The 56488-nt window shown below is 71.8% G+C and carries 54 protein-coding genes and 1 pseudogene (1 of these 55 cut by a window edge); 22 read left to right on the forward strand and 33 right to left on the reverse strand.

All coding sequences use genetic code 11. The features are described from left to right. Window positions 1-339, reverse strand: a 339-nt coding sequence (locus Val02_RS18760; protein ID WP_203900415.1) for a protein kinase domain-containing protein, incomplete at its 3' end; no start/stop codon positions are given. Between the two features lie 30 nt (window positions 340-369). Beyond that, window positions 370-2352, reverse strand: coding sequence for a bifunctional 3-deoxy-7-phosphoheptulonate synthase/chorismate mutase (locus Val02_RS18765; protein WP_203900416.1), 1983 nt, complete (start codon window positions 2350-2352; stop codon window positions 370-372). Window positions 2353-2383: 31 nt separating this feature from the next. Between Val02_RS18765 and Val02_RS18770 the strand changes: the two genes are divergently transcribed. After that, window positions 2384-3004 (forward strand): MBL fold metallo-hydrolase, encoded by a 621-nt coding sequence (locus tag Val02_RS18770; protein WP_203900417.1) that lies wholly within the window; start codon window positions 2384-2386, stop codon window positions 3002-3004. Between the two features lie 38 nt (window positions 3005-3042). On the opposite strand, the gene Val02_RS18775 is transcribed toward Val02_RS18770, so the two are convergent. Further along, on the reverse strand, window positions 3043-5175 hold the full coding sequence (locus tag Val02_RS18775; RefSeq protein ID WP_203900418.1) for an NACHT domain-containing protein: 2133 nt from the start codon (window positions 5173-5175) through the stop codon (window positions 3043-3045). A 134-nt stretch (window positions 5176-5309) separates the two neighbouring features. On the opposite strand from Val02_RS18775, the gene Val02_RS18780 reads away from it, so the two are divergent. Continuing rightward, window positions 5310-5924 carry a hypothetical protein gene (locus Val02_RS18780; RefSeq protein WP_203900419.1) on the forward strand — a complete coding sequence of 205 codons (615 nt, stop codon included), beginning with the start codon at window positions 5310-5312 and terminating at the stop codon, window positions 5922-5924. Window positions 5925-5971: 47 nt separating this feature from the next. On the opposite strand, the gene Val02_RS18785 is transcribed toward Val02_RS18780, so the two are convergent. From Val02_RS18785 to Val02_RS18810, 6 genes are all read right to left on the reverse strand, one after another. Continuing rightward, window positions 5972-7027 (reverse strand): hypothetical protein, encoded by a 1056-nt coding sequence (locus Val02_RS18785; RefSeq protein ID WP_203900420.1) that lies wholly within the window; start codon window positions 7025-7027, stop codon window positions 5972-5974. After that, entirely contained in the window at window positions 7024-7536 is a 513-nt protein-coding gene (locus Val02_RS18790; RefSeq protein ID WP_203900639.1) for a SigE family RNA polymerase sigma factor, read from the reverse strand. Before Val02_RS18790 ends, Val02_RS18785 begins: the two co-directional genes overlap by 4 nt. 111 nt (window positions 7537-7647) lie before the next feature. Further along, window positions 7648-9189: a long-chain-fatty-acid--CoA ligase gene (locus Val02_RS18795; protein ID WP_203900421.1), complete on the reverse strand. Its 1542-nt coding sequence runs from the start codon at window positions 9187-9189 to the stop codon at window positions 7648-7650. A 33-nt stretch (window positions 9190-9222) separates the two neighbouring features. Beyond that, window positions 9223-9981: a 3-oxoacyl-ACP reductase FabG gene (gene fabG, locus Val02_RS18800; protein ID WP_203900422.1), complete on the reverse strand. Its 759-nt coding sequence runs from the start codon at window positions 9979-9981 to the stop codon at window positions 9223-9225. Window positions 9982-10012: 31 nt separating this feature from the next. Continuing rightward, window positions 10013-11200 (reverse strand): thiolase family protein, encoded by a 1188-nt coding sequence (locus Val02_RS18805; protein ID WP_203900423.1) that lies wholly within the window; start codon window positions 11198-11200, stop codon window positions 10013-10015. Window positions 11201-11210: 10 nt separating this feature from the next. Beyond that, window positions 11211-12359 carry an acyl-CoA dehydrogenase family protein gene (locus Val02_RS18810; RefSeq protein WP_203900424.1) on the reverse strand — a complete coding sequence of 383 codons (1149 nt, stop codon included), beginning with the start codon at window positions 12357-12359 and terminating at the stop codon, window positions 11211-11213. Between the two features lie 84 nt (window positions 12360-12443). On the opposite strand from Val02_RS18810, the gene Val02_RS18815 reads away from it, so the two are divergent. From Val02_RS18815 to Val02_RS18825, 3 genes are read left to right on the forward strand one after another with little or no spacing between them, the layout of a single operon-like run. Beyond that, window positions 12444-13874 carry an aldehyde dehydrogenase family protein gene (locus tag Val02_RS18815; RefSeq protein WP_203900425.1) on the forward strand — a complete coding sequence of 477 codons (1431 nt, stop codon included), beginning with the start codon at window positions 12444-12446 and terminating at the stop codon, window positions 13872-13874. Then, window positions 13871-14947, forward strand: coding sequence for an alcohol dehydrogenase catalytic domain-containing protein (locus Val02_RS18820; protein ID WP_203900426.1), 1077 nt, complete (start codon window positions 13871-13873; stop codon window positions 14945-14947). Before Val02_RS18815 ends, Val02_RS18820 begins: the two co-directional genes overlap by 4 nt. Beyond that, window positions 14944-15768: an alpha/beta fold hydrolase gene (locus Val02_RS18825; RefSeq protein WP_203900427.1), complete on the forward strand. Its 825-nt coding sequence runs from the start codon at window positions 14944-14946 to the stop codon at window positions 15766-15768. Before Val02_RS18820 ends, Val02_RS18825 begins: the two co-directional genes overlap by 4 nt. A 26-nt stretch (window positions 15769-15794) precedes the next feature. On the opposite strand, the gene Val02_RS18830 is transcribed toward Val02_RS18825, so the two are convergent. The 7 genes from Val02_RS18830 to Val02_RS18860 all read right to left on the reverse strand — a co-directional run bounded on the left by Val02_RS18830 (window position 15795) and on the right by Val02_RS18860 (window position 24024). Further along, window positions 15795-16283: a sigma factor-like helix-turn-helix DNA-binding protein gene (locus Val02_RS18830; RefSeq protein ID WP_239153170.1), complete on the reverse strand. Its 489-nt coding sequence runs from the start codon at window positions 16281-16283 to the stop codon at window positions 15795-15797. Window positions 16284-16434: 151 nt separating this feature from the next. After that, entirely contained in the window at window positions 16435-17934 is a 1500-nt protein-coding gene (locus Val02_RS18835) for a WD40 repeat domain-containing protein (RefSeq protein ID WP_203900428.1), read from the reverse strand. 1569 nt (window positions 17935-19503) lie between these two features. Then, window positions 19504-20130, reverse strand: a complete 627-nt coding sequence (locus Val02_RS18840) for a TetR/AcrR family transcriptional regulator (protein ID WP_203900429.1) — start codon at window positions 20128-20130, stop codon at window positions 19504-19506. Between the two features lie 106 nt (window positions 20131-20236). Further along, a complete protein-coding gene (locus Val02_RS18845) occupies window positions 20237-21445 on the reverse strand; it encodes an acyl-CoA dehydrogenase family protein (RefSeq protein WP_203900430.1) in 1209 nt (402 codons plus the stop codon). Beyond that, window positions 21445-22458 (reverse strand): phosphotransferase family protein, encoded by a 1014-nt coding sequence (locus Val02_RS18850; protein WP_239153172.1) that lies wholly within the window; start codon window positions 22456-22458, stop codon window positions 21445-21447. The genes Val02_RS18845 and Val02_RS18850 overlap by 1 nt, the downstream gene beginning before the upstream one ends. 2 nt (window positions 22459-22460) lie before the next feature. Continuing rightward, entirely contained in the window at window positions 22461-23264 is an 804-nt protein-coding gene (locus Val02_RS18855; protein ID WP_239153173.1) for an SDR family oxidoreductase, read from the reverse strand. Window positions 23265-23268: 4 nt separating this feature from the next. Beyond that, window positions 23269-24024 carry an SDR family oxidoreductase gene (locus Val02_RS18860; RefSeq protein ID WP_203900432.1) on the reverse strand — a complete coding sequence of 252 codons (756 nt, stop codon included), beginning with the start codon at window positions 24022-24024 and terminating at the stop codon, window positions 23269-23271. Window positions 24025-24131: 107 nt separating this feature from the next. Here Val02_RS18860 and Val02_RS18865 point away from each other — a divergent pair, with 107 nt between their 5' ends. Further along, window positions 24132-25394, forward strand: coding sequence for an acetyl-CoA C-acetyltransferase (locus tag Val02_RS18865; protein ID WP_239153174.1), 1263 nt, complete (start codon window positions 24132-24134; stop codon window positions 25392-25394). Between the two features lie 11 nt (window positions 25395-25405). After that, window positions 25406-25858 carry a MaoC family dehydratase gene (locus tag Val02_RS18870; protein WP_203900434.1) on the forward strand — a complete coding sequence of 151 codons (453 nt, stop codon included), beginning with the start codon at window positions 25406-25408 and terminating at the stop codon, window positions 25856-25858. Between the two features lie 63 nt (window positions 25859-25921). On the opposite strand, the gene Val02_RS18875 is transcribed toward Val02_RS18870, so the two are convergent. From Val02_RS18875 to Val02_RS18930, 12 genes are all read right to left on the reverse strand, one after another. Then, window positions 25922-27220, reverse strand: a complete 1299-nt coding sequence (locus tag Val02_RS18875) for an ABC transporter substrate-binding protein (RefSeq protein ID WP_203900641.1) — start codon at window positions 27218-27220, stop codon at window positions 25922-25924. Window positions 27221-27283: 63 nt separating this feature from the next. Further along, complete coding sequence (locus Val02_RS18880) at window positions 27284-28414, reverse strand: branched-chain amino acid ABC transporter permease (RefSeq protein ID WP_203900435.1); 1131 nt, start codon at window positions 28412-28414, stop codon at window positions 27284-27286. Next, a complete protein-coding gene (locus tag Val02_RS18885; RefSeq protein WP_203900436.1) occupies window positions 28411-29289 on the reverse strand; it encodes a branched-chain amino acid ABC transporter permease in 879 nt (292 codons plus the stop codon). Before Val02_RS18885 ends, Val02_RS18880 begins: the two co-directional genes overlap by 4 nt. Window positions 29290-29323: 34 nt before the next feature. Then, complete coding sequence (locus tag Val02_RS18890; RefSeq protein WP_203900437.1) at window positions 29324-30040, reverse strand: ABC transporter ATP-binding protein; 717 nt, start codon at window positions 30038-30040, stop codon at window positions 29324-29326. Next, on the reverse strand, window positions 30037-30852 hold the full coding sequence (locus tag Val02_RS18895; protein ID WP_203900438.1) for an ABC transporter ATP-binding protein: 816 nt from the start codon (window positions 30850-30852) through the stop codon (window positions 30037-30039). Before Val02_RS18895 ends, Val02_RS18890 begins: the two co-directional genes overlap by 4 nt. Window positions 30853-31033: 181 nt before the next feature. Further along, window positions 31034-32164: an acyl-CoA dehydrogenase family protein gene (locus Val02_RS18900; RefSeq protein WP_239153175.1), complete on the reverse strand. Its 1131-nt coding sequence runs from the start codon at window positions 32162-32164 to the stop codon at window positions 31034-31036. Further along, a complete protein-coding gene (locus Val02_RS18905; protein WP_203900439.1) occupies window positions 32161-33348 on the reverse strand; it encodes an acyl-CoA dehydrogenase family protein in 1188 nt (395 codons plus the stop codon). The genes Val02_RS18900 and Val02_RS18905 overlap by 4 nt, the downstream gene beginning before the upstream one ends. A 52-nt stretch (window positions 33349-33400) precedes the next feature. Further along, window positions 33401-33784: an ankyrin repeat domain-containing protein gene (locus Val02_RS18910; protein WP_203900440.1), complete on the reverse strand. Its 384-nt coding sequence runs from the start codon at window positions 33782-33784 to the stop codon at window positions 33401-33403. 9 nt (window positions 33785-33793) lie between these two features. Further along, window positions 33794-34957 (reverse strand): winged helix DNA-binding domain-containing protein, encoded by a 1164-nt coding sequence (locus tag Val02_RS18915; protein ID WP_203900441.1) that lies wholly within the window; start codon window positions 34955-34957, stop codon window positions 33794-33796. Then, complete coding sequence (locus tag Val02_RS18920; protein ID WP_203900442.1) at window positions 34954-35622, reverse strand: hypothetical protein; 669 nt, start codon at window positions 35620-35622, stop codon at window positions 34954-34956. Before Val02_RS18920 ends, Val02_RS18915 begins: the two co-directional genes overlap by 4 nt. A 16-nt stretch (window positions 35623-35638) precedes the next feature. After that, window positions 35639-35902 (reverse strand): hypothetical protein, encoded by a 264-nt coding sequence (locus Val02_RS18925; protein WP_203900443.1) that lies wholly within the window; start codon window positions 35900-35902, stop codon window positions 35639-35641. Window positions 35903-36084: 182 nt separating this feature from the next. Next, the gene (locus Val02_RS18930) at window positions 36085-37272 is read right to left on the reverse strand and encodes a methyl-accepting chemotaxis protein (RefSeq protein WP_203900444.1); all 1188 of its coding nucleotides are present in this window, start codon (window positions 37270-37272) and stop codon (window positions 36085-36087) included. Between the two features lie 182 nt (window positions 37273-37454). Here Val02_RS18930 and Val02_RS18935 point away from each other — a divergent pair, with 182 nt between their 5' ends. The 4 genes from Val02_RS18935 (at window position 37455) to Val02_RS18950 (ending at window position 40820) form a co-directional block, all read left to right on the forward strand. Then, a complete protein-coding gene (locus Val02_RS18935) occupies window positions 37455-38075 on the forward strand; it encodes a hypothetical protein (RefSeq protein WP_203900445.1) in 621 nt (206 codons plus the stop codon). Between the two features lie 144 nt (window positions 38076-38219). Beyond that, a complete protein-coding gene (locus tag Val02_RS18940; RefSeq protein WP_203900446.1) occupies window positions 38220-39401 on the forward strand; it encodes a glucosaminidase domain-containing protein in 1182 nt (393 codons plus the stop codon). Between the two features lie 58 nt (window positions 39402-39459). Then, window positions 39460-39705: a hypothetical protein gene (locus Val02_RS18945; protein ID WP_203900447.1), complete on the forward strand. Its 246-nt coding sequence runs from the start codon at window positions 39460-39462 to the stop codon at window positions 39703-39705. 44 nt (window positions 39706-39749) lie between these two features. After that, on the forward strand, window positions 39750-40820 hold the full coding sequence (locus tag Val02_RS18950) for a DNA polymerase III subunit beta family protein (RefSeq protein ID WP_203900448.1): 1071 nt from the start codon (window positions 39750-39752) through the stop codon (window positions 40818-40820). Here Val02_RS18950 and Val02_RS18955 read toward each other — a convergent pair. Next, complete coding sequence (locus Val02_RS18955; RefSeq protein WP_203900449.1) at window positions 40817-41014, reverse strand: hypothetical protein; 198 nt, start codon at window positions 41012-41014, stop codon at window positions 40817-40819. The two genes, Val02_RS18950 and Val02_RS18955, sit on opposite strands and share 4 nt — an antisense overlap. A gap of 147 nt (window positions 41015-41161) precedes the next feature. On the opposite strand from Val02_RS18955, the pseudogene Val02_RS18960 reads away from it, so the two are divergent. Then, window positions 41162-42502, forward strand: a pseudogene (locus Val02_RS18960) (DEAD/DEAH box helicase); the annotation flags it as partial. A 336-nt stretch (window positions 42503-42838) separates the two neighbouring features. Here Val02_RS18960 and Val02_RS18965 read toward each other — a convergent pair. After that, window positions 42839-43474, reverse strand: a complete 636-nt coding sequence (locus Val02_RS18965; protein ID WP_203900451.1) for a TetR/AcrR family transcriptional regulator — start codon at window positions 43472-43474, stop codon at window positions 42839-42841. 110 nt (window positions 43475-43584) lie between these two features. Between Val02_RS18965 and Val02_RS18970 the strand changes: the two genes are divergently transcribed. From Val02_RS18970 to Val02_RS19010, 9 genes are all read left to right on the forward strand, one after another. Beyond that, entirely contained in the window at window positions 43585-44304 is a 720-nt protein-coding gene (locus Val02_RS18970; protein WP_203900452.1) for an alpha/beta fold hydrolase, read from the forward strand. Between the two features lie 111 nt (window positions 44305-44415). Continuing rightward, entirely contained in the window at window positions 44416-44940 is a 525-nt protein-coding gene (locus Val02_RS18975) for an rRNA adenine N-6-methyltransferase family protein (RefSeq protein WP_203900453.1), read from the forward strand. A gap of 21 nt (window positions 44941-44961) precedes the next feature. Then, entirely contained in the window at window positions 44962-45459 is a 498-nt protein-coding gene (locus tag Val02_RS18980) for a SigE family RNA polymerase sigma factor (protein ID WP_203900643.1), read from the forward strand. Then, window positions 45456-46595, forward strand: coding sequence for a hypothetical protein (locus tag Val02_RS18985; RefSeq protein WP_203900454.1), 1140 nt, complete (start codon window positions 45456-45458; stop codon window positions 46593-46595). Before Val02_RS18980 ends, Val02_RS18985 begins: the two co-directional genes overlap by 4 nt. A gap of 10 nt (window positions 46596-46605) precedes the next feature. Beyond that, window positions 46606-47340 carry a polyphosphate--glucose phosphotransferase gene (gene ppgK, locus Val02_RS18990; protein ID WP_203900455.1) on the forward strand — a complete coding sequence of 245 codons (735 nt, stop codon included), beginning with the start codon at window positions 46606-46608 and terminating at the stop codon, window positions 47338-47340. A gap of 87 nt (window positions 47341-47427) precedes the next feature. After that, entirely contained in the window at window positions 47428-48000 is a 573-nt protein-coding gene (locus Val02_RS18995; protein ID WP_203900456.1) for a GPP34 family phosphoprotein, read from the forward strand. Between the two features lie 36 nt (window positions 48001-48036). Beyond that, window positions 48037-48969, forward strand: a complete 933-nt coding sequence (locus Val02_RS19000; protein ID WP_203900457.1) for a hypothetical protein — start codon at window positions 48037-48039, stop codon at window positions 48967-48969. Window positions 48970-49198: 229 nt separating this feature from the next. Next, complete coding sequence (locus Val02_RS19005) at window positions 49199-49633, forward strand: DoxX family protein (protein WP_203900458.1); 435 nt, start codon at window positions 49199-49201, stop codon at window positions 49631-49633. 58 nt (window positions 49634-49691) lie between these two features. Then, on the forward strand, window positions 49692-50132 hold the full coding sequence (locus tag Val02_RS19010; protein ID WP_203900459.1) for a GNAT family N-acetyltransferase: 441 nt from the start codon (window positions 49692-49694) through the stop codon (window positions 50130-50132). On the opposite strand, the gene Val02_RS19015 is transcribed toward Val02_RS19010, so the two are convergent. The 3 genes from Val02_RS19015 to Val02_RS19025 all read right to left on the reverse strand — a co-directional run bounded on the left by Val02_RS19015 (window position 50075) and on the right by Val02_RS19025 (window position 55444). Then, a complete protein-coding gene (locus Val02_RS19015; RefSeq protein ID WP_203900460.1) occupies window positions 50075-50671 on the reverse strand; it encodes a hypothetical protein in 597 nt (198 codons plus the stop codon). The genes Val02_RS19010 and Val02_RS19015 overlap by 58 nt on opposite strands. Before the next feature lie 64 nt (window positions 50672-50735). Further along, window positions 50736-54605 carry an ATP-dependent RNA helicase HrpA gene (hrpA, locus tag Val02_RS19020; RefSeq protein ID WP_203900461.1) on the reverse strand — a complete coding sequence of 1290 codons (3870 nt, stop codon included), beginning with the start codon at window positions 54603-54605 and terminating at the stop codon, window positions 50736-50738. A gap of 83 nt (window positions 54606-54688) precedes the next feature. Then, on the reverse strand, window positions 54689-55444 hold the full coding sequence (locus tag Val02_RS19025) for an FKBP-type peptidyl-prolyl cis-trans isomerase (protein WP_239153176.1): 756 nt from the start codon (window positions 55442-55444) through the stop codon (window positions 54689-54691). A gap of 223 nt (window positions 55445-55667) precedes the next feature. Between Val02_RS19025 and Val02_RS19030 the strand changes: the two genes are divergently transcribed. Continuing rightward, window positions 55668-56488, forward strand: partial view of an ATP-binding protein gene (locus Val02_RS19030; RefSeq protein WP_203900462.1) — the 5' portion only. 2260 nt of this gene lie beyond the right edge of the window; 821 of the gene's 3081 nt are visible here — the first part of the coding sequence; its start codon is at window positions 55668-55670; the stop codon falls past the right edge of the window.

Consider the following 56488-nt stretch of genomic DNA (forward strand, 5'->3'; position numbering starts at 1 on the left):
GGGTGGGAGCGTGCCGGCGGCGGCGAGCCGTTCGGAGAGGGGCTCGCCGTGCACGTACGCCATGACGAGGTACGCGGCGTTGCCGTCCTTCGTCTCGGTCTCGCCGTAGTCGTAGACGTCGACGACGTTCGGGTGCCGGAACGCGGCCAGGATGCGCGCCTCCGCCGCGAACCGCTTGCGGAAGTCCGGGTCGGTCAGCAGCGTCGGGAGGAGCACCTTGACGGCGACGGTGCGGCCGAGCCGTTGGTCGGTCGCCCGCCACACCTCACCCATTCCCCCGCTGGCGAGGAACTCGTCGAGGCGATAACGGTCTGTCAGCAGATCACCCGGGCGCAACACATTCCCCTCTGTACCCAAAGGGTTCAGAGGCTACCCGTCCGCGAGGCCTCCCATCAAAGCGGCAAACTGACGGAAATCAATGCTCTGGTCCGCGTCGGAGAGGGCCGTGTCGGGCTCCGGGTGCACCTCGATCAGCAGCCCGTGGCTGCCCACCGCACGTGCGGCGCGGGACATCGGATCGACGTAGCGCCGGTTGCCGGTGCCGTGGCTGGGGTCGACGATGATCGGCAAGTGGGTCCGTTCGCGCAGCACCGGGACGGCCGAAAGGTCGAGCGTGTTGCGGGTCGCCGACTCGAACGTGCGGATGCCCCGCTCACAGAGGATCACCTGCTGGTTACCGGCCGACAGGATGTACTCGGCGGCGGCGAGCCACTCGTCGATGGTGCTGGAGAGGCCGCGCTTGAGCAGGACCGGCCGGTCGACCCGGCCGAGCGCGCGCAGCAGGTCGAAGTTCTGCATGTTCCGGGCGCCGACCTGGAGGATGTCGGCGGTTTCGGCCATCCGGGCGACCTGTTCCACGGCCATGACCTCGGTCACGATGGGCAGGCCGGCCTCCTTGCCGGCGGCGGCGAGCAGTTCGAGCCCCTCCCATCCCAGCCCTTGGAACGCGTACGGGGACGTGCGGGGCTTGAACACGCCGCCGCGCAGCACGTGCGCCCCCGCGTCCCGCACGGCGCGGGCGGCGGCGAAGATCTGTTCCGGCGACTCGACCGAGCAGGGGCCGGCCATCACGACGAACCCCTCGCCCACCAGCACGTCGCCGACCCGCACGACGGTGTCCCCGGCGCGGGTGGCCCGGTCCACGAGCCGGCCCGTGGACTTCGCCACGGTGGGCGCCGTCACCACGGACTCGATGGAATCCGCGGGCGGCCGGACCGTGCCGGGCTGCGGGGTCACCCGGGTCACCTTGGCCGGGTAGGAGCCCAGCACCTTCACGTACAGGGCCGCGCTGCGCAGCTCGTCCAGCACGAGCTGGGTTCGCGGATCGCTCACGTTCCCCTCGAAGTCGAGGAAGAACAGGTACTCGAAGGGGCGTCCGGGCCGGGGCCGCGACTCCAGCTTGGTCAGCGAGTGCCCGCTGCCGGCGAGGATCTCCAGGCAGCGCAGCAGCGCCCCCTCCTCGTGCCGGGTGGTCAGGACCAGGCTGGTCTTGCAGGGCACCCGCGGGTCCACGTCGATCGGCTTCGCCGCGAGGACGACGAAGCGGGCGTAGTTCTCCGGTTCGTCGGCGATGCCGCGGCGCAGGATGACGAGGCCGTTGGCGTCGGCCGCCTCCGGCGACCCGATCGCCGCGAAGGAGGGGTCCGCGCGCCGGGCCACGTCGGCCATCGCGCTCTCCGAGTGCGTCACTCTTCCTTTGACGGAACGGAGGAAGCCCGCACACGGCTCGAGATCACGCGCCGGCGCGAGGACGTCCGTCAACGCGTTCACCGGGATGTCGGCCGGGCCGGCGAGACAGCGTTCGAGCCGCCACGTCTCCTCGCCGACGACGGCCACGTCGCCGCGGCGCAGCAGGTCGTAAACCTGGTTGATGCTGCCGGCCGTGGTGTCCTCGATCGGCAGGACGGCGAGGTCGCAGGAGCCGGCCGACACCGCGGCGACGGCCGCCTCGTAGCCCGCGTACGCCACGAACTCGGCGTCCTCGCCGCGCCCCGCCAGATGCTTGATCGCCGCGAGGTGGCTGTCGGAGTACTCCGCACCGGCGTAGCCCACCCGCACGGTGGCCGTCGACGTGGGGATCAGGTCGGCGGACTGCCGGTCGACGGCGTGCCCGATGATCTCCTTGAACACCCGCCGGACCAGGTCGCCGGAGACGCCGCGCCGCCGGGCGGCCGCCTCGACGCCGGCCAGGACGGCGCGTTCGCGTTCGGTGTCGCGCACGGGTGTGTCGGTGTCCGCCTTGGCCTTGCCGACCGCCGCCACGGTGTCCAGCCGCCGCGCGATCAGGTCCACCAGGCCGCTGTCGATCTCGTCGAGGTCGCGCCGGAGGTCGTTGAGTTCGGGTCCCGCCATATGACCATCTAACTACGGGCATGATGGGCACGTGATCGAACATCTGGTGACGTCGGGCCAGTTCTCGCTCGACGGCGGGACGTGGGACGTCGACAACAATGTCTGGCTGGTCGGTGACGACCGCGAGGTGGTGGTGATCGACGCTGCGCACGATGCCGACGCCATCGAGGAGAAGATCGGCGGCCGGAGCGTCAAGGCGATCATCTGCACCCACGGCCACAACGATCACGTGAACGCGGCACCGGCGCTGGCCGCCCGCACGGGTGCCCCGATCCTGCTGCACCCCGACGACCGGGTGCTGTGGGACCTGACCCACCCCGAACGCGCACCCGACGGCCCGCTCGCCGACCAGCAGGTCGTTCTGGTGGGCGGGGTGGAGTTGCGGGTACTGCACACGCCGGGGCACGCGCCGGGTGCGGTGTGCCTGCACGATCCGGTCGAGGGCGTGGTGTTCACCGGGGACACGCTGTTTCAGGGCGGGCCGGGGGCGACCGGGCGTTCGTACTCCAGCTTCGAGGTGATCATCCCGTCGATCCGGGAGAAGCTGCTCGTGCTGCCGCCGGAGACGACCGTCCACACCGGACACGGGGACTCGACGTCCATCGGGGCCGAGGCCCCGCATCTCGACGAGTGGATCCGCCGGGGCCACTGAGCACACGGCGACGCTCGCGCAGTCGGCACCGAACGGATTCACACCGATTCGGGTATGTAGAGCCACATCGGCGCCGGCGTCTCCGTTTTCGTGCCGCCGTCCTTCATCGGGACAAGTTGCTCAGCCGGCACCGCACCCGTGAGGCTCAGCCGCAGGTTCTCATCAACGGCCACGACGACATCCTCCGCGGGTCGATCGGCCAGCGCCTGCCGGAGCGCGGGCGCGTCGACCATGCGGCTGGCCGTCACGGCCGCCTGGCCTGTGAAGGCGCCGACGTCGGGGCGGACGTAGCCGGTCGTCATCGCCACCCGAATCCGGAGCCGCGCCGACCGATCGCGCTGCGCATTGAGTTTGCGCAGCACGGAGGTCAGACGCAGTACCAGAGCCTCAATGTCGACCGAGTGGGGCAGCACCATGATCAGACTGTCCCCCGCCTCCTGGCGCGGGACGTCGCCGGCGGCGATGCCGGAGTCCGCGAGCACCTCGCGCACCAGCTGCTCCAGCGTGCGCCTGAGGTGCTGGTGCTCCAGTTCGGAGACCCGGCCGAAGCCCTCGATGTCGACCATCAATACGACGTTGCCGAGGCTCATTGCCCTTGCGGTCCGCGCGGCTTCGTCCGTGACGTAACGGTCCATCAGCTGCAGCGCGAGTGGACCAAGCAGCGTCCGGTCGTCGGCGCTGATGTGCTCGGCCAACCGCTGGGCCAGTCGCTCGGGCGTCCCCGACTCCCGGACGAGGTGAACTGCGGCGAAGTACTCGAGAAACGTGCGATGGGTGAAGCCGTACACCGGCGCCGCGCCGCTGCTCCCGATCTCGGTGAGGACTCCGGCCCGGCCCGTGCCCCATCGCACGAGTTCTCGGGCGATCTCCTCGGAATCCTCGCGGGTGTACGAATGCGCCTCGAGATAGCCCGTCACGAGATCGGCCGCCCGCGCGGCAGTCAGTCGCTCGTCCGGGTGGGTAAGCAGCCAGAACGCGAGGAAGGCCAGAGGCGGCCGGAGACCGCCGACGCGCCGTTCCAGGATGCCGCTGACGGCGTCCCATGATTCGAAGAGGGCCGCAGCGTACCGCTCGTAGACGTCGACGAGACGCGGCGGCAGGGCACCGGTGTCCAGGTACAGCGCGCACAACAGCGCCAGCAGGAGCGGGTTGCGGCGCAGATCGGTGAGGAGCGCGCTGTTCTCCAGGAAGTCGGCCGCGTGGTTCTGCGCCGGGTCGGTCGCGCGATCCCCGACCGCCGCGAACCATCGCTGCGCGAACAGGGCGACCTCGCCTTCGTCGAACCCGTCCAGCCGGCAGAGACCGAACCTGCTCGGATCGAGCGGCGCCGCCGCGTATCCGCCCATGCGCGACGTCACCAAAATCATCGCCGCCGGGTACGCATGCGCGAACACCTCGATCATCCCGACCACGTCCGCGCGGCGGGTGACCTCGGGCAGTTCGTCGAGGCCGTCGAGCAAGACCAGTGCGCGTCCGTCGTTCAGCAGCCGTTCGACCGCATTGTGCGGGGGCGTGACCTGGAGGACGACGCGCAACTGATGCTCGATGAACTCCGCCAAGGACCGCGCGGGGGGAGTCTCTGCGGCGAACTCGCGAAGGCGCACCACGAACGGCAATGGCCCGTCGCCCGAAGCCGCGGCCCACCGGGCGAGGGCCTGGCACATCGTCGACTTGCCCGATCCGGGCCCGCCCAGAACGACCATTCGGCGCTCGCGGCGCAGGACTTCCACGACGTCGGCGGGATCGTCCGTCGTGGCACCGGCCCGACGCACCCGCTGGTGCACGTAGACGGAGTCGAAGTCGAGCCGCGCCGCGTGGTTGAGGAGCGGGTTGCGCATGACGGCGTGGTACAGCAGGACCCGCTGCCGATACTGATCGACGAATCGGGCCACCGCGGGCTCTTCGGCGACGGAAACGGTGGGGGCGGACGCACCGGCCCATAGCGTCCGGAACCGTTCGACGTCGCCGTCGAGGTAATTGACAATTTTCTGCAGCTTCGTCCACGAGGGCACGCGGCGTCCGGAGAGCGCGTCGGCGACGCTGGTGTGGCTCACTGAGTCGAGGGCTCCCGCGATCTGCCGCGTAGAGGGCCGCCCACGCGCTTGCCACAGCAGGCGCAGCTCCTCGTGCAGCCCTTCGGCGCCAGCCGACGGGTCGAACGTTTCGGTCATGCCCTCTTCCGTTGCACGGTCCGTTTCAGCAGGTGTAGCGTCGATGTACAGCATTGCACAACACGCGCCGTACAGCCCCGGTGGGCCGTCCGACCATCCTCACATCCGCTGACGTCCCCGCGGAAAGGACAGCCATGCACCTCCTCCACCCCACCGCCCTTGCGACCAGTTCAGAATGGGACGCGTTCGTGGACGTCAGCGGGCCGGTCATCGGCATCGTCGGCGTCATCATCGCCGCCGTCGGCATCATCGTCGCTCGTCGCCAGGCCAGCCGCCACGAAGCCACGACTCGCGAGCAGCGGGAGCAGGACCGCCGCGCCGCCGAGGAACGGGACCGCAAGATCGCCAACCGCGAGGGATGGCGCACCGACCACGAGCAGATCCGGGAGTTGCTCGACCGCGGCAGCACCCTCGGCCACCAGGTCCGCCACGACGGCCCCTTCTCCGGGGACGGCTTCGACGCGATCGGGCTGGCCGCCTTCCGCATTCGCGCCGAGCAGCTGTCATCGCTGGGCGTCGAACCGCTCCGCGAGCCCTTGCTCCGACTCGCCGACCTGGCCGAACGCCTCGGCCGGACCGCAGTGCCGGCGGACCACGGCCGGATCCCGTCGTCCACCACTCTGACGATCACCCGCCGCGAACTACTGGCGACCCATCGGCTCGCGGTCGCGCAGGACCGGGCCGCCCAAGAGTTGATCGAGGAAGTCGGCCGGGCCCGGCAGGCGCTGCGCGACGAGTGGGGCGCCTGACGCCCGCCTCTTCGACCCGGAGCACCGACCGCCACCCGATGCGGCCATTAGGCCTTGACGAGGGTGTGGTCCACCATTCCGGTCCGCACCCAGGACGGGAACGGGAACACCTCCGTCACCCGACCTTCGAGATCGACCTTCGACACCCCGTCCGGCCGGATCACCAGCATCGTGATCTCGTCGATCCAGTACACGTCCCTGGTGTCGGCCGGCAGCGTGCAGACGAGCGTTCGGGCGCTGCGGTCCTGCACGATCGTCTCGCCGTCCTTGTCGAGCACGACGTACCCGCCGTCGGGCGACCCGGTCCAGCGCACGCCCACCCGGCCGAACAGCGGCAGCGTGCGCGTCACCGTGCCGGTGTCGGCGGCGTAGACCGTGGTCGGCGTCGTCACGTCCGTGGGATCGACGGCGACCTCGGTGGCGCTCACCCAATAGGCATGGCAGCCGTCGCCGCACCGGGTGCCGTTCGGCAGCGTCCGCGCCGTCCGGGTGGCGACGTCGACGACGACGAGGTCCGGCGGGGGCGGCTGCGCCGCGCTGGGATCCTTGTCGCCGCCGGAGAAGACGACGCGGGTGCCGTCCGGGCTCCACATCCCGCGGGACGGAACGGCGGACACGCCCTCCACCCACTCCACCGTGCCGGTGCCCAGGGTCAGGAAGCCGAGGCGCCCCGCGTCGTAGACGGCCGCCACGGTGCCCGCCGGGGAGAGCACCGCCCACCGGTACGGCAGCGTCCGGTACATCCCGGCGCCGCGGTCGAAGACGACCGCGTTCCCGTCGGTGGCGTGCTGGAACGAGCCCAGGACCCACCGGCCCGGATACGAGACCGGCCCGGGATACGTGACGAGCGGAGCGGACGGCGACGCCGACCCCGCCGGGGAGGCCGCCGCGACCTGTGGCCCGTGGGGTGCGGCGGGGCGCCACACCGCGAAGCCGCCCATCGTGAGCACCGTCAACGCCACGAGCGAACCCGTCGCGACCCGCCGCCGCACGCGCAGCACCCGGGTCCGGCGCAGGGCACGTTCGGCCAGGTTGACCGGTCGGCCGGCGTCGGCGAGATCGTTGACGGCGACCCGCAGCGCGCGTTCCAGCGAATCCGTCATCGGGGCACCTCCGTCAGGCGGGTGAGCAACGCCGGGCCGATGTGGCGGCGCAGCTTGTCGAGGGCGCGCGACGCCTGGCTGCCCACCGTTCCGGTCGAACATCCGAGCACCTCGGCGACCTGCTTCTCGCTCAGGTCGTCGAGATAGCGCAGCACCAGCACCGCCCGCTGTTTCGGCGGCAGCCCGCGCAGCGCGTCGATCAGCAGCAGGCGCAGGTCCGGGTCCACGCCGTCGTCGGCGCGTGGCTCGGGCGGCGTCGCCATCAGCGTCTCGCGCCGGCGGCTGCGCCAACGCCAGATCGACACGCAGTCCCGGTACAGGATGCGCTTCACGTACGCCTCGCCGTCGCCCTCGATCCGCGTCCAGCGCATCGCCGCCTTGGCGAGCGCGTTCTGCAGCAGGTCCTCGGCCGCGTGCTGGTCCCCCGTGAGCGCGTACGCCACCCGGAACAGCGCATGCGTGCGCTGCGCCACGAACTCGGTGAAGTCGCGTTCGGCTGCCTCGTCCACGTGCACCTCCACGAGTACGGACGCCCGGCGCATCCATCACCTTGCACGCCTGGCGGAAAGCGCGACGCCCCGGGTCCGAAGGCCCGGGGCGCCGTGCAGGAGGCAGGAGAGCTAAGCGGTGATCTCCTTGCGGAGCTGCCGCTTGAGGACCTTCATGCTCGGCCCCATCGGGAGTTCGTCGACGAAGCGCACCTGACGCGGGTACTTGTGCCGGCCGAGGTGCTCCTTGGCGTACTCGATCAGCTCCTCCTCGGTGGGCGCACCGGCGTCGGCGTCCTTGTGCGGGATGACGACCGCCATGATCTCCTCGCCGTGCACCGGGTCCGGCACGCCGATGACGGCCACCTGGGTGACGCCGGGGTGGCGGGCCAGCACCTCCTCGACCTCGCGCGGGTACACGTTGAACCCGCCGCGGATCACCAGGTCCTTCTTGCGGTCCACGATCGAGATGAAGCCGTCGGCGGACTTGGTGCCGAGGTCGCCGGTGCGGAACCAGCCGTCGATCACGGCCTCGGCGGTGGCCTCCGGGCGGCCGATGTAGCCGGTGAAGACGTTGTGGCCGCGGATGACGATCTCGCCGAGTTCGCCGGCCGGAAGGAGTTCGATCGAATCCTCCACCTCGGCCCGGGCGATCTCGACGTCCACTCCCCAGATGGCGTGCCCGACGGTGCCGGGTCTGGTGCCGAAGTGCGGCTGGTTGGTGGTGGCCGTCGGCGAGGTCTCCGAGAGGCCGTACCCCTCGAAGATCGTGGAACCGAAGACCGCCTTGAACTTCTCCAGCACGGCCACCGGAAGCGCCGCACCGCCGGAGACGGCGACCCGCACCGCGGGAAGGTCCGTGCGGTTGGCCGCGGCCTCCAACAGCGCCACGTACATCGTCGGAACGCCGTGGAAGATGGTGACGTTCTCCTTGATCATCACGTCGATCGCGGCGTCGCCGGTGAACCGGGGCAGCAGGATCACGGTCATGCCGATGCGGAACGACGCGTTCATGCTGACCGTCTGGCCGTAGGTGTGGAAGAGCGGCAGCGCCCCGAGCGCGACGTCCGACGAGCTCACGTCGTTGTTGTCGAACGCGTTGACCGTGGCGTTGAGCACCAGGTTGAGGTGGCTGAGCACGGCGCCCTTGGGATCGCCCGTCGTGCCGCTGGTGTAGAAGATGACGGCCGGGTCCTCGGCCTCCCGCGACACGTGCAGCGGCAGCGGCGGCACCGACGCGCTCACCTCTTCCAGCCGCTTCACCGGAACGTCGGCCGGCACCGGGCCGAGCGTCACCAACGGGATGCCGGCGGCGCCGGCGGCCGGGGCACCGTTCTGCAGGGTGGCGGCGTGCGAGATCAGCAGGGTGGCGCCGCTGTCCTTGAGGACGTACGCGATCTCCTCGGGCGTGAGCAGCAGGTGCACCGGCACCACGGCCGCCCCGGCGGCGAGGATCCCGTAGTAGGCGCGCGGGAAGTCGGCGAGGTTGGGGCACTGCAGCGCCACCGCGTCGCCGGGCTTGACGCCCAGCTCGCGCAGCCCGGCCGCGTACGCGCGGGCCTGCTGCCACAGTTCGGCGTAGGTGACCCGCTGGTACGGATCGACGATGGCGGTCTTGTCGGGGTAGCGGCGGGCCGCCTCGGCGAGAACGCTCGCCAGGGAAAGGATCGTCACAGGGCGCACTCCTTCGGGGGTGTGGTCACGGTTTTAGCGCGCCCCGCCGTTGATGTACAGGGTTTGCCCGCTTACGTATGACGACTCGTCGCTCGCCAGGAAGGCGATCACCGAGGCGACCTCCTCCGGCTGGCCGACGCGGCGCAGCGGGGTGCGTTCCGCGGCCATCTTCTGGTGTTCGTCCGGGCTCGACCCGACCCGTTCGGCCGTCGCCGCGGTCATGGCCGTCGCGATGTAGCCGGGCGCGACCGCGTTCACGGTGATGTTGAACGGCCCCAGCTCGATCGCCAGCGTCGCCGTGAGCCCCTGCACGCCGGCCTTGGCGGCGGCGTAGTTCGCCTGTCCCCGGTTGCCCAGCGCGGAACGGCTGCTCAGGTTGACGATCTTGCCGTACTTCTGCGCCACCATGTGCTTCTGGGCGGCCTTGCTGCACAGGAAGATGCTGGTCAGGTTGACCGTCAGCACCTGGTTCCACTCGGCGGCGCTCATCTTGAACAGCATGTTGTCGCGGGTGATACCGGCGTTGTTGACCAGGATGTCGAGCCGCCCGTACGCCTCCACCACGCGCGCGGTCATGGCCTCGACGGCGGCCTCGTCGGAGACGTCCGCGCCGATCGCGAGGGCCGTGCCGCCCTTGCCGACGATTTCGTCGACGACCCGCTGGGCGGACTCCTCGGAGAGGTCGACGACGGCCACACTGGCGCCGTCGGCGGCGAGGAGGCGGGCCGTCGCGGCACCGATGCCCTGGGCCGCGCCGGTGACGACGGCGACCTTACCGGCGAATCTGCTCACTGTTGATGGCTCCTAACGGGTGGGGTGGGGACTAGACGGCCTCGACCAGGAGCGCGGTGCCCTGGCCGACGCCGACGCACATGGTGGCGAGGCCGCGCCGGCCGCCGGTGCGCCGCATGCGGTGCAGCAGGGTGGTGAGGATGCGGGCGCCGGAGCAGCCCAGGGGGTGCCCGATGGCGATGGCCCCGCCGTCGGGGTTGACCAGCTGCGGGTCGATGCCCAGTTCGTCGGCGACCGCGATCGCCTGCGCGGCGAACGCCTCGTTCAGCTCGGCCTCGGCCAGGTCGCCGATCTTCCAGCCGGCCCGGTCCAGGGCCTTACGGGTGGCCGGCACCGGGCCGATGCCCATGACGTCCGGGTGCACGCCGGCGCTGGCACCGGTGACGTAGCGGCCGAGCGGCTCGACGCCGAGGTCGTTCAGGGCGGACTCGCTGACCAGGAGAAGAGCGGCCGCGCCGTCGTTGAGCGGCGACGAGTTGCCGGCCGTGACGCTGCCGTTCTTGCGGAACACCGGCTTGAGGCCCGCGAGCTTCTCCAGGGAGGTGTCGGCGCGGATGCCCTCGTCGCGGGTGACCGTCTCGCCGTCGGGGCGCGGCACGGGCAGGAGTTCCGCGTCGAACCGGCCGGCGTCCCGCGCGGCGGCGGCGTTGCGGTGGCTGCGCAGCGCGAACTCGTCCTGGCGTTCGCGGGTGACGCGGTAGCGCTCGGCGACCTCCTCGGCGGTCTCCCCCATCGCGAGAACGCCGTGCAGCTCCTTCATCCGCGGGTTGACCAGCCGCCAGCCGAGCCGGGTGTCGGCCAGCTCCATCCGGTGCGGCAGCCCGTCCTCCGGCCGCGGCAGCACGAACGGCGCGCGGCTCATCGACTCGACGCCGCCGGCGAGCACGATGTCGGCGTCCCCGCTCGCGACGGCCCGGGCGGCGCTGGTGACGGCCTCCAGCCCGGAGGCGCAGAGGCGGTTGAGCGTCGCGCCCGGAACGCTCTCCGGAAGGCCGGCCAGCAGCACCGCCATCCGGGCGACGTTGCGGTTGTCCTCGCCGGCCTGGTTGGCGGCGCCGAAGTACACGTCGTCGATGCGGGCCGGGTCGAGGCCGGGCACCTCGGCCAGCACGCCCTTCACGGCCTCCGCCGCGAGGTCGTCCGGGCGGACGCCCGACAGCGCGCCGCGCAGCTTCCCGATCGGGGTCCGCTTGGCCGCGACGAAGTAGACGGTGTTCACGAGTGGCCCCCTAGAAAGCGTTGACGCCGGTGAGCGCCCGGCCGATGAGCAGCTGCTGGATCTGGCTGGTGCCCTCGTACAGCGTCATCACCCGGGCGTCCCGCAGGTACTTTCCGACGGGGTACTCGTCGATGTAGCCGTATCCGCCGAAGACCTGCAGCGCGTTGTTGGCCGCCCGCACGGCCGCCTCGCTGGCGAACAGCTTCGACATGTTGGCCTCCGTGGCGAACGGCTGCCCGCGGTCGATCAGGTCGGCGACCCGCCACACGAGCAGCCGCGCCGCGTCGGTGTCGACGGCGATGGCGGTGATCAGCTGCTGCACGAGCTGGTGCGCGGCGATCGGCTTGCCGAACTGCTCCCGTTCCCCCGCGTATCTGAGGGCCGCGTCGAGACACCCCTTGGCGATACCCACGCAGCCCGCGGCGACGGACATCCGGCCCTTGGCCAGCGCGGACATCGCGACGCCGAACCCCTTGCCCGCCGGCCCGAGCATGGCGTCGGCCGGCACCCGCACGCCGTCGAACGTCAGCTCGGCCGTCGCCTGCCCGCGCAGCCCGAGCTTGCCGTGGATCTCCCTGCGGTCGAACCCGGGCAGCCCGGTCGGCACCAGGAACGCGCTGACGCCCCGGTGCCCCGCCTCGCCGGTGCGCGCGAAGACCAGCGCCACATCGGCCCAGGTGCCGTTGGTGATGAACATCTTGGAGCCGGTGAGCACCCACTCGTCGCCCTCGCGGACGGCCCGCGTCGCGAGCGAACCGGCGTCGGAGCCGGTGCCCGGCTCGGTCAGCGCGAAGCAGCCGAGCGCCTCGCCGGAGCACAGGCGCGGCAGCCACGACCGCTTCTGCTCCTCCGTGCCGTAGCCGAGGATCGACTTGCCCACCAGCCCGAGGGAGACCGACACGACACCGCGCACCGCGGAGTCGCCGCGGCCCAGTTCCTCCAGGACGAGGCAGTAGGCGAGATGGTCGCCGCCCGAGCCGCCGTACTCCTCGGGGATGGTGAGGCCGAGGAAGCCCAGTTCGCCGAGCTGCTTGATGACCTTGACGTCGATCAGCTCGCGGCGGTCCCACTCCGCGGCGTGCGGCAGCACCTCGCGATCCACGAACTCCGCCGCGAGCTGCCGCACGGCGGCCTGTTCGTCAGAAAGGGAGAGGTCCACGCCAACAAACTAGCGCCGTAAGTTTTTGGCCGTCCAGTACCGAACCCCTACCCGATCAAAAACTTGCGATGTTAGTTTCGCGGCATGGACATCTCCGCCCCCGGCAGCCGGCAGCGGCTGTACATAAACGGCCAGTGGATCGAGCCCGCCGGCACCGAGAAGGTCCCGGTCGAGAATCCCAGCACCGAGGAGGTCTTCGCGTCGGTTCCCTCCGGAACGGCCGCCGACGTGGACCGCGCGGTCGCCGCCGCACGCGCCGCGTTCGGGCCGTGGGCCGACCTCGCCCCCAAGGAGCGCGCCGCCCACCTGGAACGCCTGCTCGCCGCGCTCTCCGCCCGCGCCGGCGACATCGCGGGCACCGTCTCGCAGGAGCTGGGCACGCCGCTGAAGATCTCCCAGCGGGTCCAGGCCGGCCTGCCGCTCGCCGTTCTCAAGAGCTACGTCGCGCTCGCCGCCGAGGAGGATGCCGGCGAGACCATCGGCAACTCGCTGGTCGTGCGCGAACCGGTCGGCGTCGTCGGGGCCATCACGCCGTGGAACTACCCGCTGCACCAGATCGTCGCCAAGGTGGCCCCCGCCCTCGCCGCCGGCAACACGGTCGTCGTGAAGCCCGCCGAGCTGACCCCGCTCGTGGCGTACCTGCTCTTCGACGCGATCGACGAGGCGGGGCTGCCGCCGGGCGTGGTCAACCTCGTCCCCGGCTCCGGCCGGGTCGTCGGCGCCGCCATCGCCGCGCACCCCGACGTCGACATGATCTCGTTCACCGGATCCACGCGCGTGGGCGCCCAGATCTCGCACCTCGCGGCCGACCGCATCGCCCGGGTTTCGTTGGAACTGGGCGGCAAGTCGGCGAACGTCATCCTGGAGGACGCCGACCTCGTGCGTGCCGTCAAGGGCGGCGTCGCGAACGCGTTCCTGAACGCCGGCCAGACCTGCACGGCGTGGACCCGCATGCTGGTGCACCGCAGCGTGTACGAGGACGCCCTCTCCCTCGCCGCCGAGGCGGCCGACAAGCACACGCTCGGCGACCCGTTCGACGAGCACACCCGCATGGGGCCGCTCTCCTGCGCCACCCAGCGAAAGACGGTGCGGGAGTACATCGAGAAGGGCCTGGCCGAGGGCGCGCGGCTGGTCACCGGCGGGCTCGACGCACGAACGCCCGAACGCGGCCACTTCGTCGCGCCGACCGTGCTCGCCGACGTCGACCCGGACAGCACGGTCGCCCAGGAGGAGATCTTCGGGCCGGTGCTGTCGGTGATCCCGTTCGACAGCGACGAACACGCCGTCGAGATCGCCAACAACTCGAAGTACGGCCTCGCCGGCGGGGTCTGGGCCGGCAGCGAGGAACGCGCCATGGCCGTCGCCCGCCGCATGCGCACCGGCGCCGTGGACGTCAACGGGGGCGCGTTCAACCCGCTGGCGCCGTTCGGCGGGTACAAGCAGTCCGGCATCGGGCGCGAACTGGGCGTGCACGGGCTGCACGAGTTCCAGCAGGTGAAGGCGATCCAGCGGTGAGAGCACTTCTTGTGACGGGCAGCGGCGCCACCCCTTCCGTGGAAAGCGTCACGCTGCCGGACGTCGGCCCCGGCGCCGTGCGCGTCAAGGTACGCGCCGCCGGCATCTGCCACTCCGACCTGTCGATGATCGACGGGAAGCTGTCGCCGCAGTTCCCGCTGACGCTCGGCCACGAGGCGGCCGGGGTGGTGGTGGAGACCGGTGCCGGCGTGGACACCGTCAAACCCGGCGACCACGTCGTGCTGAACTGGTCGCCGGCCTGCCGGCGGTGCTGGTTCTGCGAAAACGGGGAGCCGTGGCTGTGCGTCACCTCCGGCACGCCGTCGGCGCCGGGCGGGGTGCTCGCCGACGGCACGCCGGTGCACGTGACGCTCGGGCTCGGCGCGCTCGCCGACGAGGTCGTGGTGCCCGCGCGGGCCGTGATCGCGGTGCCGCAGCTGCTGCCGTTCGACGCGGCCGCGCTGCTCGGGTGCGCCGTGCTCACCGGCGTCGGCGCGGTCAACAACACGGCTCGGGTGCGCCCCGGCGAGTCCGTGCTCGTCGTCGGGCTCGGCGGCGTGGGGCTCTCCGTCATCGTCGCGGCGCGGGCCGCGGGCGCCGGACGGATCATCGCCGTGGACGTGTCCGAGGCCAAACGCGCGCTGGCCGTCTCCGCCGGCGCCACGGACTACCTGGTCTCCGACGACACATTGCACAAGTCCGTGCGGGCGCTCACCGAGGGGCGCGGGGTCGATCACGCGTTTGAGTGCGTCGGGCGTTCGACCACCATCAGGACCGCGTGGCGGGCCGCACGGCGCGGTGGCAGGGTGACCGTCGTCGGCATGGGCGCCAAGGACGACCTGGTCAGCCTCAGCGCGCTCGACATCTTCCACTCCGCCAAGACGCTGCGCTCGTCCGTCTACGGCAACGCCGACCCCGACGTCGAGGTCCCGGAGCTGGCCGCCCGCGTGGTCGACGGCTCGCTCGACCTCGCGCCGCTGATCACCCACCGGATCACCCTGGAGCAGGCCCCCGAGGCCTTCGCGCGGATGGCCCGCGGAGAGGGCGCACGCTCCGTGGTGATTTTCGAGTGAACGACACGCGCACCTTCACCTCGCACGACGGCCTCGACATCGCCTACCGGGTGTGGGGCGAGCAGCACGGCGGCGTGCCCGTGGTGCTGCACCACGGCTTCGTGGCCGACGGCATCGTCAACTGGGCGGCGCCCGGCGTCGTCGACGCGCTCGTGGCGACCGGCCGGCACGTCGTCGCCATCGACGCGCGCGGGCACGGCGCCTCCGCCAAGCCCACGGACGTCACCGCCTACGGCGAGCCGAACATGTCCCGCGACGTCAGCACCCTCATCGACGAACTCGGCGTCGACGAGGTCGACCTGGTGGGCTACTCGATGGGCGCCATCGTCACGGCGATCACGCTCACCCGGGAGCCCCGCGTGCGGCGCGCCGTCATCGCGGGCGTCGGCGCCGGCGTCGTCGAACTGGGCGGCCTCGACACCCGCGCCGTCGCCCCCGAACTGGTCGCCGCGGCGCTCACCGCCGAGGACCCGGCAGAGATCGCGGCCTCACCGGCGGCGCCGTTCCGGGAACTCGCCGACGCCATCGGCGCCGACCGGCACGCGCTCGCCCGCCAGGTGCACGCGGCCCACCAGGCCCCGATCGCGCTCGACACGATCACCGCGCCGGTGCTCGTGCTGGCCGGCCGGGACGACCCGCTCGCGGCCCGGCCGGAGGTGCTGGCGGCGGCGATCCCGGAGGCGCGGCTCACCGTCGTCGACGGCGACCACGCGACCGCCGTCGGAGAACCGGCCTTCGCCCGCGCGATCACGTGGTGGGTCAACGGCGCCGACCTCGCCGATGCGCCGGGCGCGGCGCGGGACACCGCACCGGCCACCTGACGGTCGTGGGCCGGTGGCCGCGGGGCTCATCGGTCCGCGCCGGGCTCCCCGTGATGCGGCGGTCGGGGCGCCGGCCTGTCGGCGGGGTCCCAGTGGTCCGGGCCCGCCGGCGCGATCCGCCGGCGCGATCCGTCGGGGCCTGCGGCGGGGTGGCGCCTCACCGTCGATGTCCCACAGGCCCGGGTCCCACTGACCCGGCCGCTCCGGTGGGATCCGCCGTCGTCGGCCAGTTCCGGGGCGATGCGGCGCAGCCTCGCCAGGGCGTCGCGGGTCCGGCTCTTCACGGTGCCGACGCCGCAGCCGAGGAGGTCGGCGGTCTGCGCCTCGGAGAGGTCCTCGAAGTAGCGCAGCACGATCGCCGCCCGCTGCCGCGGGGCCAGCCGGGCGAGCGCCGCATGCACGCTCAGCCGGCCGGCGATCCCGGCGGTCGGGTCGGGAGCCGCACGGTCGGGCGGATCCGGCGTGGTCAGCGGCCGGCGCCGGCTCCGCCCGCCAGAACGAGACGTGCCGATCACCCGTCAGCAGGAACGCGATGCGGGACAGCGCCGACGTGCGCTCCCGCACGTACGACCGGAACGACTCCTCCGCGTTCACCCGCCACCCCCTTCACCGACTGACACGCCGCCGGGGTTCGGATCGGGAGGGACGTCGGGCGGAGAAAGTTCGTCACGATGCCGGGGCCGGCTCCTCCCGCCGCTGCCCGCGGCGCACCACCCGCCACGCGAGCCAACCGGTGGCGGCGGCGCCGAGCAGCACCGTCACGCTCACCACCACGATCCAGGGCGCCACCGGCACGACGCCCGGTACCGGCGCGGCACCGCCGAAGCGGGCGTTCAGGATCAGGTCGCGCGCGACGTCCAGGTCGTAGACCTCGCCCCTGGGGGTGCGCAGCAGCCGCTGCTGACCGCCGACGGCCGGCAGGGCGAGCAGTTCCACCCCGCGCACCGAACGGTATGCCGTGGGCGGCTCCTGCTGCGGCGCGTCGCCGCCCCGGACCCGGTAGCGCACCGCCACCGCCGTGCCGTCGCGGTACCAGCCGGCGATCCGCAGCGCGGCACCGCCGACCGACGCGAACCGGGTACCGGGCACGAGCGCACCCGTCGCCGTGTCGCGCAGGCGCAGCTTCCACGTGCGGGCGTTCCGGGCGTCGCCGGAGCACTCCTTGAGGCACCAGCCGTCCGCCGACACGACCGCGAAGCGCGCACCGTCCGGCGTGAACGCGCCCGCGCCGGCGAGGCGTTCACCGGCGTCGAGGTTGACCAGGGCCGGCCTGCGGGGGCCGTCCACCGTCATGTCGACCACGTGGAGGCGCTGGCCGTTCTGGTAGGCGAGCTGCTTGCCGTCGGGGGTGAACGCCACCCCGAACACCGGGTCGAACGGCGCTATGTCGAGGTTGGCCACCGTGCGCAGCCGGCCGTCGCCCAGTTCCATCAGGCGCAGCGTGCCACCGCCGTAGCCGTAGGACACCTCGTGCCCGTCGAACGCCACCTCGTCACCGGTCGTCGACGGCTTGCCGCGGTTCCACAGCACCAGCGCGCCGCCGTCGGGACGCCACGCGACGGCCCGGTCGCCCGGATTCACCGCGAACCGGCGGGTCCGGCCGGTTACCAGGTCGACGACGCTGACCGCGCCCGAGTATTCGTCCATCCCGATCGGGTCCTCTTCGCTGCCGTCGCCCGCCACGTAACGCCCGTCCGGCGAGAGCAGCACCTCCTGCGCGACCTGCCGGTCCGACGTCGCGTAGCGCAGCACCCGGTAGGAACCGTCGCGACCCACGACACCGACCTTGGAGCCGTAGGTGCCCGGGAGGCTGCCGCCGCCGGTCCCACCGCCCTTTCCGCTGAACAGCACCGCCGCCGAACCGGCCGGAGACTGCTGGACGGGTGCCTGCCACGGGCGCGGCTGATAGATCTCGGCGGGCACAGCCGCATCGGTCGAACGCTCCGGGCCGGCGGCCGCGCCCAGCACCAGCGGCACCGACACGACGAGGAGCACGGCGGCCCCGACGAGCGCCAGGGTGCGCCGCTGCGGCAGCGCGAACGGCCACCGCCTCCCGGGCGGCTCGGATTCCTGGGCGGTGGTCGCATCGACCCCGGTCGGCGCGGGGTCGTCCGAGTCCGGCGGCTCGGGGCGATCGGGGCCGTCGATCGGCTCCCGACGGGCCACCCGCTCCGCCCGACTCGCTGTATCAACACGCGACGAATGCTCGGCACTACCTGCGGGGTCGGCCCGTGACGACCGATCCGACGCGTCGACCGGCGCCGACGGGTCGCGCCCCCCGAAATCAGCACGCGACACCCGCTCCGCGCCACCCGCCGAGTCGGCCCGCGACGGCGGCTCGGGCACGTCGCCCGGCACCGCGGGATCGGAGCTCCCGAAGTCGGCACCCGACGAATGCCCTGCGCTCCCTGCGGAATTCGCCCGCGACGGGCGCTCCGACGACGCCTGCCGCCCCGACGCCCGCACTCCGTCGGCACGCGGCGGCCCGCCCACGTCGCCGCGGTCGGCGGGACGCTCCGACCCACCCCAGGGATCCGGCTCGGCCGAGCGCTCACCCGTCCACCCACGCTCCGGCGCCCGCCCGCCCTCCGGCGCGCGCGAGGGCTCCGAGCGATCCGACGGCTCGCCCGCAGCCGAGCGGGCCGGGCGCTCCGACGGCTCCGCCCGCCCCGGACGGTCCGACTCCGTCGACGACCGCTGACGATCCGTCGCCCGCGCCTCGGGGGGCGAGAAGTCCGGCCACCCGTCCGGATCGGCCGGGTCTTCGTCCCGGATCCGTGCCGGCCGGTTCCCCTCCGCCCGGGGCTCGCCGAACCCGATCGGGTCCGTGCCGGCCGGGGATCCGATCGGGGCCGCCCCGTTCCGACCGCCGAAGGACTCCGCACGCTCCACCGGATCAGCGCCGGCGGCGAAGACCGGACGGGCCGGCCCGCCCCGGGAGGCCTCCGCACGCGCGGGCCGGTCGGGCTCTGCCGGCGGCTCCGGCCAGACCGGCGATTCCAGCGCCTCCAAAGACTCCGCGGGATCCGTGCCGTCCGCGTGATCCGCGTGGACCGCGTCCTCCAACGACTCCGAACGGACCGAGGACTCCGGCCGGACCAGGGGCTCCGGTGCTGCCGGCGCCTCGGAAGACTCCACCGACTCGGAAGACTCCACGCCTACCGCCGACTCGTGCTCCGACGCCTCGGCGCCGTCCCGCCGACCCGCACCGTCCCGCCGACCCGCACCGTCCCGCCGATCCGCACCGTCCCGATGAGTCGCCGCACGCGGATGAGTCGCCGCACCCGGATGGGCCGCGCCACTCCCGCTCCGGCCGTCCCGATGAGCCGCGTCGCCGCTGTGCGTAGAGGGCTCCGGATGGTCCCAGGCATCCGGATCGGAGCGCTCCCGCGCCCGGTCGCGCTCCGCCGCCCCGGAAGGCTCCGAGCGAGCACGGGATCCGGCGCGGGCCCCCGGGTCGACCTCCGGCTCGGCCGGCCACAGCGGCTCCGCCACCTCCCGGGGATGCGGCGGCCGCACCCGGCGGGACGCGCCACCCGACCCGTCCGGTCCGGCGTACGTCGAGATGTCAGGGCCGGCCGAGACCTCCCTGCGCGGCGGCCGCGCCCCGGGCCACACGGGGTCCGGCGCGGCGTCTGTCCGAGGCGTCTGCTCCATGGCGGTGCTCAACCTACCGGCGGATCACCGATGCGGGCGACGCCCTAGTAACGACGACGGCCGCTGTCCCCAGCAGGCCTACCGCAGGCCGGCGCTGGCGATCGCGGCCACGAGAAGCGCGGCCACGGTCCGGGACATGACGGCCCCGGCGGCCTCGGGGTCGAGCTTCAGTTCGTCGCGCATCATCGACCATGCCGCGAACGTGCTCGCCACCGTCAACGAGTTGAGCAGCTCGGCACGGCCGTCGCCGGCGATCTCCAGTTCCTCGGCGAAGAGGGTCTCGATCTCGCTGCGCACCCGGGCGATGTTGCGCCGGCGGGCGGCCCGCAGTTCCTTGGAGAACGGCTGCCGTACCGCTGAGGCGCGGGCCGAGGGCGCCAGCATCTCCAGCATGCGCACCCGCTGCGCGCAGAACTCCTCGACCCGCCTGGTCAGCGGCAGATCCGGCGGAACCGGCCGGTAGATGGCGTTCTGCCGCTCGGTGACCCGTTCGCTGGTGGCGGCGAAGAGGGTCTCCATGTCCTTGAAGTTGGTCCACAGGGTGCGCAGGGAGACACCGGCACGCTCGGCGATGCGTTCCCCGGTGGGCTTGAGGTTGCCCTCGTCGATCAACGCCAGGTGGGCGTCGACGATCGCGCGGCGGGTCCGCTCCGCGCGTGCCGCGCGACCGTCGATCCGGCCGGGCGGTGCCTGGGTGTCGGCCATCGTCGGGCCCCTCGGATGCTCGTCGGAACAATCTGCACTGTGAGTGTAGACGGCGGGCTGGCGCCCCGAAGGGCGACAGCTTTACCAGCGAGTACGTTCTCCGATCTCAGGCGTACCGCTTCAGTTCACGACGCGCGAGAGACCGCTTGTGCACCTCGTCCGGCCCGTCCGCGAGGCGCAGCGACCGGGCCTTGGCCCAGAGTTCGGCGAGCGGGGTGTCCTGGCTGACGCCGGCGGCCCCGTGCGCCTGGATGGCCTTGTCGATGATCCACTGCACCGTCTCCGGGGTGGCAATCTTGATGGCCTGGATCTCGGTGTGCGCGCCCCGGTTGCCCACGGTGTCCATCAGCCAGGCCGTCTTGAGAACCAGCAACCGCAGCTGCTCGATGCGCACCCGCGACTCGGCGATCCACTCCTGCACGACGCCCTGCTCCGCGAGCGGCTTCCCGAACGGCGTGCGCACCAACGAGCGCCGGCACATCAGCTCGACCGCGCGTTCGGCCATCCCGATGAGGCGCATGCAGTGGTGGATCCGGCCGGGGCCGAGCCGCGCCTGCGAGATGGCGAAGCCCGAACCGGGAGTGGAGATGAGGTTCTCGGCCGGCACCCGGCAGTTCTCGAACAGGATCTCGGCGTGCCCACCGTGGTCCGCGTCGTCGTAGCCGAACACGTGCATCCCGCGTTTGATCGTCATGCCGGGCGTGTCCCTGGGCACCAGGATCTGGCTCTGCTGCTGATGGCGGGGGCCGTCCGGATCGGTCTTGCCCATGACGATGAAGATCTTGCAGTTCGGGTTCATGGCGCCGGAGATGTACCACTTGCGGCCGTTGATGACGTAGTCGTCGCCGTCGCGGGTGATCAGCGTGCCGATGTTCGTGGCGTCCGAGGAGGCGACGTCCGGCTCGGTCATCGCGAAGGCCGAGCGGATCCGCCCCTCCAGCAGCGGTTCGAGCCACTCCTTGCGCTGTGCCTCGGTGCCGAACTCGGCCAGCACCTCCATGTTGCCGGTGTCCGGCGCTGCGCAGTTGGTGGCGGCCGGCCCGAGGTTGGGGCTGCGGCCCATGATCTCGGCGAGCGGCGCGTACTGCAGGTTGGTCAGGCCGGCCCCGTGCTCGCCGGGCAGGAACAGGTTCCACAGCCCACGCCGCCGGGCCTCGGCCTTGAGCTCCTCCACCACCGGCGGGACGGACCAACGATCAGCCGCGGACAGCAGCTGCGCGTGGAAGACCGGCTCGGCGGGATAGACGTGCGACTCCATGAACTCGAGCAGCCGGTCCCGGAACGACGACGTAACGGCGTCGTAGGCGAAGTCCATCAGTTCTCCTCCAGCGTGCGGTGTCCCTCGTCGACGAGCGGCCCCACGCGCTCACCGATGTGCTCGAAGCCGGCCCCGACGGTGAGGCCGTTGCTGTACCGGTAGTGGATCCCCTCCAGGATCACCGCCAGCTTGAACGTGGCGAACGCGACGTACCAGTTGAGGTCCGACAGGTCGCGGCCGGAGCGGTCGGCGTAGCGGGCCGCGATCTCCTTGAGGTCCGGATGGCCGGGCAGCGCCAACGGCGGCACCGGGTCGCCGTCGCCGGAGGGCATCTCGCGCCGGCTGTACACCAGCAGCAGCGCCACGTCGGCCAGCGGGTCGCCGAGCGTGGACATCTCCCAGTCCAGCACGGCCTTCACCCGGGTCCCGTCGGCGATCACGTTGTCCAGGCGGTAGTCGCCGTGCACCACGGTCCCGGCCGCCGACTCGGGGATCGCCGCGGCCAGCCGGTCGTGCAGTTCGTCGATGCCGGGCACGTCGCGGCTGCGGGAGCCGTCGAGCTGCTTCTTCCAGCGGCGCACCTGGCGTTCGTTGTATCCGGCGGGCCGCCCGAAGTCGCCGAGGCCGACCGCGGCCGGGTCGATCGCGTGCAGGTCGGCGAGCGTGTCGACCAGATTCTCCACGAGGGAACGGGTCCCGTCGGCGCCGATCGACGCGAAGTCGGCAGGCCCCCGGTACACCGTTCCGTCGACGTGCTCCATGACGTAGAACTGCGCGCCGATCACCGAGTCGTCGGTGCACAGGCTGATCATCGCGGGAACGGGGAAACCCGCCGGCCCCAGCGCCGCCATCACCTTGTGCTCGCGCGCCATGTCGTGCGCGGTGGCTAGCACGTGGCCGAGCGGCGGCCGGCGCACGACCCAGGTGCCCACGCCGTCCGTGACGGTGTACGTGAGGTTCGACCGCCCACCGGCGATCACCGATCCGGAGAGCGGCCCCCGCACGAGCCCGGGCACAAAGGCGTCGAGGTAGGCGCGCAACTGCGAGAGGTCGAGTCCAGGCAGAGACATCCTCATAGTGTGGCCGGTCCCGATTCGACCTTCTGCTGGAGCCGGTTCATGCCGGTGAGCCAGCGGTCGGGATCGGTGGCGCGGCGCCGGTAGTACTCGGCGACCTCGGGGTGCGGCAGGATCAGGAACCGGTCGTCGCGCATCGCCTCGATGACGCACCCGGCGACCTCCTCGGGCGCGAGCGCGTTGTCGTTCAGCAGGGCGCTCGGGCTGTCCGGCGCGGCGGCCGCCAGCATCGGGGTCCGCACGCCCTGCGGGCACAGCGCCTGCACGGTGATGCCGCGGTGCTCGTAGCTCGCGCGCAGCCATTCGGCGAAGCTGAGCGCGGCGTGCTTGGTGACCGCGTACGGCGCCTTGCCCAGCAGGGTCAGCAGGCCGGCGGCGGAGACCGTGGCGACGAAGCGCCCCTGGCCGTCCGCCAGCCACCGGGGCAGCAGCGCGCGGGCCGCGTAGACGTGCGCCATGACGTTGACCTGCCACGCCTGCTCCCACACGGCGTCGGGTGCGGCGGCGTCGCCGCGCGGTGCGATGCCGGCGTTCGCGCAGAAGATGTCCAGCCCGCCGTGTCGCTCCCAGGCGTGCTCGACGAGCGCGTTCACCAGTTCCACCTGGGAAACGTCTCCGGGGAAGGCCGTGCCTCCCGTCTCGACCGCGACCGACCGCGCGGCGTCGGGGTCCAGGTCGTTGACGACGACGGTGGCGCCCTCGGCGGCGTAGCGCCGGGCGAGCGCGGCGCCGATGCCGGAGCCGCCGCCGGTGACGACGACGACGGCATCGCGCAGTTCGAGCCCGAGGGGCGACATCATCTTGTTACCTCCCGAGCAGCAGGCCGCCGTCGAGCACGACGGTCTGACCGGTGATCCAGCCCGCCTCCGGGGAGGCGAGGTAGGTGACGGCGCCGGCCACGTCCTCCGGGACGCCCAGGCGCCCCAACGGGTACCGCGCGGCGACCTCGTCCTCGCGGCCCTCGTAGAGGGCCCCGGCGAAGCGCGTCTTGACCACCGAGGGGGCCACCCCGTTGACTCGGATGTCCGGGGCCAGTTCCGCTGCGAGGGACGCCGTCAGGTGGATCAGCGCCGCCTTGCTGACTCCGTAGAACGCGATGTCGCGGGCCGGCCGCAGCCCGGATGTGGAGGCGACGTTGACGATGTTCGCGCCCGCGGGGGCGCCCTTGGCGAACGCCGCCTGGGTCCAGCCGAGCGCACCGATGACGTTCACTTCCATGATCTTGCGGGCGGCCCCGAGGTCGAGGCCGAGCAGCGGCCCGTACACCGGGTTGGTGCCGGTGTTGTTGACGAGCACGTCGATCGGCCCGAACGCGTCGTTGACCCGCGCCACCGCGAGAGCGCGGTGGTCGGGATCGTCGGTCCGCCCCGCCACGCCGAGCGCGACGGTGGGCCCGCCGAGCGAGGCGACCGCCTCGGCGAGCGCCTCGGGCTTGCGGGCGGTGATCGCGACGCGGGCGCCCTCGGCGACGAAGCGCTGCGCGATCGCGAACCCGATACCGCGGCTGGCGCCGGTGACGAGTGCGACGCGACCCGCGAGCCGTCCTGGGGTGTCTGTCATGGCGGAGGCCTCCCGGACACAATATGCATTTGCAGTGCGAATACTAGGCGAGGCCTTCCGGAAGCGGCAAGAACCACAGGCGCCCACGTTGACAACGGTTGTCAGAAATGAGCACTCTGAGTGCAGAAAATCGGAGAGAAAGGACCCCCGCCGTGGCTGAAGCGGTCATCGTCGCCGCCGCGCGTTCCCCCATCGGACGCGCGAACAAGGGCTCGCTCAAGGACGTCCGCCCCGACGACCTGGCGGCCGACATCGTGCGCGCCGCGCTCGACCAGGTGCCGCAGCTCGATCCCCGGGAACTCGGCGACCTCATGATGGGCTGCGGCCAACCCGCGGGCGAACAGGGCTTCAACATCGGCCGCGTCGTCGCCACCCTGCTCGGGATGGACCACCTGCCGGGCACCACCGTCAACCGGTACTGCTCCTCGTCGCTGCAGACCACCCGCATGGCGTTCCACGCGATCAAGGCCGGCGAGGGGCACGCGTTCGTCTCGGCGGGCGTCGAGTGCGTCTCCCGCTACGGCAACGGCAGGGCCGACGACGCACCCGCCGTGAACCCCCGCTTCGCCGACGCCCTGGGCCGCACCGCCACGCGTGCCGGGGCCGGCGCCGACACCTGGCACGACCCGCGCGAGGACGGCACGCTGCCCGACATCTACATCGCGATGGGCCAGACCGCCGAGAACGTCGCCCAGCTGCGCGGGATCAGCCGGCAGCGGCAGGACGAGTTCGGCGTCCGCTCGCAGAACCTCGCCGAGAAGGCCATCGCGAACGGGTTCTGGGAACGCGAGATCACGCCCGTCACGCTGCCCGACGGCACGGTGGTCTCCCGGGACGACGGCCCCCGCCCCTCGGTGACGTTGGAGGGCGTCAGCGGGCTCAAGCCGGTGTTCCGTCCCGACGGCACCGTCACGGCCGGCAACGCGTGCCCGCTCAACGACGGCGCCGCCGCGGTCGTCGTCATGTCCGACACCCGCGCCAGGGAACTCGGCATCACGCCGCTCGCCCGCATCGTCTCGACCGGCGTCTCCGGGCTCTCCCCCGAGATCATGGGCCTCGGCCCCGTCGGCGCCGTGCGGCAGGCCCTCGCCCACGCGAACATGTCGATCGGCGACATCGACCTCGTCGAGATCAACGAGGCGTTCGCGGTGCAGGTCATCGGCAGCGCCGACGAGTTGGGCATCGACTACGACCGGCTGAACGTCAACGGCGGCGCGATCGCCGTCGGGCACCCGTTCGGGATGACCGGTGCGCGCATCACCGCCACCCTGCTCAATTCCCTGCGGTGGCACGACAAGCAGTTCGGGCTTGAGACCATGTGCGTCGGTGGTGGTCAGGGCATGGCCATGATCGTCGAGCGGTTGAGCTGAGGAGCGCGCGAGTGAAGGTCTTCGAATCCCCCGAGGAGCTGACGGCGGCGGTCGGCGAACACCTGGGCTACAGCGACTGGCACGTCGTCACGCAGGAGCAGGTGCAGCTGTTCGCCGACGCCACGGGTGACCACCAGTGGATCCACCTCGACGCCGAACGCGCCGCGCAGGGGCCGTTCGGCACGACGATCGCGCACGGGTACCTGACCCTGTCGTTGCTGCCGATGCTGGCCGCCGAGGTGTACCGGGTCAAGAACGTCAAGATGGGCGTCAACTACGGGCTCAACCGGGTGCGCTTCCCGTCGCCGGTGCCGACCGGCAGCAGGGTGCGCGTCGGCATCACGCTCGCCAGTGTGGAGCCGGTCTCCGGCGGCTACCAGCTCATCGGCGAGGCGGTCATCGAACGCGAGGGCGGCGACAAGCCGTGCTGCGTCGCGCAGACGGTGTCCCGCGTCTACCTCTGACGCCGCGCACGAAACGGGGCCGCCACGACGCTGTGGCGGCCCCGTCGGTGCGTGGGGTGGGAATCAGGCGGTGCCGATACCGTTCGCCGGCGGCGCCGGAACGGCCTCGGTGTACTCCTTGACCTCGCCCTTGCCGTCGTCGGTGGTGAACGGGTTGCCGAAGTAGTCCTGCTTGTCGACGGTGTCGTTCACCTTCGACAGGCGCATGCCGCCGTAGCCGGAGTGGTCGCTCTTGCTGTAGCGCAGCGGCACGTTGCCCGGGCCCTTGAAGCCGCCCTTCTCGACCGCGGCGACGACGGACTCACGGGTCAGGTTCTTGCCGGCCCGCTGTAGCGCCTGCACGGTCAGGTAGCCGACCGCCATGCCGTAGACGATGTTGCCGTCGAACTGCACGCCCGCGTTGTACTTGTCGTTGATGTCCTTGAACAGCTTGATCCACGGGTCCGTGGCGTCGTACACCGACGGCAGGTAGTTGTCGCTCACCATGCCCTTGAGCAGCGGCTTCGCCGCGCCGAGCGTGGTGCCGACGGTCAGCAGGTCGGCGCCGACCTGGGAGATCACCCACTGCGGCTTGAACGTGCCGCCGGGCAGCTTGGCCGCGGTGCCGATCAGCAGGGCGGTGAAGCCCGGCACCGTCGCGCCGTACACGACCTGGCAGCCGGCCTTCGCCAGTTCGGCGACCTGCGGGGCCACGTTCGTGTTGGTGGTGACGTAGTTCTGCTTCGCGACGATCTTGTCAGCGCCGAGAACCGTCTCCAGGCCGGCGAGGCTGTCCTGGCCGAAGTCGTCGTTCTGGCCGAAGAAGCAGACCTTCTGGTCCGGCCAGGTCTTCTTGATGTAGGTGCCGAGGATCTTCCCCTCGACGGTGTAGTCGGTGTTGAAGCCGAAGGTGTGCGGGAACTTCTCCGGCTGGTTCCAGCTGCGGCTGCCGGAGGCGACGAAGAGGTCCGGCACCTTGTTGCTCTTCAGGAACTCCAGCACACCCGTGTGGGTCGGGGTGCCGAGGCCGTTGAGGATCGCGAAGACCTTGTCCTGCAGGACGAGTTCGCGCACGACGGTGTTGGTCGTGGCGGGGTTGTACGTGTCGTCCTTGATCTTGTAAGTGATCTTCCGGCCGTGAACGCCGCCCTGGGCGTTGACGTAGTCGAAGTACGCCTTGGTGGCCGGCGCGATCTTCGAGTAGCCGGCGGAGGCCGGGCCCGTCAGCGGCATGTGCGTGCCGAACAGGATCTCGGTGTCCGTGACGCCGGTGGTGTCTCCCGACTTGCTGCCGCTGTCCCCGGTGCCGCCGCACGCGCTGGACGCGGCGGCGACGACGAGGGTGGCAGCGATCGCGAGACCGCGTCGTGCGATGCGATGCATTGGCACGGCCCTTTCCTTCGGTTGGGTGGGGTTCTTGCAGAGGGGTGGTGTGGGTACTGCGTTCTAACTGCCGGCCGAACGCCGCCGGGCGCTCAGCCTTCCGGAAAGGCGGCGTACGAGGCCCTGTATGCCGCCCGGAGCCACGATCATCACGATGATCAGGAAGAGGCCGAAGATGGCCAGTGCGAGGTTGCCGTCGAGCTTCTGCGCCAGGTCCGGCGAGAGTTCGAGGCTGTCGGTGATGCGGGTGCTGAGATCCGGCAGCGCCACCAGGAGCAGCGCGCCCCAGACCGCTCCGGCGAGGCTGCCGAGCCCGCCGATCACGATGGCCATCAGCAGGTAGAGCGAGAGCGTCAGCGAGTACGCGCCCGGTGCCGCCTGCTGGGTGATGGCGGCCATCAGCGCGCCGCCGAGGCCGGCGCAGCCGGCGCTGACCACGAACGCGAGCACCTGCGTGCGGGCGATGTTGATGCCGGAGAGCTTCGCGGCCACCTCGTCGTTGGCGACCGCGCGGAACTGCCGGCCGAAGCGGCTGGAGATGAGGTTCGCCAGCAGGAACATCACCAGCACCGCGCAGCCGATGCCGAGGTACGCCTGCCATTCCTCGTTCGACAGAAGGGCCGGGACCGCGCCGGGAGAGGGAGTCACGAAGCTGAGGCCCTGGTCCCCTTTGAAGATCCCGTCGAACGTCGTCGTGATGGCCGGCACGACGATCGCGATGACGGTGGTGACACCGGCCAGGTACGGCCCGCGCAGCCGGGCGGCCGCGGCGCCGATCACCGCACCGACGACGAGCGCCGCGAGCACGCCCACCAGCAGCGCGACGAACACCGCCCAGACCGCCTCGATGCCCCGGTCCGCGAGCGCCCGGATGGTGAGGGCGGCACCGTAGGCACCGGTCGCCATGAGCGCGCCGTGCCCCAGGGAGAGCTGCCCGTTGATCCCGGTGAGGAACGTCAGCCCGGCCGTCGCGCACAGGTACGCGCACACCATCGCCAACTGGTAGTTGAGGAACGTGTTCCCGGTGCCGGCCAGCGCCGAGGTGAGCACGATCAGCACGACGATCGCGACCAGCGCGTAGACGGCGTGGCGCACCAGCGTGCGGCCGAACGCCCCACCCCGCACGGTCGACGCGCGGGCGAGGGTGGTGGCGCCCTGCGTGCGGGTGTTCTCGACTTCTTCGGTGGCTGTCATACGTGCCTCGCCGCGGTCGTGGAGAAGAGGCCGCCGGGCCGCACCAGCAGCACGACGAGGAGGAGGACGAGAATCGCCACGGGCGTGATGTCGCTGGCGATGTAACCCGTGGAGTAGGTCAGCACCAGCCCGACGAAGATCCCGCCGATGACCGCGCCGACCGGACTGTCCAGCCCGCCCACGACCGCCGCGGTGAACGCCGACACGAACACCAGGTCCATCGCGTGCGGGTGCAGCCCCAGCTCGGTCGGGATGACGAGCATGCCGCCCACGGCACCGACCGCGGCGGCCAGCGCCCAGCCGAGGGTCAGCATCCCGGCGACGTTGACACCGAGCAGCCGCGACACCTCCGGCGCGAACGCCGACGCCCGCATCCGCAGGCCGACCGGCGTGCGGGTGAACAGCAGCGCCAGCAGCACGACGATCAGCAGCACCGTGCCGAGCACGAACAGGTCGTACGGCGACAGCAGCCCGGTGCCGCCCACCATCAGCGGCCGCTGGTCGAACGGCCCCTCGAACGGCAGGAACTGGTTGCCGTAGATCATGCCGACGATCGCCGTGATGACGAGCACCACGCCGAGCGCCACGATGACGTTGTTGAGCGGGGCCGAGTGGTCCACGAAGCGCATGACGCCGCGTTCGACCAGTGCGCCCAGCACCAGCCCGCCCACGAGCGCCGCGACGAACCCGAGCCAGTAGCTGTCGGTGGCCTTGGTGACGCTGTACGCGGCGTACGCCGTCGCGACGGCCATCGCGCCCTGCGCGAAGTTGACGATGCGGGCCGCCCGCCAGATGAGCACCAGCGCCAGGGCGAACGCGGAGTACACCGCGCCCCTGGAAAGGCCGATGAAGGTAAGGGACAGGAGCTTGTCCACCTGCTGGTTCCTCCCGAGAGGGTCGACGGTGCGGTCAGAACCCGAGGTACGCGTGGCGCAGTTCGTCGTCGCCGCGCAGCTGCTCCGCGGAGGTCGACACCACCACCCGTCCCAGGGACATGACCACGCCCTCGTCGGCGACGGACAGGGCGCTGCGGACGTTCTGCTCGACGAGCAGGACGGTGAGGCCGGTGTCGTCCCGCAACTGGCGCAGCAGAGCCATGATCTGTGCGGTGACGCGGGGCGCGAGACCCAGCGACGGCTCGTCGAGCAGGAGCACCTTGGGGCGGGCCACCAGCGCGCGGCCGAGCGCCAGCATCTGACGTTCGCCGCCGGAGAGCTGGTGTCCCGCGCTGGAACGCCTGCGCTGCAACGGTTCGAAGAGTTGATAGACCTCGTCGAGGGCGCGCCTGGCGTCGGCGCGGTCCTTGCGCCACAGCCCGCCGAGGCGCAGGTTCTCGTCGACGGTCAGCTCGGTGACGACGCCGCGCCCCTCCGGAACGTGCGCCAGGCCGAGCCGGATCAGGTGCTCGACCTTCACCTCCCTGAGGTCCTGCCCGTCGAAGACGACCTGACCGGCCGTCGGCTTGAGCAGCCCGGAGAGCGTGCGCAGCAAGGTGGTCTTGCCCGCGCCGTTGGCGCCGAGGACGGCGCAGATGGTGCCGGTCGGCACGCTGATGCTGACGTCCTGCAGCACCGGTGCCGCACCGTATCCGGCCGTGACGCCGTTGATCTCAAGGATCGCGCTCATGCCGCCGCTTCCTCGACGTCGGCGCCGAGGTAGGCCTCCAGCACCTTCGGGTTCGCCTTCACCTCGGCCGGCGTGCCGTGCGCGATGAGGCGGCCGAAGTCGAGCACGTTGATCTCGTCGCAGACCGACATGACGAGGTCCATGTGGTGCTCCACGAGCATCACCGCGCAGTTGAGGCCGCCGCGCGCGGGCAGCCCGCGGATGAGCGCGCCCAGCTCCTGGATGTCGTCGTGGCCCAGGCCGCCGGCCGGCTCGTCGAGCAGCATGAGCCGGGGCCGGGCGGCCAGGGCACGGGCGACGGCGATCCGCTTGCGCACGGCGTACGGCAGCGTCTGCGGATAGGCGCGGGCGTACGCGGCGACGCCCAGCTCCGCCAGCAGCTCCATGGCGAACTCGCGCAGCCGCCGCTCCTCCCGGTCGCTGCCGGGTAACGCCAGCAGTCCCGCGAAGAAGCCGGTCCGCGCCTCGTTGGTGGCGCCGGCCATCACGTTCTCCACCACGGTCAGGTGGTCGAAGAGGCCGACGCCCTGGAGGGTGCGGGCGATGCCGTCGGCGTTGAGCCGGTGGGGTCGCGGCTGGAACGGGCGCCCGTCGACGGTCATCGAACCCGTCGACGGTTTGACGAAGCCACATACGACGTTGAACAACGTCGTCTTTCCCGCGCCGTTGGGGCCGATGACGCCGACCACCCGTCCGGGCCGGACCTGCAGCGAAACGCCTTCGAGCGCCACGAGTCCGCCGAAGCGCACCCCGATGTCGCGTAAGGACAGTCCACCGTCCGCGGCGCTGGGGTCGCCGGTTGGCGGGCTCATACTCACCTCCGAATTTCATCACCGCGGCAGGGAAGTCGTGCGAGAACTGCAGCTAAAGGCGGGTGCGGCAGAGGTTTCTACACCGCCAGTGTACGTTTCTCGATCGCGCCGTCAATGCCCCCGTTACGAGGCCGTGACCTGCCGATCTCATTGCCGACATATGGCCGTGAGAGAGAGATTTCTAGCTGCTCGGGAGGTTGACGAGAGACCCGATCGCCGCCCTGTGCCGCGCCGCCACCCCGAACGCGACCGACGCGCTCTTGGCCCGCTTGAGGTACAGGTGTGCCGGGTGTTCCCACGTGAAGCCGATGCCGCCGTGCAGCTGCACGCACTCCTCCGCCGCCGTGACGGCGAGCGGCCCGCAGTACGCCTGCGCCAGCGCGGCCGCCACCTCTGCGTCGTCGCCGTCGTCGGCGATCACGGCGGCCGCGTACCGCGCCACGGCCCGCGCCTCGGTCACACCCATCCAGAGGTCGGCGAGGCGGTGCTTCAACGCCTGGAACGAGCCGACCGGCCGGCCGAACTGGTACCGCGTCCTCAGATAGTCCACAGTGGTCGAAAGGCACCACTCGGCGATACCGAGCTGCTCCGAGGCGAGCAGTGCGGCACCGGCCACGAGTGCGCCGCGAACGGCCGCCGCCGCCCGTTCCCCCGAAGCGATCTCCCGCCCGACGGCGCCGGCGAACGTGACATCCGCGAGCTGCCGCGTGGCATCGAGCGAGACCAACGGCGTGCGGGTGGCGTCGGCGGCCTCGACGGCGAAGAGCCGCCCGGACGCGGGCACCAGCAACACATCCGCGATCAGCGCGTCGGCAACGCCTTTGACGGTCCCGCTCAGCGAGTCCCCCTCGGCGGCCACGCCGTTGCCCGCGAAAGCGGACCCGGCCGGGTCTGCCGTGAACGCCTGCGGTGCGAGCGCGAAGGGCACCGCCAGTGCCGCCGACCGCTCACCGCTCGCCAGCTCCGCCAACAGGTCCGTCTCGCCCGCGCGCAGCAGGGCCTGCGTGGCCACCACGGCGGAGCCCAGATAGGGCACGGGCGCGACGGCGCGGCCCAGCTCTTCCAGAACCACGGCCGCCCGCCGGAATCCGGCGCCGGCGCCGCCCGCCGATTCTGGGATCGCCAGCCCCGCGAGGCCCATGTCGGCGGCGATCACCCGCCACAGCGAGGCGTCGTACGACTCGCCGGCGTCGATCCGCGCGAGCACCTTGTCCCACGGGGCCCGCGTCGCGAGCATGTCGCGCACGCTCGCCCGCAGGTCGTCGTCCACCTCGTCGTACAGCAGATCCGGAATCGCGTTCGAGGTGGTCACTTCGGCAGGTCCTTCCACGGGATGTCCTTGTCGGAACGCGGCTCCGCCGGCAGGCCCAGCACCCGTTCGGCGATGATGTTGCGCAGGATCTCCGAGGTGCCGCCCTCGATGGAGTTGCCCTTGGCGCGCAGGTAGCGGTAGCTCGGCGTGCGGTCGGTGAAGTCCACGGCCTCCGGCCGCTTCATCTCCCACGTGTCGTGCAGCAGCCCCTCGCCGGCGAGCAGTTCCAGCTCGAACCCGGTCATCTGCTGGTTGAGCGTGGCGAACGACAGCTTCACCGCGGAACCCTCGGGGCCGACCTCGCCGACGGCCAACTGCTGGCGGATCCGCGCGGCGGACAGGCGTGCGGCCTCGGCGCGCACCCAGTACTTGAGGAGTTCGTCGTGCAGCGCCGGCACGCGCAGCTCCGGCCGCTCCCGCCACTCCTGCGTGAGAACCCCGATCATCCCGCCCTCGCGCGGGACCGCCCCGCCGCCGATGGCGACGCGTTCGTTCATGAGGGTGCTCATGGCGACCCGCCACCCGTTGCCCACGGCGTCCAGCCGCAGGTCGTCGGAGAGCCGGACCCCGGTCAGGAACACCTCGTTGAACTCCGCCTCGCCGGTGGCCTGGCGCAGCGGCCGCACCTCGACGCCGGGCGCGGTCATGTCGCAGACGAAGTAGGTGATCCCCTGATGCTTGGGCACCGTGGGATCGGTGCGGGCGATGAGGATCGCCCAGCGGGCGATGTGCGCCAGCGACGTCCACACCTTCTGCCCGTCGATCACCCAGTCGTCGCCGTCGCGCACGGCCCTGGTGCGCAACGTCGCCAGGTCGGAACCGGCGCCCGGCTCGCTGAAGAGCTGGCACCACACCTCCTCGCCGGTCCACAGTGGACGGAGGAAGCGCCGCTTCTGCGCATCCGTGCCGTGGCGCAGGATCGTCGGTGCGGCCATGCCCAGGCCGATGCCGTTGCGGCGCGCGTTGTTGTCGGGCGCGCCCGCCGCGACGAACTCCGCGTCGACCACCGGTTGCAGCGCCCGCGGGGCGCCGAGCCCGCCGTGCCCGACGGGGTAGTGGATCCAGGCGAGCCCCGCGTCGTACCGCGCCCGCAGGAACTCCAGTCTGTCGCCGCGCGGGTCGTGGTCGGCGAGGAAGCCCGCCACCAGCTTGCGCAACGACTCGGCCGTGACCGGCTCTGCCATACCGCCCTCCAGTTCTTGCACCTTGAGTGCAATATAGGGGCGGCGCGCACTCCTAGTCCAGCAGCCGGAGCATCTCCGGGAGATCGAAGAAACGCGCGGTCTCCACCGCCGTGGGGCCACCGGCGTGCGGGTCGGCGCCGGCGGAAAGAAGCAGGCGGACCGTGTCGGCGTTGCGCCGGAAGACGGCCGCCGCCAACGCCGTCTGCCCGCGATCGTTGACCCGATCCGGCTCGGCGCCGTGCGACAACAACACCCGCACCGTGTCCGGGTGGTTGTGGTAGGCCGCCAGGATCAGCAGCGTGTCGCCCTTGTCGTTGGTCATGTTCGCCGGCAGGCCGGCCGCGACCTGGGCGCCCAACTCCTCGGCCTGCCCGTGCCGGGCCAGGTCGAACATGCGGTGGGCGAATGCGAGCGTCTCGGCGTCGAGTTCCGGCATCGTCCCACGCTAACCCGCGGCGAGTTCGCGCTCCAGCGGAGTGCGGAAGCGGGGCGTGATGCGGATCGGCCCCAGCCACTCCCCCAGCGCGTTCGCGGCCGCATCGATCGCCGCCGACGCCTCGCCGCCGACGTCCTCCAGCAGCCGCACCGCCACCGTGCCGTCCGCGCGCTGCCCCCAGCCGCCGACGACCCGGCCGTGCGCCCAGACCGTCGGGCCGGCGTTGCCGGTGCGGTCGAAGAGCGCGGGCCCGTGCGCCCCGAGGTACCAGTCACGTTCCACCCAGCCCATCACCGTCGGGTCGAGCGCCGGCAGCAGCGCCACCCACGGCGCCGGTTCGGGCGTCGGGTCCAGGTCGTCGGCGAGCGCCACCCCGGCCGTCCCGTCGAGGTCCACGGCCACCGCGTCCGCCCCGGCCAGGGCCGCCCGGGTGTGCGTCAGCGTCCATCCCGTCCACCACTTCAGATCCGCGACGCTCGCGGGACCGTAGGCCTGTAGCCACAGTCGCGCCAGTCGCACCCGGGCCTCTTCCGGGGGAACGGCTTCACGCCCGGCCGGCAGCCAGTTCCCGGCCGGCGACCACTCGTACTGACTGGAGATCCAGGTCCCACGCGGCCGGCCGCGCACGATCATCCCCCGCGCGGCCAACACGGAGAGCACCCGCGTCGTGATGTTCTGCGGCGTCTCGTAGCTCTTCTCGGGATTGGCCGGCAGTTGCAGGCGCAGCCGCGGCTCGTCGGTCGACAGCTGCGCGGCCGTCGCGCTGCCCCGCTTCTCGAGCGCGTCAAGGGTGCAGCGCTCCACGTCCGCCAGCCACGCCTCGTCGCCCAGCCCGGCCTTCGCCAGGTGCTGGAGCAGCCGGCGGCGTTCGGTGACGGCGATCGTGTCCGTGCAGGCGGCCTGCACCACCGGAGCCGTCCCCACCGGCACCACGAACATCGTGCGCCGCATCCCCAGCATCCGGATCAGCGTGCGCCGCTCGTACAGCGCGTCGGCGACCCCGTCGGCGTGCGGGGCGGCCAGGCGGGCGGCCACCGACAGGTACACCGTCGCCGGGTCGGTCGCGTGCAGGGCCACCAGATCCTCCGCCACGCCCACCGGGTCGGTGCCGACCGTGGCGAGGCGGTGCCGGTGCGCCAACCGCGCCCGGCGCTCGGCGACGGTGAACCTCATGCCGTCGTCTCCTCCGGTGCCCCCTGCGGCGGCGCCTCCGGTGCGGGCTCCTCCGCCGGCGGCCGCTTCCCCGGCACGGCGGCGAGCACGTTGCCGAACCCCAGCACGGCCAGCAGCACCACCACGAGCCAGAACCCGTACCGGAACTCCAACGCGTCGAAGATCTGATCCTTGGACACCCGCCCGGTGAACGACGGGTCCACCTTCTCCGTCAGCTGCGGCGCCAGCGCCTCGGCGACCCTGTTCTCGGTGCGCAGCACGGCCGCCAGAAGCCCGATCCCGCTCAGGAACGCCGCCGCCGCGGCCGTCCAGGAGCGCCACCGCGCCCACGGCAGGAACGCCGCCGCGAGGCCCACGAGCAGCAGCACCGCCGCCACCACCGCGAACGGCTCCGCCCCGAACGTCAGCTCCCGCGCCCCGAACTCCTCGTCGTCCGTGGTGCCGGTGGCGGTGCCGTCGGAGTCCACCCCGCCCTCGGTCTGCGCCACGCTGACGTCGGCCGGTCCGCCGAACACCAGGTCGCTACCCGTGTACGTGACCTCGAGAGCGATCCGCTCGCTGCGGTCGCCGCCCTCGCAGGCGAGCGTCAGGAACGGCAGAAAAAGCATCAGTCCCACCAGCACGAAGCCGGTGGGACTGAACAGTCGTCGGATGTAGGGCCGCATCGGCCCATTCTGCGCCTCATGCCGCCTTCGGGAGGCTCACGACCCCCTCCGTCGCGAACGCCGACCGCACGGCGTCGAGGCACCAGCACATGCGCCGGACCGCGATGTCCGGGTGCTCGCCGAACTCGACGGCGACGCGGGTGATGCACTCGTCGGCGCCCAACTTCCGGAGGGATCCCTCGACGGCGTCGCGGACCTGCTCCGGCTCGGGCCGCTGAGACGCCTGCAGGCAGGACACGAACAGCGCCTCCGCGCGAATCGCATCGATGGTGGTGGTCACGGCTACCTCCTGACCGCTCGTAGCGGCACCCCCATGAAGTGGTGCCTGTGTGTCTTCAACTGTGGCGCGCGACACGATGAACAACATCGCCCCGACAGGTACGTGACACGAACTGTTGAGTCACATTCGGGGCAGCGCGCATACCCGAAGACACGAGCGGCGACGGCCGACGGTTCAGCCGTTCACAGCCGGAAAGCGGCCACCAACTGGGTGAGGCGGGTGGATGCGCCGCTGAGATAGTCGGCCGCCTGCCGGGTCTCGTCCGTGGCCGCGCCGGCCGCCGTCGCGGCGGTGCGCACCCGGTCGATCGCGGCGGCGATCTCGGCCGAACTGGCGTTCACGGCACCGGTGCCGGCCGCGATGTCGGACGTCGTGCTGATCTGGCGCTCCACGGCGGCGGTCACCACGTCCTGGCTGCCGGCGATCGAGGTGATCACCTCGGCGATCTCGGCGACCGTGCGCACGGCCCGTTCGGTGTCGCCCTGGATGCCCTCGATCTGGCGGGTGATCTGCTCCGTGGCCGCCGCCGTGGCGTTCGACAGCTCCTTGACCTCGTTGGCCACGATCGCGAAGCCGCGCCCGGCCTCACCCGCGCGGGCCGCCTCGATGGTGGCGTTCAGGGCGAGGAGGTTGGTCTGCTCGGCGATGGCCGTGATCGTGCGCACCACCTCGCCGATCTGGTGGCTGGAGGCGCGCAGGCGGTCGACGTTCTCCGTCGCCTCCGCCGCACTGGTCACCGCGCCGGCCGCCGACCGGGCCGCGGACTGGCTGTGGTTGCTGATCTCGGTGATGGCGCCGCGCAGGCGGGCCGTCCGTTCGGCGATCTCGGCCATGTCCGTCGTGACGGCGTGCGCGGAGCCGGTCACCGTGTCGAGCTGGGTCGAGGTGTCCGTGATCGAACCGACCATCGCGCCGCTGGCGACGTTCAGCACGTCCGAGTAGCGGACGAGGTCGCCGGCGGCGTCGCGGATGCCGTTCACGGTGCCGCCGGTCTGCAGCATCAGCGCGTTGAACGAGTCGCTCATCCGGCCCAGTTCGTTGCCGCCCGGCAGGGCCAGCCGCTGGGTCAGGTCCCCCTGGGCGGCCGCGGCGAGCGCCACGTCGGCGGTGCGCAGCCCGTACACCACCGTGCGGGCACCGGAGAGGTTGAGGAGCAGGCCCAGCGGAACGGTCACCAGCGGCAGCCACAGCGCCAGGGCGCGCAGCGACTCCAGGCGTTCCCGCGCGGCAGAACCGGCGGGCAGCGCGGACACGGCGTCGCCCGCGACCGAACGGGCGTACCAGGCCAGCGTGAGCACCCCCACGAGGAAGAGCAGCACGGAGAGGGCCATCCGTGGCTTGGTGGGGATCTTTTCCAGAACCGTGAACAATGCGTCCTCCGCGAGTCGACGCGCCTATCGGCACCGATCGCGCCCACCTGAGCGGCGTGTCCCGGATCACCCCCGTCGCGGGCTGAACCTTTCACCGGTCCGCACCCGGTTGACCTGCACAAACGGCCCGGTAGCGGGTCGGGTCCGAGACGGTTTCGCGGGCCTCTCGTTACGCTCCGCCCGTGCAGCCGACATCGACGCGCCCCGCTACCCCCGCCCGTTCCGCCGTCGCGCAGGCCCCCGCCGCGCGGCCGAAGAAGCCACGCGGTCTCATGATCGCCGGCATCCTCGCCGGCGTGATCGCGGTCGCGCTCGCCGCGGCCGCCGTCTTCGCGTTCCTCAACCCGTCGTCCCCCGCCGACGGCACCAGCGCCGCCGGGCCGAAGGCGCCCGCGCCGTGTTCGCTGGTGGACCGGAACCTGGCGCTGAAGCTCGTGCCGGAGGGCACCCAGCGCGAGGACGGCAACCTCTGCTCCTACGAGGGCAAGGACCCGGCCGCCGGCCCGAAGCTGAGCCTGACCGTCAACGCCGTCCCGGACGAGAACGGCAAGCCCGGCACCGAGGTCGCCGCGCAGCACATCAGGGACACGTTCAAGGGCGTGGGCAAGCCGATCGACGGGCTCGGCGACGAGTCGGTCTCCTACGAACCGCCGGGCTCCCGCACGATCATCATCCTGTTCCGGGTGAACAACATGATCGTGTCGATCACCGGCTCCGGGAAGACCGGCACGCCCGAGGCCTCCGACCCGGTGCCGCCCACGAAGGACATCGCGATGGAGGTCGCCAACCGGCTGCGCAAGTAGCGGTAGCCGCGCGGTTTCCACCGGGGTGCACGCCGCCCCGTCGGGTGCCTGGCCACCGAGCCGCACCCGACGGGGAACCGCCCCGGGACCCGTTCCACCGAAAGGTGGACCTCGCCAGCGAACCGCGAGAGAACGGGTCACCCGATGCGTCGTGAGTTGCAGACCGCCCTCCAGATCCTGATCGGTGCCGGCGTCGCCGCCGGGGTCGGCACGGCGCTCCAGGGAACGGCGTTCGCCGCCGACGCCGCCAACGGCACCGCCCGGGCCTGGGTCAACGTGCGCAACGCCCCGCACGGCACCGCCCTCTCGGTGGGCTCGCTGAGCACCGGCCAGAAGGTGACCGTGCTGTGCCGGACCACCGGCACCACGGTGAACGGCCCCGGCGGCGCCACCGCCCTGTGGGACAAGCTCGGCGAGGGCCGCTACGTCTCGCACTCGTACGTGAACTCCGGCACCGCCGCCGTCGCCCGCTGCGACGCCCCCGCGCCGGCACCCGCGCCCACCGTCCGGCTCACGGCCACGGCGACCCCCACGCCCACGGTCACCGCCACGTCGGCACCGGCCGCCACGAACGCCACCGCGCGCGCCTGGGTCAACGTGCGCAGCGCACCCAGCGGAACGGCCGCCGCCGTCGGTTCCCTCAGCACGAACCAGCCGGTGACCGTCACCTGCCAGACGGCCGGAACCAAGGTCAACGGCCCGGGCGGGGTCAGCACCGACTGGGACAAGATCGGTGAGGGCCGCTGGGTGGCCCACTCCTACCTGAACGTCGCCGCCGGCCCGCTCCCCAAGTGCGACGCCAGCGGCAAGGTCATCGAGAAGCCGGTGCCGGCGCCGAAGGCCGGGCTGACCGCCGAGCAGACCGCGTTCCTCAACACGATCGCCGGCCCGGCGATGAAGAACTTCACCGAGAGCAAGGTGCCCGCCTCGGTCACCATCGCCCAGGCGATCCTGGAGTCCGGCTGGGGCAAGGGCGAGATCCCGCGCACGGCCCACAACTTCTACGGCGCCAAGTGCTCGCCGGGGAACGTCCCCGGGCCGGTCGCCGTCGGCTGCCGCACCTTCCCCACCCGGGAGTGCAACGCCACGAAGTGCTGGGACGCGGTGGGCTCGTTCAAGGTGTTCGCCTCGGTGCTCGACTCGACCCGGGACCACGCGCGCATCCTCACCACGAACAAGCGCTACGCTGCCGCCTTCGCCTACTCGGCCGACCCGAGCCGGTTCGCGGCCGAGGTGCACAAGGCGGGCTACGCCTCCGACCCGAACTACACCACGCAGCTCGTGCAGATCATGGTGAAGTTCGATCTCTACCGCTACGACAAGTAGACAACTCCAGGGTTTGCCCCCATGGCAATGCTGGCGCCGTGGGGGCACTCTTGTTCCCATGAACGCGGCGAAGCTCTTCACACTGCTCGTGCTCCCGCTCGTGGGCCTGGTACTCGTCGGCATGGTGGCGATCTGGGCGTTCAAGGCGCTGCTCGGTCTGGTCGTCTACCTGCTCATCGGGGCCGGCGTGGTGATCGGCGGCATGTACCTGTACGGCAGGGCCAAGAAGGCCGTCGGGTCGGGCACCCGCACGCGCTACCGCATCGACGCCGCCGCCGAGACGTACCGGCAGCGCAACCGCTGAACGGGCTTGACCCTCGACCCGGTCGAGAGTTCAGGCTCTGACGGGTGGAGAGTACGTCCGTCACGGCGACGCACAGCATCGGGCGCTTCGCGCGTTCCACCGGCCTGACCATCAGCGCGCTGCGGTTCTACGACCGGGCGGGGGTGCTGGTGCCGGCCGTCGTGGACCCGTCGACCGGATACCGCTGGTACACCGATGCGCAGGTGCGCCCGGCCCGGCTCGTGGCCGCGTTGCGCCGGGTCGGGCTGCCGATCGCCGACATCGTTCTCGTGCTGCGGCTCGGTGGTGACCGGCCGGCCGTTCAGCGGGTGCTCGACCGGCACCTGCGCCGCCTGGAGGACGGGCTCACCGACGCGCGCCGCGAACTGACCCGGGCGATCGGGCTGATCGGTCCCGAGCAGCGGGTCGCGCCCGCCGTCGTCAGCGTCTCCGCCGCACGGCTCGCCATGGCGTTCGACGCGGTGCGCTTCGCCGTCTGCCGGGATCCCGCGCTGCCCGGGCTGGGCGGTGTGCGGTTCGACCTCGGCGACGGGATGCTGCGGCTGGTCGCCACCGACCGGTACCGGCTGGCCGTCGCGGGAGTTCCGGCGCCCGGCACGGGTGCCCTGACGGCGCCGACCGACCTGCTCGACGCGGCGCGCGGGATCCTGGACGGCGCGGACGACGCCACCGTCACCCTCGCCGCCGACCGGCTCACCGTCGCGGCGAACGGGCGCGAGATCGGCGGGGTGCCGCTGCCCGAGGAGTTCCCCGACTACCGGCCGCTGCTGCGGGCCGAGTCCGCGCACCGGCACGTCACCGACGCGACGGCCCTGCGCAGCGCGCTGACCGGCGGGCCGGTGGTCCCCGTGACCCGGCACCAGGACGGCACCCGCACCGAGGTGTCCGTGCTGACCGTCGACGCCGGCGGCACCCTGCGGGTCGGCAGCGCCCGAGAGGAACCGGACGCGCGGCTGCGCGTCGGGTTCAACCGGGAGTTTCTCCTGGAGGCGATCGCCGCGGGCCACGGCGACCAGTTGGTCCTCGAACTCGACGGGCCGATCGCGCCGCTGGCGGTGCGCCGGCCCGACGACGTGGAGACGTTTTCGATCCTGATGCCGACCCGGCTGGACTAACCGCTGCGGCGGTTGCCGTACTGCCTGGGCTGCTGGACGTTGCCGCGGCGGGCGAAGTGCTGGCCGGCCCGCGACTCGGTGTGCTGCTGGGCGCCCTTGGCCTTGCCGTGTGCCCGACGCTCGGCCCGATTGGCGAACTGCGGCTCCTCGGCGGGAGACTCCTCCGAAGAGCTTTCCGGCTCCGACGAGATCATGAGATGGACCATACCAGGCTGTGGGAGCCGCGAGCCGAACGTACAATGGTCATCATCGGTCCGATCCGTCCTGCATCGGGCCGTGTTGCATGTTATGGAGCGGGACGCCAGGCGGGTGCGCCCGCCCCTTCCACTCTCGGAGTCTTTATGGCGGCCCGCCGCCCTCACACCTTTCTCGAACTCGATGTCCCGGCTGCGCTCAGCGACGTTCTCGCCGGTCTCGACATCACCGTCCCCTCGCCGATCCAGGCGGCGACGCTGCCCGACTCACTCGCCGGACGCGATGTGATCGGGCGGGGCCGCACCGGTTCCGGCAAGACCTACGCGTTCCTGCTGCCGGTGCTGGCCAGGCTCGCCGCCACCCGCCGTCCCGCGCGCCCCGGGCGTCCGCGTGCGCTCATCCTCGCTCCGACGAGGGAACTGGCGACGCAGATCGACGCGTCGATGGCGCCGCTCGCGAAGGCCCTCGGGCTGCGCACGCTCACCGTGTTCGGCGGCGTCGGGCACAACCCGCAGATCTCCGGCCTGCGCGCCGGGGTCGACGTGCTCGTCGCCTGCCCGGGCCGGCTCGACGACCACATCCGGGGCGGCCACGCGTCGCTCGACGCGGTGGAGATCACCGTGCTCGACGAGGCCGATCACATGGCCGACCTCGGGTTCCTGCCGGTGGTGCGCCGGCTGATGGACCAGACGCCCCGCGACGGGCAGCGGCTGCTCTTCTCGGCCACCCTGGACGCCGGCATCGACGTGCTGGTCAAGCGGTTCCTGCGGCAGCCGGTGACGCACAGCGTGGACTCTGCCAAGTCGCCGGTCGTGTCGATGGCGCACCACGTGCTGCACGTGCGCCCCGATCACCGGATCCCGGTCCTGGTGGACCTGACCGCCGCGCCCGGCCGCACGCTGGTGTTCACCCGCACGAAGCGGGGCGCGAAGACGCTCACGAAGCAGCTGGTCGCCGCGGGCGTGCCGGCCGTCGAGCTGCACGGCAACCTGGCCCAGAACGCCCGCACGCGCAACCTGGCGGCGTTCTCCGACGGTGGGGTGCGCACGCTCGTGGCGACCGACATCGCCGCCCGTGGGATCCACGTCGACGACGTGACCCTGGTGATCCACGCCGATCCGCCGATGGAGCACAAGGCCTACCTGCACCGTTCGGGGCGCACCGCCCGGGCCGGGGCGAGCGGCACCGTCGTCACGCTGATGACGGACGCGCAGGTGACCGACGTGCGGGACCTGACCCGCCAGGCCGGGATCAAGCCGACGGTCACGCGGCTCACGCCCGAGCACCCGCTCCTCGGCGAACTGGCACCCGGTGAGCGCACCTACGTCGCCCCGACCGAATCCGCCCCCACTGCCGCCGGCGGCGGTCGCGGTGGGCGCGGCGGCCAGGGCTCCGGCGGGCAGGGCGCGGGCCGTGGTGGCCGCGGCAGCTCCCGTCCGGGAGGCACGCGGGCCACGGCCGCCGATGTACCGGCCGCGGGTCGCCCCGCCGGCGCGGGTTCCTCGGCCGGCGGCGGTGCCGGCGGTCCCGAGGGGCGCGCTGACGGGGGCGGCGACGCGTCGCGTTCGCGGCGGCCGCGCCGTGGGCGTGGCGGGCGCGGCCGTGGCGCCGGGGCGGCCGCCTCGTCGGGCACGCCGTCGCAGCGTTCGCACCCGGAGGGCGACGCGCACGCGGCCGCACCCCGGCCTCGTCGCAGCCCGTCGACCGGCGGCGCGGCGGCCTTCTCCGCCGGCTCCCGTGTGGGCGGCCGCCGCCCCCGCTGACCGGAGCAGAGTTTTAGCGCGAGGACCACGGTCGGCAGCACGTCGACCGTGGTCCTCGCGTCAGGATGTACGGCCTGACGGGTCGGTCAGGGTGATGCACGCCTGCTGAACGAGCCAGCGCTCCGCGGCGTCGTAGCTCCACCCGCACTCCTCGATCAGTGATCGCCAGGAGTAGAGCCCGAAGTAGAACCACAGGTGATCCGCGACCCTGTCGACGTCCTGTCGAACCAGACCCGCGGCGACCAGGTGCCGGGCGATCTCACCCAGTGCGTCGCGGCAATTCGCCACCACTTGGCGCCACACCTCATGGGCCCCGGCATCGCTGGACCTGGCCGAGTGCAAGAGGTCGATGGAGGTCTTGAACATCTCCTGATCGGCACGCGTGCCTGCCGCGACGGCCACGAGGGCCGTCCGGAGATCCGGCGTCCCGCGGATCTGTTCGAGCGCCGCGGAGGCGTTCGGGGAGGCGGCCACGTCCCCGAGCAGGAGGGCGTGCAGAACGTCCGCCTTGGTGCCGACGCTGAGATACACCGTCCGGACCGAGACTCCACCGGCGCGCGCGATGTCGGCCATTGTCACTCGCGCATATCCCTGCGAGACGAACAGCTCCCGTGCCGTCCGCAGGACGTCCTCCCGGGTCTGCTGCGCGTGCTGGGCACGCCGCGGGGAGTTGTATGCGCGGGTCGCGTCGGTCACGCCGTACAGGTTAGCAAGCATTTCCATTAGCGTGCATTGACTTCATTGCTAGTGAAATGAATGCTTGGCGCGTGACGCGACCGCGTCGTGTACTCCCGGAAGGAAACCCGATGACGTTCTTCGTTCTCGTTCACGGCGGATGGCAGGGCGCCTGGTGCTGGGACGGCGTCCGCGACGCTCTCCACGCCGAGGGACACCGCACACTGGCTCCGACGTGGCTCGGCGCGGTCGACGGCCGCCCGCTCACCCCGGAGGAGACGACGATCAACGCCGCCGGCGCCCGGATCACCAGGGCCGTCGCCGAAGCCGCCGGCGATGACGACGTCGTCCTGGTCGGGCACAGCGGTGGGGGCGCGATCGTTCAGTCCGTGGCGGACCGGTTCGCGCACCGGGTGAGCCGCGTCATCTACGTGGACGCCGTCGTGCTCCGCGACGGCGAGGCCTTCGTCGACGTCATGCCCTTCCCGGAGGGGTTCGCCGGAGCCGACGCCCCGATCGACGCCGTCGCGCCGGCCCCGCCGTCCGCATGGTGGGGCGAGAGCTTCATGAACGGCGCGTCGCCCGAGCTGATCGAGGAGACCGCGCGCCGGCTGATCGACGTTCCCCTCGTCTCGCTCACCCGCCCGGTGCACCTGCCCCGGTACTGGCAGTCAGAACCGTCGGCCGGCTACGTGTTCCTGCGCGACGACATCGCCGTTCCGGCCGAGGTCTGGCGAGGCATGGCCGAACGGCTCTCGGATCCTGCCGTCTTCGAGTGCGACGGCCCGCATCAGGCGATGCTGACCCATCCGCGCCAGCTCGCCAAGGTGCTGATCGACGCGTCCTACTGACGCCGCCCGGCGGGAGGCGGCGGTCGCGCCCGACGGCCCGGGAAATAAAGCGTTTGAAGCATTTCGGTGGCCCCGGTTAGCGTCCGTCCATGGGTTTGTACATGGTGCGTCGTGTCCGGGGGCTCGCGCCGGAGCTGGGGCTGGCATCCACTCGTTGACCGCTGGGCCGAGCGGGTCGTGGCCGACGCGGGGGTGCGGGCCGGTGAGCTGGTCGTCGATCTCGGCGCCGGCCGGGGAGCCCTGACCCGGCATCTGGTGCGCGCCGGTGCGCGGGTCCTGGCCGTGGAGCTGCATCCCGGCCGCGCCGCCTATCTGCGCGAGCGGTTCGCCGACGCGCCGGTGACCGTGGTCTCCGCCGACGCCCGCGAGGTCCGGCTGCCCGGGCGGCCGTACCGGGTGGTGGCGAGCCCGCCGTACGGGATCTCCAGCGCGCTGCTGCGCCGCCTGTTGGGACCGCGTTCCCAGCTGGTGGCGGCGGATCTCGTGCTCCAGCGGGCCCTCGTCCGCCGGTGGATCGGGCACAACCGCCGGTGGGAGCTGCGGGCCGGGACGGACCTGCCGCGCAGGGCGTTCGCGCCGCCGCCGACGGTCGACTCGACCGTTCTCGTCGTGCGCTCAACGCGCCGGCCCCGCTAGAACGTCTACCAGACGATGACCGTGACGTTCGAGGAGTACGTGGCCGCCCGGGGCGCCTCGTTGGTGCGCTTCGCGCGCCTGCTCACCGGCGATCCGCACCGCGCCGAGGACCTGGTGCAGGACGCGCTGGCCCGCGCCTACCTGCGTTGGGACACGATCGTGCGGGTCGAGCAGCCGGACGCGTACCTGCGCCGCATGGTGATCAACGGTTCGCACTCGTGGTGGCGACGGCGGTCCAACCGGGAGACGCCGACGGACACGCTCGTCGAACGGGTCGCGCCCGGCGACATCGACACGGAGACCGCCGAACGGGACGCGATCCTGCGTCAGATCGCCCGCCTCTCCGATCGGCAGCGCGCCGTCGTGGTGCTGCGCTACTACGAGGACCTCGACGACGCCACGATCGCCGACATCCTGGGCTGCTCGGCCGTGACGGTGCGCTCGCACGCGCTCAAGGCCCTGAACATCCTGCGCGCCCAGGTCGGCATCGCGCCCACGACGTCGGGGAGGAAACGGTGAGCACCGCCATGGAACACGCGGTCGCCCGCGCCCTGCACGCCGACGCGCAGGTCGACGTCGACGTCGCCGGCCTCCGCACGGCCGCCCTGGCGCGGGCCCGCCGGATCCGGCTGCGGCGGCGGCTGGTCGGCTCCGTCGTGGCCGTCGTGGCACTGATCGCCGGCATCGGCGTCGCGGCGACCCGCTACGACGGGAAACCGCCCGCCGAGCAGTACACCGCGCCCAAGACCCTGCCCCGGCTCGACGCGCCCGGCGCTGCGCTGGCACCGGCGAAGGTCGCCACCGACCCGTCCCTGATCCACTTCGACGTCGACCCGAAACGGCTGGACGCCACCGAGCTGACCTGGCGGTCCGGTCCCGACGTGGAGAGCGTCGCGGTGCGCACCGCCGACACCGACCGGTACACGGTGTACGTGGAGCTGGCCCGCACCCGGGCCGCGCTGGACGGGTCCGGATGGGGGCTGGACGGCGCCGCGCCGCGACCGTGGTATCCGCCCCGGCCGGAGACCGGCCCCTGGCGGGAGCAGCCGGCGTACAGCCCGGAGCAGCTCTCGGGCCCCGACGGTTACGCCGTGCTGGTGGTCCCCGGCGCGCCCGACACGGTGACCCGCCTGCCCGACCCGAACGGCGGCGACCGCGCCCGCTACTCCACCACCTGGTCGCCCGTCGACGGGCTGTGGATCCAGGTGGAGGTCGCCTCGACCGGCCCCGAGGCGCTGGTGAACGCCATCGAGGCGCTGCGGCTCGACCGTTCGCAGGCGTGCCGCGTGCCGGGGGCGGTGCGCACCGATCTCTCCTGGGTCGAGTGCGAGACGTCGCTCGCCCGCTCCTGGGAGTACTCGACGATCACGTTCCGCGGCGGCGACGGTGCGCTGGTCGACGTCATGTTCGGCAACTTCTCGGTGGCGCAGCCGTTCGTGTCGAACCGGTCGATCGCCGGGCGGCAGGCGCGGGCGTTCACCCGGCAGGGCGGTGGGCCCGCCCTCGAGCTGCCCGGCGGCAAGGGGCGACAGCTGCTCGTCTCCGACCGGACCGGCCGCTTCCCCGAGGAGACCCTGACGCGGCTGGCCGAGGGCTTCGCGTTCAAGGGCGACGCGAACGACATCGAGACGTGGCCCGCGCGTCCCGTGTCGTAGGGTTCGACGTATGGCTGTGTTCGGCATTGACATCGGGGGTTCCGGGATCAAAGGCGCCCCGGTCGACCTGACCGCGGGGGCGTTGGCGGACGAGCGGCACCGGGTGGAGACGCCCCGGCCGGCCACCGTGGAGCACGTGCTCGACGCGGTGAAAGAGGTCGCCGGCAAGTACTCCGGGATCGACCGGGTCGGTGTGACGTTCCCCGGTGTCGTCGTCGACGGGGTCATCCGCACCGCGGCCAACATGGATCCCTCGTGGGTCGACGTGCACGCCGCCGACCTGTTCACCGGCGCGTTGGACGTTCCCGTGAAGGTGGTCAACGACGCGGACGCCGCCGGGATCGCGGAGATCGCCTTCGGCGCGGGCCGCAACCAACGCGGGACGGTCGTGCTCGTGACCTTCGGGACCGGCATCGGCAGCGCCCTGTTCCGCCACGGGGAGCTGATCCCCAACACCGAGTTCGGGCACGTGGAGCTGCACGGCGCCGACGCCGAGCTGTACGCCTCCGACCGGATCCGCAAGGCCGAGGAGCTGGACTGGACGGCGTTCGCGAAGCGGGTGACGGACTACCTGAGCCACATCGAGCTGCTGCTGCGCCCCGATCTGCTGATCATCGGCGGCGGCGTCAGCAAGAAGGCACAGGAATTCCTGCCGCTGGTGAAGGTGCGCACCCCGGTGGTGCCCGCGCTCCTGCAGAACCACGCGGGGATCATCGGCGCGGGCTACCTCGCGGGCGCCTCCTGAGGAGTCGCCGATGCGTCACGCGGCAGACCGGTAACGGTACATAGACGGACTTGACTGCTGATCTGTCGGCAATGGAAGCTCTTCGCCATGCCTGTCCGTGAACGCACCTTTACGCTCGCGGAGTCGCTGCTGCTGGTGTCGTTCGACCGGTGGGGTGTGCTCCGCGGGCCGGCGGATCTGGCCGCGTGGCTGGCGGCGGCCGAGCTGACCGACCTGGTCGCGGCCGGGCGGATCACGGTACGGGACGGCGTGATCGCGGTCCTCAACGCGCAGCCGCCCGGCAATCCGATGCTGGACGACGCGCTCGCCATGCTCCATCCCGGGCTGCGGGTCCGCGACCATCTGGAGACGCGCACGGTCGACCTGATCCGCGCCTACCTGCATGCCCTCGCCGCCGCCGGGCTGATCCGCCGGCGGCTGCGCCGGTTCGTGCGCCCACGCTACGAGCTGTTGATCGCGCCGCCGTCCGCGGCGGACGTGCTCGGTCCGTGCGTCGAGGATCCTTCCGCCCCGGTCTCGACCTTCGCGGCCTATCTGCTGCGGACCGGGCTCGCCGCCGGTCACGTTCCTCCGGTCGAACTGGCGAAGCTGCGCGAGACGCTCCCCCACGACGGCATCACCGATATCGTGGCGGACCGATCTGTACCCGGTGTGCTATGAAAGGCGGCGCACAAGACACACCGGGGGGAACGATCAATGCGTCTGCGCACGGTTCTTGTCCACGCCACCGCAATACTGACCCTGCTCGCGGGGTGCGGGTTCGGCGGCGGGAGCGGCAATTCCAAGGATGACGACGGTCCGCCCGCGGGTGGCTGGCCGCAGCCCGACAACGGGCGGATCACCGATGCCATGTGCCAGATCCTGCGCCCGGGCGACTGGCGCCGGGCCGGGCACCCGCTGCTCGCCGACATCCCGCTGGAGCCGCTGAAGGGCGGCACCGACATGGGCGGCAACCAGATCTGGTGCAACTCCGCGCCGGCCAACAGCCTCAAGTTCAACCTCCAGCCGACGGCCGAGGCCGGAAAGATCTACTACGGGATGCTGCTGTCCGACCGGAAGGGCCGCGTCAAGGTCGAGGGCGACGACAGCATGCTCGAGGAGAACCTCGTCGAGGGCACCGACGAGAGCTGGTTCGACTTCGGGGTGGGCGTGAAGCGGCACCAGGACCTGAAGGACTACCAGCTCACGTTCCGGCAGGGCGCACTGGTCGTCACGCTCGAACTCGGCGCCGTCGACGACACCAAGGAGAAGGACCCGCGCGGCAGCCTCGTCAAGCTGGCCAAGCTCGTCTGGGAACGGCTTCCCGACGTGGGCCGCACCGACCTGGGCACCACGTCGAAGGTGCACCTCGCGGTGACCGGCAAGGGGAAGGCCGACATCTCCTACCTGAAACCGGAGGGCGGCTCGGAGGACCTCAAGGGCACCTCGCTGCCCTGGGCGGTCGACCTGCCGATGGCCAACCTGGGCAAGGCCCCGCAGATGTTCAGCCTGTCGGTGACGGGGGAGAAACCGGCCGACAATCCGTGGGGCACGGCGGTCGCCTGCCAGATCGTCGTGAACGGCGTCAATGTCGCGCAGAACCAAAACATCGGGTTCGCGATCTGCAGCGGTTCCTACACGGGCTCCTAGTCCCACTGATTGAGAAGCGACACGGCCCCTCCCCACCGCGGGAGGGGCCGTTTTCACTGGTCCGGCGCCTGCGGCGAGCACTACGGTTTTCACTAGTCAGAAGATTGCAGAACATTTCACCGGAAACTGTGATTTGCACTGCGTTCGCGAGCGCTTCCCGAGCGGCATCGTATCGAGAATCATCACTCAGCATCGACCCCGTCACTCAACGAGACATAGGGAGATGCGAATGAATCTCGAACGCGTGACCGGCCCGGTACTGTCGCTCTTCCGGATCGTCGTCGGGCTGCTGTTCCTGAGCCACGGCCTGGCGTCGATTTTCGGCCTCTTCGGCGGCGTGCGCGGCAGCGGCCGCACCGTGGAGTTCGCCACGTGGCCGAGCTGGTGGGCCGCGCTCATCCAGGTCGTCGGCGGCGCACTCGTGGTGCTGGGGCTCGGCACCCGCGTCGCGGCGCTCATCTCGTCCGGCTCCATGGCGTACGCCTACTTCGTCGTGCACCAGCCCGACGGCGCGGTGCCGCTGACCAACGGCGGCGAGGCCGCTGCGATGTTCTGCTGGTCGTTCTTCCTCGTGGCCGTGCTCGGGCCGGGGCCGTGGGCGCTCGACGCGCTGCTCAGCCGGGCGCGGGCGGGCAGCCGCGAACGGGCGCCGGCCACCGCCTGATCGTTCGTCCCTCGTGGGCCGGTGCCGTCGTGGCACCGGCCCACGGCAGAATGATGCGATGAAGATTCGAGCGATCGCCCCCGGCGATGCGCAGCGGGTGGCCGTTCTGCTGACCCAGCTCGGCTATCCGACCACCGCCGCCGAGGCCGCCCAGCGGGTCGCCTACTTCGCCCAGGACGGGCGCAGTGTGCTGCTGGGCGCCGACGACGGCGGGGTGCTGGTCGGGGTGGCGTCGTGGACGATCTACCCGACGCTGGAGAAGCCCGGTGGTGTCGCGCGGCTCTCCGCGTTGGTCGTCGACGAGACGAGGCGCAACAAGGGGATCGGCCGCGCCCTCATGAATGCCGGCGAGGAGTGGGCCCGGGCCGGCGGCGCCCAAAAGGCGGAGGTCACCAGCAGCCGACACCGCGAGGCGGCGCACGCGTTCTACCAGGGGCTGGGCTACACGGACGTGTGCGACCGGTCGGCGCGGTTCATCCGGGAGCTGGACGCCACCTGATCCATCCCGATGATGACGGCCAGCACGCCGAAGCCTTCCAGGGCGCGCAGCCAGCCGTCGAGCGGCCGCCCGACCACCATGAGCACGATGCCGACCGCCACCAGGGTCCACGTGGTCCAGGAGAGCGCGCCGGCTGCCGCGGCCCGCGCCAGCAGACCGAGCAGCCCCGCGAAGAGCAGCGCCGGGCCGACGTCGAACAGCAGCAGTTCGACACCGGGGGCCGAGGTGAGGCGTGCGCTCTCGGCGGCCAGCTCGGCCCTGGTGTCGGTCCCCACGGCGGCCGCGATGTCGACGCCCATGTGCGCGATCATCGCCACGGTGCCCACGAGCGAGAGCGCCAGCGCGGTGAGGCCTGCCGCGCGGTGCTCCGCGACGAAGCGGTACAGCCCGAACGCCGCCACGCCGAAGAGCGCGAACGCCACGATCCAGACGCTGTGCGCCGCGATCCAGCCGACGTTGGGGCCGTTGCTGCCGCCGATGCGCATGAGGCACCAGCCCACCAGCCAGAACGCGGGCGCCAACGGGAAGAACCGAGCCATGTACCCCACGGTAGGAACGCTTACCCGTAAGCCGGTATGGGTGCTTGCCCCGAGATGACCCCGCTCAGCCCAGTTGGTCCAGCGCCCGATAGATCCGGGTGGTCGAGATCGGGTAGGGCGTGCCGATGGTCTGGGCGAACAGGTTGACGCGAAGTTCCTCGATCATCCAGCGGATCTGGATCAGCTCGGCGCTCATCGGGACCTGTTTGCGCAGGTCGTCGTACTCCTGCTGGACCTTGCGCACCTCGGCCATCAGTTCGCGGTCGCGGGCGGCGCCCGAGGGCAGGCGTTCCAGGCGCTTCTCGACGGCCCGCAGGTAGCGCGGGATCTCGGGCAGCCGCCACCACCCCGTCGCCGTCACGAACCCCCGGTACACCAGCCCCTTCAGCTGGGAACGCACGTCGGCGACGGCCGTGGCGCTGACCGGGTCGCGCAGCGCGGCGAGGCGCTGCTCGACGGTGTAGGCGTGGCCCAGGATCGGCACCACCTTGCGAACGGTGTCCACGGTGGACGCGACGAGCTCGGCCCGCACGCGCGCGGCGAGTACGGCGAAGCCCTCGGCGTCCCAGGCCGGCCCGCCGGCGTCGGCCATCAGCTTGTCCAACGCCGCCGCGACGCAGTCCTCGAGCAGGTCCGGAACGCTCTTGTGCGGGTTGCGCCCCAGCGCCAGTTTGGCGTGGTTGGAGAGCTGCCCGACGACGGTGCGCACCGGCGAGTTGGTGCCCAGGAGCAGCAGCCGGCGGGTGCCGGACCACATCGCGGCCGTCTGTTCGGCCTGGGTCTCGAAGAGCTTGACGGCGACGCTGTCGCCCTCGTCGACCAGTGCCGGGTAGGCCGTCACGTCGAAGCCCGCGAGGTGGCGGGTCACCGTGCGGGGCAGGCCGCTCGACGGCCACTCCTTCAGGCCGCGCTGCTCCAGTTCGGCGCCGGCGGCGGCCACCGCGGCGCGCACCTCGCCCCGCAGGGCGGCCCGCAGCGCCGTGAGGTCCCGGCCCTCGCCGCGCACCTTGCCTTCCTCGTCCAGCACGCGGAAGTTGACCGTCAGGTGGCCGGGCAGCCGGGCCAGGTCCCACTGCTCCCGGGCCACCATCTCGCCGGTGAGGCGGCGCAGGGTGCGTTCGAGCGACTCGAGCAGCGGCTCCTCCGGCTCGAACGGCATCGTCGCGAGCACCTCGGCGACGGTGTCCGGCACCGGCACGAAGTACCGCCGCACGGCCTTCGGCAACCCGCGGATGAGCGCGGTGATCAGTTCCTCGCGGAAGCCCGGCACCTGCCACTCGAACGGCGTCGAGGGCACCTGGCCCAGCACCGCCAGGGGAATCTCCACGGTCACGCCGTCGTCGGGCGCACCCGGCTCGAAGCGGTACACCAGCGGCAGTTCGAGCCCCGAGGGGAGGCGCCACACGTCGGGGAAGGATTCCGGTCCGGTGCCCGGAACGGCGTTCAGCAGCAGGTCCCGGTCGAAGGTCAGCAGGTCGGGGGTGTCCCGTCGGGCCTGCTTCCACCAGGTGTCGAAGTGGCGCACCGACACCACGTCCGGCGGGACGCGCTTGTCGTAGAAGTCGAAGACCACCTCGTCGTCGACGACGATGTCGCGGCGGCGCGCCTTGTGCTCGAGCTCGGCCAGCTCGGCGAGGAGATCCTGGTTGGCCTGCCAGAACCGGTGGTGCGTCTGCCACTCGCCCTGCACGAGCGCGTGCCGGATGAACAGTTCGCGGGCCAGGGGCGGGTCGATGCGACCGAAGTTGACCTGCCGCTTCGCCACGATGGGAACGCCGTACAGCGTCACCTTCTCGTACCCGAGCGTGGCGCCCTGCTTGGCGCTCCAGTGCGGTTCGCTGTACTGCCGCTTGACGAGGTGCTGAGCGAGCGGCTCGACCCACTCGGGCTCGATGCGCGCCGCGATGCGGGCCCAGAGCCGCGAGGTTTCGACGAGTTCGGCCGCCATGACCCAGCGGGGCGGCTTCTTGAAGAGGGCCGACCCGGGGAAGACGGCGAACTTCGTCCCGCGCGCACCGGCGTACTCGTGCTTCTCGGACTCCTTGAGCCCGATGTGCGACAGGAGGCCGGACAGCAGCGAGGTGTGGATGCGCTGCGGATCCTCGCACGGCTCCGGGTTGGGCGTGATCTCCAGCGACTTCATCACCTGGCGCAGCTGACCGTGCAGGTCCTGCCACTCGCGCACGCGCAGATAGTTGAGGAACTCCGTGCGGCACATCCGCCGGAAGCCGCTGGAGCTGCGGTCCTCCTGCTGCTGGAGCACGTAGTCCCACAGCTTGAGATACGCCATGAAGTCGGAGGACGGGTCGGCGAAGCGCGCGTGCTTCTCGTCGGCGGCCTGTTGCCTGTCGCTGGGGCGTTCCCGCGGATCCTGGATGGAGAGCGCGGCCGCGATGATCAGTACCTCACGGACGCAGCCGTTGCGGTCGGCCTCCAACACCATCCGCGCGAGGCGGGGGTCGATCGGCAGCGCCGACACGCGACGACCCATCGGGGTCAGGCGGCGGTCGGCGTCGAGCGCGCCCAACTCCTCCAGCAGCTGGATGCCGGCGGTGATGTTGCGCCGGTCCGGCGGGTCGATGAAGGGGAACGCCGCGATGTCGCCGAGCCCGATCGCCGTCATCTGCAGGATGACCGAGGCGAGGTTGGTGCGCAGGATCTCCGGATCGGTGAACTCCGGCCGCGCGGCGAAATCCTGCTCGTCGTAGAGGCGGATGCAGATGCCGGCGGCGACGCGGCCGCAGCGGCCGGCCCGCTGGTTGGCCGAGGCCTGCGAGATCGGCTCGATCGGCAGCCGCTGCACCTTGGTCCGGTGGCTGTACCGGGAGATGCGCGCCGTCCCGGGGTCGATCACGTAGCGGATGCCGGGAACGGTCAGCGAGGTCTCGGCGACGTTGGTGGCGAGGACGATGCGCCGGCCCGGGTGCGGCTGGAACACGCGGTGCTGCTCGGCGACCGAGAGTCGCGCGTACAGCGGCAGGATCTCGGTGTTGCGCAGCTGCCGTTTTCGCAAAAAATCGGCGGTGTCGCGAATTTCCCGTTCCCCCGAGAGGAAAACGAGGATGTCGCCGGGACCCTCGGTCGAGAGCTCGTCCACGGCGTCGCTGATCGCCTGGATCTGGTCCCTGGGCTCGTCCGTCTCGTCATCTACCGCCTCCATCAGCGGGCGGTAGCGCATCTCGACGGGGAACGTGCGGCCGGAGACCTCGATCACCGGCGCGTCGTCGAAGTGGGCCGAGAAGCGGGCCGTCTCGATGGTGGCCGAGGTGATGATCACCTTGAGGTCGGGCCGGCGCGGCAGCAGCTGCTTGAGGTAGCCGAGGATGAAGTCGATGTTGAGGCTGCGCTCGTGCGCCTCGTCGATGATCAGCGTGTCGTACTTCGCGAGCGCGCGGTCGTGCTGCAGCTCGGTCAGCAGGATGCCGTCGGTCATCAGCTTGACGAGGGTGCGTTCGTTGGTGCGGTCGGTGAAGCGCACCTGGTAGCCGACGGTGCTGCCCAGGGGCGTGCCCAGCTCCTCCGCCACGCGGTCGGCGACCGTGCGCGCCGCGATCCGCCGGGGCTGGGTGTGGCCGATGAGGCCCCTGATGCCGCGGCCCAGCTCCAGGCAGATCTTCGGGATCTGCGTGGTCTTTCCGGAACCGGTCTCGCCCGCCACGATCACCACCTGGTGATCCCGGATGGCGTCGGCGATCTCGTCCTTGCGCTGGCTGACCGGCAGCTGCTCGGGATACGTGATCGGCGGAACGGACTCGCGACGGGCGGCGGCCCGCTGCGCGGCGGCGTCGACGTCGCGGCTGATCGACTCCAGGGTGCCCTGACGCGTGGCCGGGTCGCGCAGCTTGCGCAACCCGTCCAGGCGACGCCGCAGCCGCCGCTCGTCGCGGATGGGGATTTCGGCGAGCCGGGCGAACAGTTCCGACGTCTCAGACATGGCCCGACAAGCTTAGGCGGGCGGCCTCGCGACCGCCCCTGGATAAAAGGCCGGGCTCAGGTGGCGTCGCCCACGGTTTCGGGTCAGGTCGCGTCGCCCACGCCCAGGATGTCGACCACGAAGCGCAGCGGGCCGGAGACCGCGCCACCGCTCTCGCCGTACGCGAGGTCGGCCGGGATGTCCAGCTGCAGCCGCGAGCCGATCTTCTGGCCGGGGATGCCCTGGTCCCAGCCCTTGATCACCCGGCCGGTGCCGATCTCGAACGACGCCGGCTGCCCGCGCGACCAGGAGGAGTCGAACTCCTTGCCGTCCTTGAACGTGACGCCCACGTAGTTGACCGTGATCGTCTGACCGGCCTTGATGACGTCGCCGGTCCCCTGGACCAGCACCTGCACGTCGAGCTTGGTCAGATTGCCCTCGCCGGCCTTGACGACGGGCTTCTCCTTCAGCGCCGGATTGGCGTCGGCGGGGAGCTTGGGGCCGGCGGCCGGACCCGCGTCGTTGCTCGTGGCCACCGTGGGGTCGGCCGGCTCGTCCTTCATGGCGGAGCGCACCACCACGAACGCCGCCACCAGCACGATGACGCCCACGACGCTGCCCAGCACCGACATGTAGAGGCGGAGGCGCTTCTGCTCGGCGGCGCGCTTGGCGGCCGCCTCCCGCAAGGCGATGCGCCGGGCGGCACGCGCCCTGGGGGTGCGCGGGTTCTGCCGGGGGCCGGTCGACTTCTTCGGTGCGGCCTTCTTCGGCTTCCGGGCGGCCGGCTTCGCCGGCTCCTCGCCCTCCGGCTCGTCGACCTCGGCCTCGGTCACGCGACCGGCGCCTTCCTCATCGACCATCGTCCTTCTCCCCTGCACACGGCGGCTCCGGTGAAGCTTCGCACAGCGTCGCCGAACGGATGCGCCCGGCTCCCGGCGCTCGGCGTGTCGGGCGGCCCGGCTCGTCGGGCCTTCTCAAGTGGTGGGGACATCCGCAGGTCAAAAGGCGGGGATGACATGCGCGCGGCCCCACCACTTGAGTGCGGGCCCGCTGCGTGCGGGCGCGCACATAGGATCGGGCGCGATGCGGATCGCCCTGCTCGGCCCGCTGACCGTGGACACCCAACCGGTCGGCGGCCTCCGGCTGCGCCGCCTCCTGCTCCTGCTCGCCCTCGACGCCGGTACCGCCGTTGCGCTGGACCGCCTCGTCGACGGCCTCTGGAGCGACCCGCCCGCCGGCGCCGCGAACGCCGTTCAGGCCCTGGTGTCGCGCCTGCGAAGACTGCCGGGCGGGCTCACCGTCCACGCGGAGACCAACGGCTACCGGCTGGACCTCCCGCCCGACGAGGTGGACGCGCACCGGTTCGCGCGGCTGGCGGCCGCCGGACGGGAGGCGCAGGACCCGCGGCTGCTGCGCGAGGCGCTCGCCCTGTGGCGCGGCCCGGCCCTCGCCGACGCGGGCGACGCCGAGTTCGTCACCGTGGCGCGGGCGCGCCTGGACGAGCTGCGGCTCACCTGCGAGGAGGACCGGATCGAGGCCGATCTCCGGCTCGGGCGGGCCGCCGACGCCGCGACCGAGCTGGCGGCGCTGACGGCCGTTCATCCGTTGCGGGAACGGCTCGCCGGGCTGCGGATGCGCGCCCTCGCCGCGAGCGGGCGCCGGGCCGAGGCGCTGGCGGCGTACGACCAGACCCGCACCGCGCTCGCCGAACACCTGGGCGTCGAGCCCGGGCCGGAGCTGTCCGCGCTGCACCTGTCCCTGCTGCGGGCCGCCGAGGTGGTGTCCGGTTCCAACCTGCGCACGCCGCTCACGTCGTTCCACGGGCGGGACGAGGAACTCGCCGGACTGGTCGCCGCCCTCGACGCGCACCGGCTGGTGACGCTCACCGGGCCGGGCGGTGCCGG

This window comes from Virgisporangium aliadipatigenens (assembly GCF_016863615.1).
GTDB classification, from domain to species: domain Bacteria; phylum Actinomycetota; class Actinomycetes; order Mycobacteriales; family Micromonosporaceae; genus Virgisporangium; species Virgisporangium aliadipatigenens.

What these genes read in the sequence shown, in the direction of transcription:
- Val02_RS18765 (WP_203900416.1), bottom strand. Translation starts at nt 2,352, where the DNA reads ATGGCGGGACCCGAACTCAACGACCTCCGGCGCGACCTCGACGAGATC.
- Val02_RS18775 (WP_203900418.1), bottom strand. Translation starts at nt 5,175, where the DNA reads ATGACCGAAACGTTCGACCCGTCGGCTGGCGCCGAAGGGCTGCACGAG.
- Val02_RS18780 (WP_203900419.1), top strand. Translation starts at nt 5,310, where the DNA reads ATGCACCTCCTCCACCCCACCGCCCTTGCGACCAGTTCAGAATGGGAC.
- Val02_RS18785 (WP_203900420.1), bottom strand. Translation starts at nt 7,027, where the DNA reads ATGACGGATTCGCTGGAACGCGCGCTGCGGGTCGCCGTCAACGATCTC.
- Val02_RS18815 (WP_203900425.1), top strand. Translation starts at nt 12,444, where the DNA reads ATGGACATCTCCGCCCCCGGCAGCCGGCAGCGGCTGTACATAAACGGC.
- Val02_RS18840 (WP_203900429.1), bottom strand. Translation starts at nt 20,130, where the DNA reads ATGGCCGACACCCAGGCACCGCCCGGCCGGATCGACGGTCGCGCGGCA.
- Val02_RS18845 (WP_203900430.1), bottom strand. Translation starts at nt 21,445, where the DNA reads ATGGACTTCGCCTACGACGCCGTTACGTCGTCGTTCCGGGACCGGCTG.
- Val02_RS18850 (WP_239153172.1), bottom strand. Translation starts at nt 22,458, where the DNA reads ATGTCTCTGCCTGGACTCGACCTCTCGCAGTTGCGCGCCTACCTCGAC.
- Val02_RS18855 (WP_239153173.1), bottom strand. Translation starts at nt 23,264, where the DNA reads ATGATGTCGCCCCTCGGGCTCGAACTGCGCGATGCCGTCGTCGTCGTC.
- Val02_RS18860 (WP_203900432.1), bottom strand. Translation starts at nt 24,024, where the DNA reads ATGACAGACACCCCAGGACGGCTCGCGGGTCGCGTCGCACTCGTCACC.
- Val02_RS18865 (WP_239153174.1), top strand. Translation starts at nt 24,132, where the DNA reads ATGAGCACTCTGAGTGCAGAAAATCGGAGAGAAAGGACCCCCGCCGTG.
- Val02_RS18875 (WP_203900641.1), bottom strand. Translation starts at nt 27,220, where the DNA reads ATGCATCGCATCGCACGACGCGGTCTCGCGATCGCTGCCACCCTCGTC.
- Val02_RS18880 (WP_203900435.1), bottom strand. Translation starts at nt 28,414, where the DNA reads ATGACAGCCACCGAAGAAGTCGAGAACACCCGCACGCAGGGCGCCACC.
- Val02_RS18890 (WP_203900437.1), bottom strand. Translation starts at nt 30,040, where the DNA reads ATGAGCGCGATCCTTGAGATCAACGGCGTCACGGCCGGATACGGTGCG.
- Val02_RS18895 (WP_203900438.1), bottom strand. Translation starts at nt 30,852, where the DNA reads ATGAGCCCGCCAACCGGCGACCCCAGCGCCGCGGACGGTGGACTGTCC.
- Val02_RS18905 (WP_203900439.1), bottom strand. Translation starts at nt 33,348, where the DNA reads ATGGCAGAGCCGGTCACGGCCGAGTCGTTGCGCAAGCTGGTGGCGGGC.
- Val02_RS18910 (WP_203900440.1), bottom strand. Translation starts at nt 33,784, where the DNA reads ATGCCGGAACTCGACGCCGAGACGCTCGCATTCGCCCACCGCATGTTC.
- Val02_RS18915 (WP_203900441.1), bottom strand. Translation starts at nt 34,957, where the DNA reads ATGAGGTTCACCGTCGCCGAGCGCCGGGCGCGGTTGGCGCACCGGCAC.
- Val02_RS18920 (WP_203900442.1), bottom strand. Translation starts at nt 35,622, where the DNA reads ATGCGGCCCTACATCCGACGACTGTTCAGTCCCACCGGCTTCGTGCTG.
- Val02_RS18940 (WP_203900446.1), top strand. Translation starts at nt 38,220, where the DNA reads ATGCGTCGTGAGTTGCAGACCGCCCTCCAGATCCTGATCGGTGCCGGC.
- Val02_RS18945 (WP_203900447.1), top strand. Translation starts at nt 39,460, where the DNA reads ATGAACGCGGCGAAGCTCTTCACACTGCTCGTGCTCCCGCTCGTGGGC.
- Val02_RS18955 (WP_203900449.1), bottom strand. Translation starts at nt 41,014, where the DNA reads ATGATCTCGTCGGAGCCGGAAAGCTCTTCGGAGGAGTCTCCCGCCGAG.
- Val02_RS18970 (WP_203900452.1), top strand. Translation starts at nt 43,585, where the DNA reads ATGACGTTCTTCGTTCTCGTTCACGGCGGATGGCAGGGCGCCTGGTGC.
- ppgK (WP_203900455.1), top strand. Translation starts at nt 46,606, where the DNA reads ATGGCTGTGTTCGGCATTGACATCGGGGGTTCCGGGATCAAAGGCGCC.
- Val02_RS18995 (WP_203900456.1), top strand. Translation starts at nt 47,428, where the DNA reads ATGCCTGTCCGTGAACGCACCTTTACGCTCGCGGAGTCGCTGCTGCTG.
- Val02_RS19000 (WP_203900457.1), top strand. Translation starts at nt 48,037, where the DNA reads ATGCGTCTGCGCACGGTTCTTGTCCACGCCACCGCAATACTGACCCTG.
- Val02_RS19005 (WP_203900458.1), top strand. Translation starts at nt 49,199, where the DNA reads ATGAATCTCGAACGCGTGACCGGCCCGGTACTGTCGCTCTTCCGGATC.
- Val02_RS19010 (WP_203900459.1), top strand. Translation starts at nt 49,692, where the DNA reads ATGAAGATTCGAGCGATCGCCCCCGGCGATGCGCAGCGGGTGGCCGTT.
- Val02_RS19015 (WP_203900460.1), bottom strand. Translation starts at nt 50,671, where the DNA reads ATGGCTCGGTTCTTCCCGTTGGCGCCCGCGTTCTGGCTGGTGGGCTGG.
- hrpA (WP_203900461.1), bottom strand. Translation starts at nt 54,605, where the DNA reads ATGTCTGAGACGTCGGAACTGTTCGCCCGGCTCGCCGAAATCCCCATC.
- Val02_RS19025 (WP_239153176.1), bottom strand. Translation starts at nt 55,444, where the DNA reads ATGGTCGATGAGGAAGGCGCCGGTCGCGTGACCGAGGCCGAGGTCGAC.